This is a genomic window from Sulfoacidibacillus thermotolerans, from assembly GCF_003144315.1.
GTDB classification, from domain to species: domain Bacteria; phylum Bacillota; class Bacilli; order Alicyclobacillales; family SLC66; genus Sulfoacidibacillus; species Sulfoacidibacillus thermotolerans.
The window spans coordinates 1-57,671 of record NZ_MPDK01000004.1; the positions used below are offsets into that span (position 1 = coordinate 1).

The 57,671-nt window shown below is 47.3% G+C and carries 58 protein-coding genes, 2 pseudogenes and 1 other annotated feature (1 of these 61 running past the window's edge); of the genes and pseudogenes, 32 read left to right on the forward strand and 28 right to left on the reverse strand.

The window, feature by feature from the left end; genetic code table 11:
- Positions 1-59: 59 nt before the first annotated feature.
- The 4 genes and pseudogenes from BM613_RS03435 to BM613_RS03450 all read left to right on the forward strand — a co-directional run.
- Complete coding sequence (locus BM613_RS03435; protein WP_181362865.1) at positions 60-1,199, forward strand: hypothetical protein; 1,140 nt, start codon at positions 60-62, stop codon at positions 1,197-1,199.
- A 35-nt stretch (positions 1,200-1,234) separates the two neighbouring features.
- Positions 1,235-1,687, forward strand: coding sequence for a hypothetical protein (locus tag BM613_RS14965; RefSeq protein ID WP_181362866.1), 453 nt, complete (start codon positions 1,235-1,237; stop codon positions 1,685-1,687).
- Between the two features lie 16 nt (positions 1,688-1,703).
- On the forward strand, positions 1,704-1,925 hold the full coding sequence (locus BM613_RS03445) for a hypothetical protein (RefSeq protein WP_109429786.1): 222 nt from the start codon (positions 1,704-1,706) through the stop codon (positions 1,923-1,925).
- 201 nt (positions 1,926-2,126) lie between these two features.
- A pseudogene (locus BM613_RS03450) lies at positions 2,127-2,557 on the forward strand (recombinase family protein); the annotation flags it as partial.
- Positions 2,558-2,618: 61 nt separating this feature from the next.
- Here the strand turns inward: BM613_RS03450 and BM613_RS03455 are convergent.
- Positions 2,619-2,891 (reverse strand): annotated as a pseudogene (locus tag BM613_RS03455) (ATP-binding protein); the annotation flags it as partial.
- A 413-nt stretch (positions 2,892-3,304) separates the two neighbouring features.
- Between BM613_RS03455 and ltrA the strand changes: the two are divergent.
- Together ltrA and BM613_RS03465 are read left to right on the forward strand one after the other, a co-directional pair.
- On the forward strand, positions 3,305-4,708 hold the full coding sequence (gene ltrA, locus BM613_RS03460; RefSeq protein ID WP_109429787.1) for a group II intron reverse transcriptase/maturase: 1,404 nt from the start codon (positions 3,305-3,307) through the stop codon (positions 4,706-4,708).
- Positions 4,709-4,898: 190 nt separating this feature from the next.
- Positions 4,899-6,098 (forward strand): MFS transporter, encoded by a 1,200-nt coding sequence (locus BM613_RS03465; RefSeq protein WP_109429788.1) that lies wholly within the window; start codon positions 4,899-4,901, stop codon positions 6,096-6,098.
- Here the strand turns inward: BM613_RS03465 and lgt are convergent.
- From lgt to BM613_RS03505, 8 genes are all read right to left on the reverse strand, one after another.
- Positions 6,095-6,910, reverse strand: coding sequence for a prolipoprotein diacylglyceryl transferase (gene lgt, locus BM613_RS03470; RefSeq protein WP_109429789.1), 816 nt, complete (start codon positions 6,908-6,910; stop codon positions 6,095-6,097). The genes BM613_RS03465 and lgt overlap by 4 nt on opposite strands.
- 130 nt (positions 6,911-7,040) lie before the next feature.
- Positions 7,041-7,484 (reverse strand): TlpA disulfide reductase family protein, encoded by a 444-nt coding sequence (locus tag BM613_RS03475; RefSeq protein ID WP_109429790.1) that lies wholly within the window; start codon positions 7,482-7,484, stop codon positions 7,041-7,043.
- A gap of 13 nt (positions 7,485-7,497) precedes the next feature.
- Positions 7,498-8,031: a peroxiredoxin gene (locus BM613_RS03480; protein ID WP_109429791.1), complete on the reverse strand. Its 534-nt coding sequence runs from the start codon at positions 8,029-8,031 to the stop codon at positions 7,498-7,500.
- 145 nt (positions 8,032-8,176) lie between these two features.
- On the reverse strand, positions 8,177-9,604 hold the full coding sequence (locus tag BM613_RS03485) for a sodium:solute symporter family protein (RefSeq protein ID WP_109429792.1): 1,428 nt from the start codon (positions 9,602-9,604) through the stop codon (positions 8,177-8,179).
- Positions 9,604-9,804 (reverse strand): DUF3311 domain-containing protein, encoded by a 201-nt coding sequence (locus BM613_RS03490; RefSeq protein WP_109429793.1) that lies wholly within the window; start codon positions 9,802-9,804, stop codon positions 9,604-9,606. The genes BM613_RS03485 and BM613_RS03490 overlap by 1 nt, the downstream gene beginning before the upstream one ends.
- A gap of 170 nt (positions 9,805-9,974) precedes the next feature.
- Positions 9,975-10,367 carry an aspartate 1-decarboxylase gene (panD, locus tag BM613_RS03495; protein WP_109429794.1) on the reverse strand — a complete coding sequence of 131 codons (393 nt, stop codon included), beginning with the start codon at positions 10,365-10,367 and terminating at the stop codon, positions 9,975-9,977.
- A gap of 111 nt (positions 10,368-10,478) precedes the next feature.
- Positions 10,479-10,907, reverse strand: a complete 429-nt coding sequence (locus BM613_RS03500) for a CoA-binding protein (protein WP_109429795.1) — start codon at positions 10,905-10,907, stop codon at positions 10,479-10,481.
- 57 nt (positions 10,908-10,964) lie between these two features.
- Positions 10,965-11,264 (reverse strand): hypothetical protein, encoded by a 300-nt coding sequence (locus tag BM613_RS03505; RefSeq protein ID WP_109429796.1) that lies wholly within the window; start codon positions 11,262-11,264, stop codon positions 10,965-10,967.
- A gap of 194 nt (positions 11,265-11,458) precedes the next feature.
- Here BM613_RS03505 and BM613_RS03510 point away from each other — a divergent pair, with 194 nt between their 5' ends.
- On the forward strand, positions 11,459-12,622 hold the full coding sequence (locus tag BM613_RS03510) for a thiolase family protein (RefSeq protein ID WP_109429797.1): 1,164 nt from the start codon (positions 11,459-11,461) through the stop codon (positions 12,620-12,622).
- Positions 12,623-12,652: 30 nt separating this feature from the next.
- The gene (locus BM613_RS03515) at positions 12,653-13,822 is read left to right on the forward strand and encodes a CaiB/BaiF CoA transferase family protein (protein WP_109429798.1); all 1,170 of its coding nucleotides are present in this window, start codon (positions 12,653-12,655) and stop codon (positions 13,820-13,822) included.
- Here the strand turns inward: BM613_RS03515 and BM613_RS03520 are convergent.
- Positions 13,748-14,452 carry an LrgB family protein gene (locus BM613_RS03520; RefSeq protein WP_109429799.1) on the reverse strand — a complete coding sequence of 235 codons (705 nt, stop codon included), beginning with the start codon at positions 14,450-14,452 and terminating at the stop codon, positions 13,748-13,750. The two genes, BM613_RS03515 and BM613_RS03520, sit on opposite strands and share 75 nt — an antisense overlap.
- Positions 14,443-14,829: a CidA/LrgA family protein gene (locus BM613_RS03525; RefSeq protein ID WP_181362867.1), complete on the reverse strand. Its 387-nt coding sequence runs from the start codon at positions 14,827-14,829 to the stop codon at positions 14,443-14,445. Before BM613_RS03525 ends, BM613_RS03520 begins: the two co-directional genes overlap by 10 nt.
- A gap of 153 nt (positions 14,830-14,982) precedes the next feature.
- On the opposite strand from BM613_RS03525, the gene BM613_RS03530 reads away from it, so the two are divergent.
- The 3 genes from BM613_RS03530 to BM613_RS03540 all read left to right on the forward strand — a co-directional run bounded on the left by BM613_RS03530 (position 14,983) and on the right by BM613_RS03540 (position 17,454).
- Positions 14,983-15,351: a DUF423 domain-containing protein gene (locus BM613_RS03530; RefSeq protein ID WP_109429801.1), complete on the forward strand. Its 369-nt coding sequence runs from the start codon at positions 14,983-14,985 to the stop codon at positions 15,349-15,351.
- Between the two features lie 116 nt (positions 15,352-15,467).
- Positions 15,468-16,574 (forward strand): MBL fold metallo-hydrolase, encoded by a 1,107-nt coding sequence (locus BM613_RS03535; RefSeq protein ID WP_109429802.1) that lies wholly within the window; start codon positions 15,468-15,470, stop codon positions 16,572-16,574.
- A 67-nt stretch (positions 16,575-16,641) separates the two neighbouring features.
- Positions 16,642-17,454, forward strand: coding sequence for a lipoate--protein ligase family protein (locus BM613_RS03540; protein WP_181362868.1), 813 nt, complete (start codon positions 16,642-16,644; stop codon positions 17,452-17,454).
- Positions 17,455-17,509: 55 nt separating this feature from the next.
- Here BM613_RS03540 and BM613_RS03545 read toward each other — a convergent pair whose 3' ends face one another.
- Positions 17,510-17,926 carry a DUF1284 domain-containing protein gene (locus tag BM613_RS03545; RefSeq protein WP_109429804.1) on the reverse strand — a complete coding sequence of 139 codons (417 nt, stop codon included), beginning with the start codon at positions 17,924-17,926 and terminating at the stop codon, positions 17,510-17,512.
- A gap of 293 nt (positions 17,927-18,219) precedes the next feature.
- Between BM613_RS03545 and cyoE the strand changes: the two genes are divergently transcribed.
- Positions 18,220-19,152 carry a heme o synthase gene (gene cyoE, locus BM613_RS03550; protein WP_245926225.1) on the forward strand — a complete coding sequence of 311 codons (933 nt, stop codon included), beginning with the start codon at positions 18,220-18,222 and terminating at the stop codon, positions 19,150-19,152.
- 157 nt (positions 19,153-19,309) lie between these two features.
- Here cyoE and BM613_RS03555 read toward each other — a convergent pair whose 3' ends face one another.
- Positions 19,310-20,680 (reverse strand): dipeptidase, encoded by a 1,371-nt coding sequence (locus BM613_RS03555; RefSeq protein WP_109429805.1) that lies wholly within the window; start codon positions 20,678-20,680, stop codon positions 19,310-19,312.
- A gap of 224 nt (positions 20,681-20,904) precedes the next feature.
- Between BM613_RS03555 and BM613_RS03560 the strand changes: the two genes are divergently transcribed.
- A complete protein-coding gene (locus BM613_RS03560; RefSeq protein ID WP_109429806.1) occupies positions 20,905-21,798 on the forward strand; it encodes a sulfurtransferase in 894 nt (297 codons plus the stop codon).
- 64 nt (positions 21,799-21,862) lie between these two features.
- Here the strand turns inward: BM613_RS03560 and BM613_RS03565 are convergent, their stop codons facing one another.
- A complete protein-coding gene (locus BM613_RS03565) occupies positions 21,863-22,309 on the reverse strand; it encodes a peptidylprolyl isomerase (RefSeq protein ID WP_109429807.1) in 447 nt (148 codons plus the stop codon).
- Between the two features lie 262 nt (positions 22,310-22,571).
- On the opposite strand from BM613_RS03565, the gene ispG reads away from it, so the two are divergent.
- Positions 22,572-23,657, forward strand: coding sequence for a flavodoxin-dependent (E)-4-hydroxy-3-methylbut-2-enyl-diphosphate synthase (ispG, locus tag BM613_RS03570; RefSeq protein ID WP_109429808.1), 1,086 nt, complete (start codon positions 22,572-22,574; stop codon positions 23,655-23,657).
- Positions 23,658-23,734: 77 nt separating this feature from the next.
- Here the strand turns inward: ispG and BM613_RS03575 are convergent, their stop codons facing one another.
- Positions 23,735-23,917: a YjzC family protein gene (locus BM613_RS03575; RefSeq protein ID WP_109429809.1), complete on the reverse strand. Its 183-nt coding sequence runs from the start codon at positions 23,915-23,917 to the stop codon at positions 23,735-23,737.
- A 185-nt stretch (positions 23,918-24,102) separates the two neighbouring features.
- Here BM613_RS03575 and BM613_RS03580 point away from each other — a divergent pair, with 185 nt between their 5' ends.
- Both BM613_RS03580 and cspD read left to right on the forward strand, forming a co-directional pair.
- On the forward strand, positions 24,103-25,269 hold the full coding sequence (locus BM613_RS03580; RefSeq protein ID WP_109429810.1) for an iron-containing alcohol dehydrogenase: 1,167 nt from the start codon (positions 24,103-24,105) through the stop codon (positions 25,267-25,269).
- Positions 25,270-25,554: 285 nt separating this feature from the next.
- Positions 25,555-25,755: a cold-shock protein CspD gene (cspD, locus tag BM613_RS03585; RefSeq protein ID WP_109429811.1), complete on the forward strand. Its 201-nt coding sequence runs from the start codon at positions 25,555-25,557 to the stop codon at positions 25,753-25,755.
- Positions 25,756-25,832: 77 nt separating this feature from the next.
- On the opposite strand, the gene BM613_RS03590 is transcribed toward cspD, so the two are convergent.
- Positions 25,833-26,153 (reverse strand): hypothetical protein, encoded by a 321-nt coding sequence (locus BM613_RS03590; protein ID WP_109429812.1) that lies wholly within the window; start codon positions 26,151-26,153, stop codon positions 25,833-25,835.
- A 220-nt stretch (positions 26,154-26,373) separates the two neighbouring features.
- Here BM613_RS03590 and BM613_RS03595 point away from each other — a divergent pair, with 220 nt between their 5' ends.
- From BM613_RS03595 to BM613_RS03610, 4 genes are all read left to right on the forward strand, one after another.
- Positions 26,374-26,580 carry a hypothetical protein gene (locus tag BM613_RS03595; protein ID WP_109429813.1) on the forward strand — a complete coding sequence of 69 codons (207 nt, stop codon included), beginning with the start codon at positions 26,374-26,376 and terminating at the stop codon, positions 26,578-26,580.
- A gap of 23 nt (positions 26,581-26,603) precedes the next feature.
- Entirely contained in the window at positions 26,604-27,143 is a 540-nt protein-coding gene (locus BM613_RS03600) for a spore coat protein (protein ID WP_109429814.1), read from the forward strand.
- 113 nt (positions 27,144-27,256) lie between these two features.
- Positions 27,257-28,912, forward strand: a complete 1,656-nt coding sequence (locus BM613_RS03605; protein ID WP_109429815.1) for a dynamin family protein — start codon at positions 27,257-27,259, stop codon at positions 28,910-28,912.
- Entirely contained in the window at positions 28,909-30,858 is a 1,950-nt protein-coding gene (locus tag BM613_RS03610) for a dynamin family protein (RefSeq protein ID WP_181362869.1), read from the forward strand. Before BM613_RS03605 ends, BM613_RS03610 begins: the two co-directional genes overlap by 4 nt.
- A 3-nt stretch (positions 30,859-30,861) precedes the next feature.
- Here the strand turns inward: BM613_RS03610 and BM613_RS03615 are convergent, their stop codons facing one another.
- From BM613_RS03615 to BM613_RS03655, 9 genes are all read right to left on the reverse strand, one after another.
- Complete coding sequence (locus BM613_RS03615) at positions 30,862-31,284, reverse strand: globin domain-containing protein (protein ID WP_109429817.1); 423 nt, start codon at positions 31,282-31,284, stop codon at positions 30,862-30,864.
- 27 nt (positions 31,285-31,311) lie between these two features.
- Positions 31,312-32,385 (reverse strand): undecaprenyldiphospho-muramoylpentapeptide beta-N-acetylglucosaminyltransferase, encoded by a 1,074-nt coding sequence (locus BM613_RS03620; protein WP_109429818.1) that lies wholly within the window; start codon positions 32,383-32,385, stop codon positions 31,312-31,314.
- A gap of 40 nt (positions 32,386-32,425) precedes the next feature.
- A complete protein-coding gene (locus tag BM613_RS03625; protein ID WP_245926226.1) occupies positions 32,426-32,836 on the reverse strand; it encodes an acyl-CoA thioesterase in 411 nt (136 codons plus the stop codon).
- A 281-nt stretch (positions 32,837-33,117) separates the two neighbouring features.
- Entirely contained in the window at positions 33,118-34,065 is a 948-nt protein-coding gene (locus tag BM613_RS03630; RefSeq protein ID WP_109429819.1) for an aldo/keto reductase family protein, read from the reverse strand.
- A gap of 130 nt (positions 34,066-34,195) precedes the next feature.
- On the reverse strand, positions 34,196-35,071 hold the full coding sequence (gene proC, locus BM613_RS03635; protein ID WP_181362870.1) for a pyrroline-5-carboxylate reductase: 876 nt from the start codon (positions 35,069-35,071) through the stop codon (positions 34,196-34,198).
- Between the two features lie 47 nt (positions 35,072-35,118).
- Positions 35,119-35,324: a binding site (T-box leader), on the reverse strand.
- A 105-nt stretch (positions 35,325-35,429) separates the two neighbouring features.
- Positions 35,430-36,350: a homoserine kinase gene (gene thrB, locus BM613_RS03640; protein WP_181362871.1), complete on the reverse strand. Its 921-nt coding sequence runs from the start codon at positions 36,348-36,350 to the stop codon at positions 35,430-35,432.
- On the reverse strand, positions 36,347-37,402 hold the full coding sequence (thrC, locus tag BM613_RS03645) for a threonine synthase (protein WP_219930632.1): 1,056 nt from the start codon (positions 37,400-37,402) through the stop codon (positions 36,347-36,349). Before thrC ends, thrB begins: the two co-directional genes overlap by 4 nt.
- Before the next feature lie 11 nt (positions 37,403-37,413).
- A complete protein-coding gene (locus tag BM613_RS03650; RefSeq protein ID WP_109429823.1) occupies positions 37,414-38,703 on the reverse strand; it encodes a homoserine dehydrogenase in 1,290 nt (429 codons plus the stop codon).
- A gap of 23 nt (positions 38,704-38,726) precedes the next feature.
- Positions 38,727-39,167: an ACT domain-containing protein gene (locus tag BM613_RS03655; RefSeq protein WP_109429824.1), complete on the reverse strand. Its 441-nt coding sequence runs from the start codon at positions 39,165-39,167 to the stop codon at positions 38,727-38,729.
- Positions 39,168-39,545: 378 nt separating this feature from the next.
- Between BM613_RS03655 and ilvE the strand changes: the two genes are divergently transcribed.
- The 9 genes from ilvE to BM613_RS03700 all read left to right on the forward strand — a co-directional run bounded on the left by ilvE (position 39,546) and on the right by BM613_RS03700 (position 51,132).
- Positions 39,546-40,406, forward strand: coding sequence for a branched-chain-amino-acid transaminase (ilvE, locus tag BM613_RS03660; protein ID WP_425450683.1), 861 nt, complete (start codon positions 39,546-39,548; stop codon positions 40,404-40,406).
- Between the two features lie 189 nt (positions 40,407-40,595).
- Positions 40,596-42,323: a biosynthetic-type acetolactate synthase large subunit gene (ilvB, locus tag BM613_RS03665; RefSeq protein ID WP_109429922.1), complete on the forward strand. Its 1,728-nt coding sequence runs from the start codon at positions 40,596-40,598 to the stop codon at positions 42,321-42,323.
- 3 nt (positions 42,324-42,326) lie between these two features.
- Entirely contained in the window at positions 42,327-42,842 is a 516-nt protein-coding gene (ilvN, locus tag BM613_RS03670; RefSeq protein ID WP_109429826.1) for an acetolactate synthase small subunit, read from the forward strand.
- A 125-nt stretch (positions 42,843-42,967) separates the two neighbouring features.
- Positions 42,968-43,948, forward strand: a complete 981-nt coding sequence (ilvC, locus tag BM613_RS03675; protein WP_109429923.1) for a ketol-acid reductoisomerase — start codon at positions 42,968-42,970, stop codon at positions 43,946-43,948.
- Positions 43,949-44,001: 53 nt separating this feature from the next.
- Entirely contained in the window at positions 44,002-45,534 is a 1,533-nt protein-coding gene (locus BM613_RS03680; RefSeq protein WP_109429827.1) for a 2-isopropylmalate synthase, read from the forward strand.
- A 10-nt stretch (positions 45,535-45,544) separates the two neighbouring features.
- Positions 45,545-46,612, forward strand: a complete 1,068-nt coding sequence (gene leuB, locus BM613_RS03685; RefSeq protein WP_109429828.1) for a 3-isopropylmalate dehydrogenase — start codon at positions 45,545-45,547, stop codon at positions 46,610-46,612.
- Positions 46,613-46,913: 301 nt separating this feature from the next.
- Entirely contained in the window at positions 46,914-48,602 is a 1,689-nt protein-coding gene (locus BM613_RS03690) for a DNA repair helicase XPB (RefSeq protein WP_109429924.1), read from the forward strand.
- Positions 48,599-50,293, forward strand: coding sequence for a helicase-associated domain-containing protein (locus tag BM613_RS03695; RefSeq protein WP_109429829.1), 1,695 nt, complete (start codon positions 48,599-48,601; stop codon positions 50,291-50,293). The genes BM613_RS03690 and BM613_RS03695 overlap by 4 nt, the downstream gene beginning before the upstream one ends.
- 47 nt (positions 50,294-50,340) lie before the next feature.
- On the forward strand, positions 50,341-51,132 hold the full coding sequence (locus BM613_RS03700) for an N-acetylmuramoyl-L-alanine amidase (protein ID WP_109429830.1): 792 nt from the start codon (positions 50,341-50,343) through the stop codon (positions 51,130-51,132).
- Positions 51,133-51,195: 63 nt separating this feature from the next.
- On the opposite strand, the gene BM613_RS03705 is transcribed toward BM613_RS03700, so the two are convergent.
- On the reverse strand, positions 51,196-51,861 hold the full coding sequence (locus BM613_RS03705) for a L,D-transpeptidase family protein (RefSeq protein ID WP_245926227.1): 666 nt from the start codon (positions 51,859-51,861) through the stop codon (positions 51,196-51,198).
- A gap of 274 nt (positions 51,862-52,135) precedes the next feature.
- On the opposite strand from BM613_RS03705, the gene BM613_RS03710 reads away from it, so the two are divergent.
- Together BM613_RS03710 and fabI are read left to right on the forward strand one after the other, a co-directional pair.
- The gene (locus BM613_RS03710; RefSeq protein ID WP_109429926.1) at positions 52,136-53,146 is read left to right on the forward strand and encodes a M42 family metallopeptidase; all 1,011 of its coding nucleotides are present in this window, start codon (positions 52,136-52,138) and stop codon (positions 53,144-53,146) included.
- 27 nt (positions 53,147-53,173) lie between these two features.
- Positions 53,174-53,941 (forward strand): enoyl-ACP reductase FabI, encoded by a 768-nt coding sequence (gene fabI, locus BM613_RS03715; RefSeq protein WP_109429831.1) that lies wholly within the window; start codon positions 53,174-53,176, stop codon positions 53,939-53,941.
- 256 nt (positions 53,942-54,197) lie between these two features.
- Here fabI and BM613_RS03720 read toward each other — a convergent pair whose 3' ends face one another.
- Both BM613_RS03720 and BM613_RS03725 read right to left on the reverse strand, forming a co-directional pair.
- Entirely contained in the window at positions 54,198-55,133 is a 936-nt protein-coding gene (locus BM613_RS03720; RefSeq protein ID WP_109429832.1) for an NYN domain-containing protein, read from the reverse strand.
- Positions 55,134-55,248: 115 nt separating this feature from the next.
- Positions 55,249-56,292, reverse strand: coding sequence for a lysylphosphatidylglycerol synthase transmembrane domain-containing protein (locus BM613_RS03725; protein ID WP_109429833.1), 1,044 nt, complete (start codon positions 56,290-56,292; stop codon positions 55,249-55,251).
- Positions 56,293-56,447: 155 nt separating this feature from the next.
- Between BM613_RS03725 and BM613_RS03730 the strand changes: the two genes are divergently transcribed.
- On the forward strand, positions 56,448-57,671 hold the 5' end (the start) of the coding sequence (locus BM613_RS03730; RefSeq protein WP_245926230.1) for a cation-translocating P-type ATPase. Its footprint extends 1,938 nt past the window's final position; the window shows 1,224 of its 3,162 coding nt (coding positions 1-1,224); the start codon lies at positions 56,448-56,450; its stop codon lies beyond the right edge, outside the window.

The following is a 57,671-nucleotide window of genomic DNA, read 5'->3' on the forward strand; positions in this document are numbered from 1 at the left end:
AAAAAGGGGGGCACGTGGTGTTCTATTCAAGGTTTTTGGCCATGAGTTCACAGGGAAGGATGAGGCATTTTGATTCACACCCGTTTGCTCGGGAATTTCATCCGGTGGAACGTGCGCGTCCAGATCGGGGAATCCGTCAAGTTGAGCCTGAACGCGGGGTCGTTGCTTCTCATGAGAGGGGGGACCGCGTAGAAATCAGCGCAGCGAGTCGCGCCTTGGCAGATGCGCATAAATTCTCGCGCTTGCGCATGGTTCGTACCACTACGTTGGATTCCTCGCGCCCGGTGTATTCCCGTCCTCGTGCGCATTTCTCCCCTGCGCATGGTTCGGAGAGCGTGCATCGTGCGCCTTTTGCTTTCCTCTCCAATCTGACTCGTGACCTGACTCATGTCCTTGCGTCTGTGGACCATGGCGTAGACCATGCATTCCATGCGGTGGAACGAGTGGAACACGCGATGAAACACGCAGTGATCCATGAAGCAGTTGTGATTGAAAAAGCGTTCAAAGCGCAAGAGACTCACGTGTTTGCGGCCGTGCATACGGTACAGCAAACTGGAGAGAGCGTTGTGCAACGGTTCGAACAGGCGATGATTTACGAGGGAGAGCAGATCAAACAGGGGATGCAAATGGACGCAGTGCACGTGCGAAGCGTCGCGGCACACGCATACCAACAGGCGATGAGAATGGGTGCGCTTGTCAAGCAAGAAGAGGAGCGTCGTCTACGATACGCTACAGAATCTTTTGCACATCAAGGTCGTGAATTTGCAACGGGCATCCACAATGTAGTTGCACACCCGCGACAAACGGCAGAAGCTGTGATGAGGCTTGTAGGGAATGGGATGCAAACGGGCGTGGGGGCCGTACTTGCCTTTGGAACAGCGGAAACGGGGGTTGGAATAGGCATTGGCGTAGCGATTAGCGCGGATGGAGCAGCGAAAACCGTGGCCAGTGCCGAAGATGTAGCGAGTATATGGAACGGACATGAAAATCAAGTGGGCACTCACAATGTATTAGAACAAATCGCACAAAAGGTAGGAGGGAGAGGGGGGAAGGATCTATACGAGAGTATCTCGTTTAGCCTAAGCCTTGTAACGCCAGAGAGTGCAGGGGTACACGTGCTAGAAGAGAGTGCACAGACGTGGCAAAAGGAGACATCCTTAGCACGTGGGCTTGATCCAGCGCAGGGATCGGAGGGATGAATCGATTCGGAAGAGACGTCCAACGATATGTTCACATGGACTTATTTGCAAAAGAATCCAATGAGCTAGACGCTTTGCGTGAAATGAATCAAGAGAGCAAGGTTACGGTGCTCAATACGCGAGAAGCATCGACAGCGGAGAATGTGACAAGCAAGGCAGAGGTTGTTGGTGGGGCGAGTGTTGGGGGTACGGGGGAAACTGAAACGGTGACCTCAAATCAAGGACGGACTTATGATGTTACACGTTCTGGCAATCATACAAGCACGACGTCTGTACCACATCCTGCTAAGGGACAACCCAATTCGTCCGTTGATATTTTGGATAAACAAACGGGCGGCATAAAAATGAGAAGGTGGTTTGGACCTGATGGCAGGGCAATCCGTGATGTTGACTTTACTAATCACGGAAATCCCTCAATGCACCCAGAGTGGCCACATGAACATATATTCGAATGGTTCGAAGATGGGAGCTTTAATAGAATACCGTAACTCAGGGAGGATTTAAATGGATTTTGAAGATGTAAGTGAGAGAGTAAAGATGGGGGAAGAATTCAAGTTTTACTACAAAGGAGAAGGTTTTTGGATTAGCAGAAACAGCGCGGGATACTATTTAACAAGGGAGTCTGATTCGTGTACTCAGGCCTTCGCATCATCGGAAGAGCTCTTCGAGGCTGGAACTATTGATGGTAAACGATTAAAAGAGCTTTGGCATCAGTTCGAGTTCTGATTATCAAGGTTCTGTACATTCCCAGAAGGGTAGAGCAGAGCTCACACAACTGCGAAAGAAAGATTATCCTTTGTGGAAATAACATGAATTTCAAGTGCTGTTACCGAAGGGAGTCGGCCTCGTTAAATCGGGGTCTGGCTCCCTTTTCTATTTTCACTCAGTCATTCGGTCATCTTAGTATAGCCACGAGGTGAATCAGGAATGACCAAAGCAGTCGGATACATACGAGTTTCAACGCAAGGACAAGTCCGTGACGGATACAGTCTCGCGTATCAGCGGCGCGAAGGTCGACGAGGATGGCCTAGCCGTTGAACGTGAAGGTTTACAATCAAAGCTTGCCGACCTTGTATCTGTCGCCGTCGATTGTGTTGTCGTCCTGAACACCTCACGTCTATGGCGTAGCGATATGGCGAAGGTCTTGATACAACGAGAACTCAAACGCTATCATGTCGATGTTCGCGCCATTGAACAGCAAACGTACAGCATATACAACGATGACCCCAATGATTTTCTCGTCAACGGCATGCTTGAACTGCTCGATCAATATCAGCGTCTTGAAATTGCACTGAAATTGAGTCGGGGGCCGATGTAAGAAAGTTGAACAAGGCGGATATGCAGGCGGTTGTGTTTTGCAAGCGAAAAGTGCATAGTTTTGCAATGAATTTTTGCATAGGGCACTACCAACACAGAATATTAGGACTTCATGCTAGATAGTGCATGTTTCAATCTGTAACTTTCACCTGTGAAGGCTAAGATGTGTGCATGGTGCACCAATCTGTCGACGAGTGCGGCAGTGAGTCGGTTGTCCCCAAATATGGTTCCCCATTGACCGAACTCCAGATTAGACGTCACAATAACGCTTCGACTCTCGTAAAAATGTGAGACCACGTGGAATAGCAGTTGTGCACCCGTTTGGTGGAACGGTGTGAATCCCATTTCATCTAAGATGAGTAATTCGCAGTCTTGTCATTGTACGCCCGGCATGGGCGGAATCTTTAGGGTGTAAGTCCCGAACGGGGGTTGGCGACAAACCTACCGTTAGCCAAGAGCAAGGGTGTGCACCGTGAGGTGGAATCTGAAGGAAGCTGGAGGCAAACCCTCGACCTGAGGTACACGAATCGCATTTGAGGCTGTCATAGTTGGACGAGTTGCCAATACACAACGAAGTCCAAAGTCGCCAAGGGCTATGGCAGTAGACTGCGGCAGGTGCATGAGGGGAAAGAGTCCGTTCTTATCCGGGGAGACCTGTCCGAAACGCTAGTAAAGCTAGTAACCGTCGATGTAAGTCGACGCTGAACGGGCAGGAGTCAGCAGACGCCATAGTACACAAGTGTGTACACACTTGTGGAAGGGCTGAACATGAAGTGAGGTTGGACTGTATGCGTTCGTATGACGAGCAACGACAGCAGAAAACTCCGCATGGAGCCTCTAGTCAGGAAGTAGCGGTGAAGCCGCAAGGGACTAACACACGAGGGCTTAGTTCGTCGTCGGCACAAATAGAGACCCCAACCTGCGAAGGCACGACCTTGCTGTTGGAGAGAGTGCTTGAACGTGGAAACATGCTACAAGCGCTTGACCGGGTCGAGTCAAACAAGGGAGCGCCAGGAGTAGACGGTGTCGACGTAAAATCCTTACGAAAGTACGTCGTCGAACACTGGGCTGGCATTCGCCAGCAGTTGCTTGCGGGAACCTACAAACCACAACCGGTTAGACGGGTCGAAATCCCGAAACCCGGAGGCGGGAAGCGGGGACTGGGTATCCCAACCGTAATGGACCGACTCATCCAACAAGCAGTACTCCAAGTACTGACACCCATCTTTGACCCGACATTCAGCGAATACAGCTACGGGTTTCGACCCGGGCGCAAAGCCCACGATGCCGTCCTCCAAGCACAGAGCTATATTCAAGCGGGAAACCGATGGACAGTAGATATGGACTTGGAGAAGTTCTTTGACCGCGTGAACCACGACATCTTGATGTCAAGGGTGGCACGCAAGGTAGAAGACAAACGCGTGTTAAAGCTGATTCGAGGATACTTAAATGCGGGTGTCATGGTGGATGGGGTGGCAACAAGGACAGAACTTGGAACACCCCAAGGTGGACCGTTAAGTCCTTTGCTTGCGAATATCCTGCTCGATGACTTTGATAAGGAACTGGTCCGACGCGGACATAAATTTGTCCGTTACGCGGACGATTGCAACATCTATGTCAAGAGTCGGCGAGCGGGAGAACGAGTGAAGGCGTCCCTAACGAAGTACTTGGAGAACAGCCTGAGACTCAAAGTGAATGTGGACAAAAGTGCGGTGGATAGACCATGGAAACGAAAGTTTCTAGGGTATAGTTTTCTGTCACGGAAACGTGCACCGATACGACTTGCCGACAAGACCATTGAACGGTTCAAAGACCGCGTGAGAGAAATCACGAATCGAACACGAAGCATATCCGTGCAGGAGAGAATACGACAACTCAATGCCTATCTGATGGGATGGGTTGCGTATTTCCGACTTGCGGAGATGAAAGGACACTGCGACCGCTTTGATGAGTGGATACGACGACGCCTTCGTATGTGTATCTGGAAACAGTGGAAGAGGGTACGGACGCGGATACGCGAATTGCGTGCGCTCAAACAGCCCGACTGGATAGCATTTATGATGGCAAACTCACGGCGTGGATATTGGGAAATGGCGAAGAATCTAAACAACGCCATGAGCAAAACGTACTTTGGACAACTGGGTCTCAGGAGTTTACAGGAAAGGTACTTGCAGCTTCGTAGTACTTCATGAACCGCCGTATGCGGACCCGCATGTACGGTGGTGTGAGAGGTCGGGGGCTAGCCGCCCCCTCCTACTCGATCACGAGCATGTCTCTTCACTTACAACTTTTGCCCATGTGTGTTATCATTCGAAGGGAAAAACAGTTCACAAACCCCGCACCTCCTCTTTAGGTACGGGGTTTTCATTGGAGAGGAAGCTCATGAACTGGAAGCGGACCTTATGGATTTTATGGGCGGCAAACTTCATTGTGATGGCGGGAACGAGCCTTGTGGTTCCATTTCTCCCGCTTTATATCGAGACATTGGGCGTGCACCAACTCGCTGCCATGGAACGGTGGTCGGGTTGGATTTTTTCTGCGCAATTTGTCACTTCTTTTATCTTTCAGCCGATCTGGGGAAGCCTTGCCGATCGTTATGGCAGAAAGGTGATGTTGTTGCGCGCGGGGATTGGCATGGGGATTGTAACAGCGCTCATGGGGCTCGTGGTTGCTCCCTGGCAACTCTTGCTGTTGCGCTTTATCAATGGCATTTTTGCAGGATTTATTTCAATGGCTGTGTCTCTGCAGGCGTCGGTTACTCCAAATGAATATGCGGGCCGCGCACTTGGTACTTTGCAGACTGGAGGGATCGCAGGATCGCTCATTGGGCCTGTGGCTGGGGGAATTCTCGCAGATGAATTTGGCTTTCAAGGGGTCTTTTATTTAACAGGTATGCTTCTCATTCTTGCGAGTGTCGTCGTTATGGTATTTGTCAAGGAGACGCGAGTTCATTCGGGGAAAGGAAAGCAAAATAGCAAACGCGAGTGGCAGGCATTGTGGCCGCTGCTTCCTGTTTTTATCGCCTCGGTGGTGACGCAAGCGGGCATGATGAGCATCGAACCTATCGTTACGTTGTATGCCAAGACGATTTACCTGGGGCGCCATTTGGCAGTCATTGCAGGGTTAGTTGTGGCGACTTCAGGAATTGCGAATCTGATTGGTGCTCCGACACTTGGACGACTTGGTGATCGCATCGGCCAGCGCAGGGTTTTAATCATCGCGCTGATTATGGCGGCAATTACCTATTTACCACAGGCGCTTGCAACGAATATCACGATCTTATTAGTTGGACGTTTTTTGCTTGGTCTCTTTATCGGCGGGATGATTCCGTCGTTAAATGCTCTTGTTAAGAAAATGGCGCCGCAAACTATGCAAGCTACCGCGTTTGGCTTAAATTCCTCCGCACTTTTTCTCGGTAATTTGATTGGACCGTTGATTGGGAGTTCCATTGCGGCAGCTTACTCAATTCGCGATGTGTTTTATGTGACGATGGCGATTCTCGTGGGAAATGCGGTGATCCTCATTTGGAATCGTAGTCTAGATAAAGCAGACCATCCAGATCCAACGGATGAAATCGTCTAATCTGTCGCTGTGATGGAGTCTTTCGCAGTGGCCGCTTTACGTCGATATTCGTCCCACCAGAGCCAAATGCCAGCGAGGACGCCTGCAACGACCATAGGAATAGCGGTCCACTGAGCTGCGTCCCAGTGAAAGAGAAACCGTGGACTATCCCCGCGCAGCATTTCGAGGAAAAACCGCACGAGATTATAGCTAATCATATAATAGACAAAGAGCCAACCGGTTGGCCACTTTTTTAATTTTAGGATCATGAGAATTGCAAATAATAGAATGTCCGCTTGTCCTTCCCATAGCATGGCAGGCCATAAGGGGTGATTTCCATATTGTTCGCGCGCTAGTGTTCCTACTGGATAGAGGATACCAAAATCACTGCCAGTGGGTGATCCATAAGCGCTACCGTTCATAAAGTCAGCATCTCTGCCAATACTTTGTCCAAGAAGGAGCCCTGGTGCGGCCATATCAGCAAGCTCCCAAAAGGGAATTTTTTTTATTTTTGCGAAGATCCAGCCTGTGATGATCGCACCAACAATTCCTCCTTGGATCGAGAGACCGCCATGCCACACAGCAATGATTTGATCTGGATGTTTTGAATAAAAGGACCAGTCGAAAAAAAAGACTTGCCAGATGCGGGCACCGATCACGCCGCCAAAAAATAAAAGGGGGCCAAGGTCGAGCCACGCAGGGATATAGCGCTCTTTTTTCTCTACTTTCATCAAATAGATGGTAAATCCTAGCCCGAGAATGAAGGCGAGAAGAAAGAGGGTACTGTATGATCGAATCGGAAACCAACCAATATAAAACCAGTACTTATGCAAAAGGCAACCTCCCTAGTAATTGTGATTACATTTTATATTGGCATAGGAGAGAGTTTGTCGCAAGTCACGAAACAATTACACCCCCCGCCAAAAGATGCTCTTGGCGGGGGGTGTACGCGCTATGCCGCGATTATGCGAATAGTTCCTGCAGCTTTTTTCCAACGTTTTGGAGGCCTTTGTCGCCCGCCGCGCGAAACTTCAAATTGCCTTCGCGATCGAAGAGAAAATAAGCAGGGACATATTCATTCTGATACAATTCAGCGATCGCATGTAAATTGTCAACGCCGATCGGTTGCGTCATTCCATAGGTCGCGATGTCTTCAAACACTTTTTGAATTTCCGTATCTGATTCGTAGCGAGGCATATGAATTGAAACGAGTTGCAGTCCTTTTGGCACGTACAAGTCGCGATATTCTGTGACTTGTGGCATCGTTTCATGGCAAATGTGACAAGAAACGGCCCAAAAGTGAACAAGAATAGGTTGTCCAACTGCAAGCTCGGGTGCGGCATCGACGCCGATCCACTGAGTTGCGCCATCCAAGCCTGGAAATGGGGTTCCTACTCGCATCGGCATCCGTCATTCCACCTTACAATGTCTTTTGGCCTGGCTTCCAGTTCGCAGGGCACAATCCGCCTGTTTGCAGCGCTTCGAGTACGCGTAAAGTTTCATCTACACTTCGGCCGATGTTGAGATCATGGACAACTTGATATTTCAAAATGCCTTCTGGATCAATGATGAATAAACCGCGTAGAGCAACGCCGTCTTTTTCAATCAAGACGTCGTAGTCGCGACTTACTTGTTTTGTCATATCCGCAGCAAGTGGGAATTTAATCTCGCCGATCCCGTTTTTATCGCGCGGCGTGTTAATCCACGCTTTGTGGCTGTGCACACTGTCTGTGCTAACACCGAGAATTTCCGCGTCTAGATCAAAGAATTCTTGTGCGCGGTCGCTCATCGCCGTAATTTCTGTCGGGCAAACGAAAGTGAAGTCGAGTGGATAGAAAAACATGACTAACCATTTTCCGCGATAGTCGTCTAACTTGACGCGGCTCGACAACGTGGCTAAGTCTTTTGTGGATGGCATGTCAAAGTCAGGCGCTTTTTGTCCTACGAGTGGCATATGTACAACCTCCTTGGCGCAATGTTCCAAGCACATATCAAGGCGGCGTCAAAAGACGCCGCGGCACTTGGCAGTTCTTACACTTTTATGATAGCATCACGCAGGAGGGGAATCAATACGACACATAGAAAGTTGCGTGACACCGTTACACGGTTTCTTCGTGCAGGACAGTTCCGCCACCAGATAGCGAAGAGATCAATAAGACCGTGAGAAAGTTCGCGAGAAAGGCGACAAATCCACTGTTTAGATGCCAGATGATAGGGACGCTGTTTTGTGCGAATGCAATGACAAGAGCGACGCCGACTAAAATTCCAGAAAATGCACCATATTTGTTTACGACGCGTGGCCAGAAAAGCGACAAGACAACACTTGGGAAAAACTGCGTGACAAAATTATAGCCCATGAGTAAGAGAGCTACAATTGTCGCATTGCTGTGAAGCGAAAAATATAAAGTGACGGCTCCAAGTACCCACACCATGATTCGCGCAACCGTCTGCACTTGACTGTCCATTGCTTTTGTCAGTGGACGGTAAATATTTTCAGCGATGAGTGTGGAAGCTGCCATGAGTAAGAGCGATCCTGGAACAAGTGCGGTAAGGATACCCGCACCGCCGATCACCCCAACAAACCAGGCAGGGAAGACTTTTTGTACAGCAGCTAAAAGGGCAAGGTTTGTGTTCTTTAAACCAGGGACGATGAGCAGTGCAGCAAATCCAGCAAAAAAGACGAAGAGTAAGATCAACTGATACAAGGGAAGAAAGGTCGCATTGCGGCGAAAGACGCGTTCATTTTTCGCAGTGTACACAGCGCCAAAACTGTGTGGCCACATATAGAAACCAAGACTAGTCAATAGTACAGTAGAAATAAACCAGGGGACACCCATTCCGTTCGTTTGCAGGGTTAAAAAGTGTGGGTGTAACGTGTTGATTTTCTCAAACATTGCTTGAAATCCTCCGACGTGCAGTGGCAACGCAATGCCGACGATGAGCACGATTGCAAGTACAGCAATATCTTTAATGACTGCAGTCCAAGCAGTTCCGTAAACCCCGCTGATCGTCACATAAATGGCTAAGACGATGACACCGATGATCATAGCTGTCGCTTGGTTGATTGCCCCATAAGAGGTTGTCTGCATGATGAGCCCAAGACCTGTAATTTGTAGTTGCAAGTAAGGGATCATAGCAATCACTCCGACGATTGCCACAAAAATGCTTAGCCCTTTGCTGTTGAATCTGCGCCAAAAGTAGTCTGGCTGTGAGATCAACTGATGTCGTTTTCCATAACGCCAGATCGGAGGCAGGAGGAAATAGGAAAGAATATAAGCAATCGCGCCGTACGCTAAGATATATACGGTGGGGCCGCCAACTCCATACGCCCAACTGCTTCCTCCTAAAAAGGTAAAAGTCGTATAAATCTCTCCGGCTAGTAAGAGAAATACAAACAGAATGCCAAAACCTCGCCCACCGACTGTCCACTGTTCGAGATTTAACGAGCGTTTGCGCCGCGCCGCAAGCCCGAGTGCGAGGGCGAGCAGCATGGTGCCAAAAGTAATCAGCAAGGCGCTAGCTTGCATCAGCGATCACCTCCGCGGCTTTGGTTCTGGGGGTCCCATTTGTAAATGACAGCCATACTAAGAGCGGAGAGAATGACCCATAAAACGATATAAAAAAATAAAAAAGGCATGCCGAGCACATAGGGAGTGACGTGATTGGCAAAACTCACACCAATTAGGATGCCAAGCACAGGAACGAGTGCCAACCAGCGAATGGACAATTCAAACCGCTCCTTTCAAATTTTGATAATGCGGATGAAGGCTAGTAGTGTAAGAGAGATAAAGCCACATACGAAAAGATATGAAAGAAGGAAGAACAAATAGAACAGGCCCCAGACGCAAAGCGCATGGGGCTAACAAGAGGATGGTGCATGGAGTTTTACTTATACGTTTAGAAGCTTAATTCTGCATTATATGCGGCCTCATTGGCTACATGGGAAAGTGGCTCATTCTGTTCATTTACTTGTACAACAATTGGCTGATGCATTTTTAACTCTTGTTCATTATATTGCCCATAAGACATGATAATGACGATATCGCCAGGTTCTGCAAGGCGGGCTGCAGCGCCATTTAATCCAATTTGTCCGGAATTTCTAGCACCTTGTATCACATAGGTGTCAAATCGTGCGCCTGTATTTACATTCACAATCTGTACGAGTTCATTTTCAAGTAGGTCAGCTTCTTCCATCAATCGTTGATCGATCGTGATACTGCCCATGTAGTGTAGATTGGTCTGTGTCACAGTGGCACGGTGGATCTTTGATTTTAAAAGCGTTCGCAACATCCATTCCAGCCTTCTTTCTCCTACTCAGTTCAAACGCAAACAAGTATATCATATAGGCGTGCGTAATGCGGCAGGGTCAGGCAAGTGCACAATTCTCTGCCGCGCATTTTCCTATAGATTAGGCTTTCCCTTTACAAAGAGACTGTGCATCACCATGATGCAACGATCCATGATGATGGTTTTACCTGCTTTTTTTGCCATATCAGCAGCCTCTTCATGATAGATGCCCTGTTGCGCCCAAATGACTGGACAAGGGGTTGCAATTGCTTCTGTGACGACGGCAGGGAGTGCTTCACTACGCCGAAAGACGTTGATGATGTCATATGAGATCGGAATTTCACTGAGGTTTTTGTATGCTTTTTCACCTAAAGATGAACTGATGTTGGGGTTCACTGGAATGATGCGATATCCACGATGTTGCATTTCTTGTGCGACGGCGTAACTCTCACGGTCTGGTTGATCAGAAAGTCCTACGACAGCAATGGTTTTGGCCGCCCTTAAAATTGCGGCCATCTCTTCTGGGCTCGGATTTTCAAACATGTAAACAACCTCCTTTCCCCGAGTATATCATGTGCTTTTGCGTTTCGTCCGTGCTGCCTATACAGTTCGATTGTCCGATGCAATCTCTGATTCTGAGGTTGTCATGACAGTTGAGAGTTGTGCTTTTGCTATGGCAAGTTGATCTGCGCGATCTTTTACAGCTAGTCTATTTTCATCGTCTTGTACTTCTGTGAGAGCTCGTTCTGCCTTTTTGATTGCGTGTTGTGCTTGTTCAATCAGGATCGGGGAGGGATGACTGTCTGCTTGAGCTACCGCGTTTTGTACTTTTTTTATCGCATTTTTTGCTTCTGCGAGTGAATTATGTGGGTGCATCGTGGATTGGTTTTTGTGCATCATTGAATCCCTCCGAGTGAGTGGGAAAATCTGCGTTACAGGTCCCGCTGATTTTCCCTTGATTGTGTCTGTAGTATGCACTTCAATCGTCTGGACATGCGTGATACGGTGTTGGCCAGAAAAAGGAATGTGTGATGTGAAGGCTATTCTATCTGTTATAATAGATAGAAACTTATGAAAACCAGTGAGGTGATTTTGTGTTTGAGGCTGTGATTGTCGATGTTGCACGCACGCCGATTGGTAAACGAAATGGAGCACTCAAGGACACGCATCCAGTAGACTTACTTTCACATGTATTGCGCTCACTTCTCGAGCGGCATTCTTTTGCACCAGAGCGAATTGATGATGTGATTGTCGGGTGTGTTGATCAGATTGATGAGCAAGCCATTAACATTGGTCGTAATGCGTGGTTGTCCGCAGGATTACCTGAATCCGTACCTGCAGTAACGCTCGATCGCCAATGTGGGTCGAGCTTGCAAGCGCTTCACTTTGCTGCTCAAGGAGTGATGGCAGGCGCTTATGATCTTGTCATAGCAGCGGGTGTAGAATCGATGACGCGCGTTCCCATGCTACAGACGTTTTCAGAAAGTCGCTCACCGCTTACTAGAGACCTTAGCAAACGCTACAGCATGCAAAGCGGTTGGTTCAATCAAGCAGTGGGGGCTGAGCTGATTGCTCGGCAATATGGCTTGAGTCGCTTGGAATTAGATGAATTCGGATATCGCAGTCACCAGCTCGCTTTTGCAGCACAAAAAGAAGGGAAGTTCAATGAGGAAATCATTCCTGTGCCGATTATGAAAGAAGGCCAGCCGGTTTTATTTACACAAGATGAAGGAATTCGCCACGAGACCTCAGTTGCAAAGATGGCAACTTTAAAACCTGCATTCCCGGATCTCGAATTAATCACTGCGGGCAATGCAAGTCAGATTTCAGATGGAGCGAGCGCTGTACTTATCGCCTCGAAAGAGACGGCAAAACAACTCGGGTTAAAACCACTCGCTCGTTTTGTCTCGTTTGCAGTGGTGGGTGTAGATCCTATCACCATGTTGACAGGTCCCATTCCTGCTACGCAGAAAGTTTTGCAGCGCGCATCACTTACTGTAGATGACATCGACTTGTTTGAAGTCAATGAGGCGTTTGCGTCCGTTGTTCTAGCGTGGCAAAAGGAGACGGGGGCACCGCTAGAGCGTGTCAACGTAAGCGGTGGGGCAATTGCGCTCGGCCATCCACTGGGGGCGACTGGGACGAGGATCGCTGCTACATTGGTAAGTGCTTTACAGCGCGAAAAAAAACGTTATGGACTGATTGCAATTTGTGAGGGGGGCGGAATGGCAAACGCGACGATTCTTGAGCGTTTGTAATGGGATAAAAAGCGAAAAGGAGGCGCTATCATGTGGCTTAAAGATCTCTTGGTAGTCGATTTTACACGCTTATTGCCTGGACCTTACGCGACATTGCGCCTCGCCGATCTAGGTGCACGCGTGATTAAAGTGGAGCCTCCTGGCGGCGATCCTGCCCGCACCTTGGGGGCTGAGGATCGTCCTGCAGGTGCCGTTTTTTTGGCGAATAACCGCAGTAAAGAAAGTGTCATGCTTGATTTAACACGTATAGAAGACCGTTTGACAGCTCAGGAGTTGATGGCACGGGCTGATGTGATCATAGAAAGTTTCCGTCCCGATGTAGCGAAGCGTCTTGGGATGAGTTATGACGAGGCGAAGCGCTTAAATTCGCGTGTCGTCTATTGCTCCTTGACAGGATATGGGCAGACAGGAGCGTTGCGGAAACTCGCAGGACATGATTTGAATTACATGGCGATGAGTGGGATGTTGTCGCAGTTGACAGATCGTGAGGGGAGGCCGATCGTTCCGCATTTTCAATTTGCTGATCATTTAGGGGCATTTGGAGCAGTAGAGGCGATCTTGGCTGCACTTTACCGACGGGAGCAAACAGGAGAAGGTTGTTATCTTGATGTAAGTATGATGGATGTATTGCTCGGAATGTGGACAACACATGCGTTAACTACACAATTCTCTGAGGATGAAAATGGATTAGAAGTTCTTTCTGGCAATGTGATTTGCTATCGCTTGTATGAGACGAGCGATCATCGGTTCGTGAGTTTGGGAGCGTTAGAGCGAAAATTCTGGGAAAATTTTTGTGTGGCAGTGGATCATCCAGAATGGATACCTGCTCACATGACGCGTGCGACAGATGAAAATCCTGTATACTGCGCGTTGCGGGACTTATTTTTGGCGCGAGATCTCATCTACTGGACTACGTTTGGCACCTCGAATGACTGTTGCCTACAACCTGTGTTAACCGTTTCAGAAGCATTATCTAGTTCCTATGCCACAGCAAAGCAGATTTCCTATGTCCTAGCGACTGAGGCTTGGGGAGATCTGCAACAGGTTTGCACGATGGCTGGTGGCGCTACTGTTTTGCCAATGCATCGGTCTGTTGCCGCCCCGCCTCGCTTAGATGAAAACAGGCTACATTCTGATATGGAATTCAAGCCATTGATGCAGGAGAGGCACGCCAAGGGGAGCGAGTACAAGCGTGAATAAGGCCGCTAAGATCATCGAGAGACTTGAGATTGTCCCCTCTAGCCCCCCGATTTCAAACGCGCGTGACGTTCCAATTCCGTGAGCGCCTGTCCCGTAAAGTGTTCCCTGCGCGAGTGGGGAGCGAATGTGCAAAAGGCGTATGACGACAGGGGCTGCAAGTAGTCCAATAAGTGCTGTTAAGATAACGAAAACAGCGGTCATAACAGGAACTCCCCCCACTTCGCGCGCGACGTCCATTGCAATGGGCGTTGTGATGGAGCGGGGGGCGAGGCTATTGACGACCGAAGCTTGCAAGTGCATGGAAGTTGCTAATAGCACGGAAGAGGAAATGGCTGTAACAACGCCCGCGGCGATACCAGAGACAATCTCAGCAGCATGTTTGCGCAGGATGTGAAAGTGTTTATAAAGTGGAATAGCAAATGCAACGGTTGCTGGTTTTAGCAAATCAGTAAGCCAACTGGCACTTTGATTGTATGTGCGATAAGACAAGTGAAAGCTTGCGAGAATGAAAACAAGCAAAAGAAGGCTCGTCAAAATCGGCGAGAATAGGACAAAATGGAGGGTTCGATACATTCGTTTTGTGACTGCATAAACGAGTACCGTTAGGATGAAGCCAGATATCATGACCATAAACGCAACCCCTGCTTTTGTTCTCTTTTGCGCGATAACCGTTCCGTTGTCCATCCAGTGATGGTCATGACGAGCACGGTGCTAATGGCAATAACGAGGAATATACGTACCCCCTCGGCTTCCATTAAATGTTGATATTGAATGATACCTACCGCAGAGGGCACAAAGAGTAATAACAGGTTAGCGAGTAGAAAGGAAGCTCCTGTTTCTAGCCACTCCAGCCGAATCACTTTTAAAAAAAGCAGTGTAAATACGAGTAGTAATCCGAAAATGCTCCCAGGGATCGGTGTGTGCAAAATTCGCTTGATGAGGTCTCCGAGTGCAGAAAAAAGAATGAGCAAAAGTACTTGATAAGCGCCTTGAACCCATTTTAACAAATCACCGCCCCCTTTCCGTATTATAGAACAGTGTTCTGATTATCCTATCTCTTTGCTCATTATATCGCTTCACTCATTAAAGTGAAACGCAGTTATGATACAATTCAACTAATCGATCACAAATTAGATTTTATTTCCAGGAGACGATGTGACATGTCAAGTTCATTCCTTATATTAGGCGCAGTGTTCGCCTTTCTAGCTGTGGCATTTGGTGCTTTTGGGGCACATGCGTTGCGCTCGCGCTTATCTGACGAGCGTTTAGCCGTATATCAGACGGGTGTGCAGTATCAAATGTACCATGCGCTTGCGTTACTCGCGCTGAGTGTCATCATTCCGCGTGTGGCAGATCCAAATCTCGGGATTTTTGCAGGACGCTTGTTTGTTCTAGGCATTTTCCTTTTTTCAGGCAGTTTGTACGTACTCACTTTGAGTGGGAAAAGGTCATTCGGGGCAATTACGCCCTTTGGTGGGGTGGCGTTTTTACTTGGGTGGGTACTTTTGGTGCTTAGTGCTTTACACTAATCTGTTGTCCGTGACATCGTGACAAGGTTGCTGTTTTTGTATACCTTCCTGTCTGCTTGTGCAAAATATGGAGGGCGCGTGGCGCCAACGTGGCAATTGGACAGGGGGACCAAGCAATGAATCTGGAAGCGGTGACAGTTCAATCGATGCTGCAGCGAATGGCGCGCGGAGAATCATTTACTGTACTTGATATTCGATCGAAAACGGACTTTCAAAATTGGCAGTTAAAAGGGATGTCACTACAAGCAGTGAATGTTCCTTATTTTGATTTTAAGGAAAATGAAGTGAATGATCGGCTGTTACCCGAATGGAGCCACATCGTTTTAGTGTCCATGTATGATCCCGCGGCCGAACGAGTTGCTGCAGTTTTGCAGGACAAAGGGTATAAAGTGTCTTATCTAGAGGGTGGTCCTTTTGAATGGGATGATTTTTATGTGGAATCTGTGATACTTGTTCATCCAAAGATGAAGCTCATTCAGGTGCATCGATTAGCTACGGGGTGCTTATCCTATGTGCTCATTACGGCTAAACAGGCGATTGTCGTAGATCCGTCACGGCACATCGAACAATATTTAGCAATTGCAGAGCGCGAGCATTCCCAAATTACACATGTAATTGATACACATGTGCATACGGATCATGTTTCAGGAGCTTTGTCGCTACTTTCCCGCACCCATGCGAAGTACCTGGTTGCACATGGAGAGGTAAGACAATCTGACCTTCCTGTCGAGTTATTAAAAAGGGGAACAATGCATGTGGGTTCCTTAGATATTCATGTGATGATTCTCGATACAGAGGGTGAAGTGGGGGGGAGTACACTCCTTGTCGTAGAAAATACGTTTATGTTGTCTGGGGATACAGTGATTGTCGGTGAAGTGGGGATTGCTGATCTTCAGGGGAGCGCCCAAGAGTGGGCGGAGAAAATTTTTAATGTTGTCTTGCGTGAAGTGAAATACTTATCAGACGATGTTCTGGTTTTACCGGCCCATTTTGCGGATGTTCAGGCTGTGAATGCGGGTGGCTATATTGGAGCTGTATTAGGTGATGTGCGATTAGGGGCAGAGGCGATGGGGCATTCTAGGGTGCTTAATTTTACGCATCGCCCGAAAGGTTTTGTGGCTGCGTTACATCCATTTTCCCAAGAAATTCGCGATCTTAACTTAGGAGTAATAGCTGCCGATGTGACACGTCAAGAATACCTCGAACGAGATTTACGCTTATGATACAATGACTCTTGAATCAGTTTGACACTGGAAGAGGGTTCGCGATTTGTTATCAGAGCGAGAAACATTGAAAAAGGAGTTATTGATTTCAGAGGCGCAGCCAATCTATCAGGCGAGCGCCCTTTTGCCATTGTTGGAGCAAGAGGCCATCGCACTTTTTAGTCGTACGCTCTGTCTCCCTGTCTTGCATTTTTGGCGGCACCGTCACAGTTTACTCCTAGGGTCACGCGATGCTGCATTGCCTTTTATGGAGGAGGCTGCACAGGCGTTTTCGGAAAATGGAATCGCTGTTGCAGTTCGTCCCTTTGGGGGGCTCGCTGTTCTACTTGATCCGGGCGTTTTGAATGTATCTTTGATTCTGCCACAGCCGCCGTCATTGGATGATACGTTTTTGTTATTCGCTCATTGGTTGCAACAAAGTTTGCGCGATTTCGGTGAAGTGGTGATTGGCCAAGTGGAGGGGGCATATTGCAATGGCCGATTTGATCTGGCGATCGAGGGATTAAAATTTGCAGGTATTGCGCAGCGCCGCATTCAAGATGTGGCGATCGTAAGCGCATTTGTCAATGTGGTAGACACAGATGCATTTGAAAAGCGGGAACCGCTCGTACATGCGTTTTATCGCCAAGCTGGAAGAATGGATCCTGCTTTTGCCCATCTGATTCCCCCCCTGCGCAAGGGAACAGTTGGTAATCTATACAAGGAAGCATCGCTTCCAGTTGAACAGGCCGTTGCTTCTGTGACAGAGAAGTTAAAACAACATGCTGCGTTGCTTAGCAATCGTGCGATGCCTTGCCCAACTCTTTCATCAGATTATTATCGTCAAGCGTTACAACGCTTTATGCAACGACAGCAGCTTAAGGAGTGGATTGCGCGGTGACTTGTTTTTATAGGTGTGAGTAATCGACTGCTCACGAACCGCGAGGTATCCTTTTCTAGTCTATAATCCGCAGTCCCTTCCCTGCCTTTATTTCTTCTACTCCTTGTTCACAATAACCATAAGAGCGCCATGGACAGGTACTGCATAAAGTTGGAATGTCGTGGGGGACTATGTTTTGTGCGATGCGGTGTTGAATTTCTTGCCATGGCAATACTTGTCCAATTTGAAGGCCCAATTTTTCGAGAACAGCGGCATCACGTGCATGAATATTTGCGTCCTCACAGTGATAGGTTTGCGAATCAGGAAAATTTTTGCACAGATCATCTGGTCCAAGTACAAGGAGGATTTTTGTCTCTGGTGCAGTGCGCAACGTTTGGTGCAAGTTTGTCATAGTTGCTACATATGCTGGTGAGTAGCCCATCCCTCGATAACCGAGTAGACAGAGCAGGTGATGGCCTCGTAAACGAAACATGTCAGATAAGCCTCCTGTATGACGCAATATGCATCGCATTTATTCTACAAGGCATGATTTGGTGATGCAATCACTTTGTTGAATTTGTGGCGGCAGGAACAACTGTAAAAACGCAGATTACAGCTTGACGCCGCATGCTGTGTTCATGGTATATTTGCACTATACAATATGGTTTCTATTCATTATTTAGTAGTCTGAATGAACTAGACGGTGTACAATGACATCGTGGTGATCCATTTAGGAAGCGAGTGATTGATCATACACGATGAATGAGGCGTGTTGGGAGGTGAACGTTGTTGGAACAACCACTTAGTTTGATCGGCGAACCGTCGGCAAATTCGCAGCTGACGTTGACGCGGGCACCTTTTCGCGAGGTGTTGCGCGACTATGTGAACGTTGTAAAACCAGGAATTACGATGTCAAATATGATGACAACTTTTACTGGGTTGTGGTTGGCGGCGCATGGTCGTCCAACTCTAGAATTGACAATCGTCACACTGGTTGGAAGTGGACTTGTCGTCATGTCAGGATGTTCCTTTAATAATTACATGGACCGGGATATCGATCAATATATGGCACGCACACAAGATCGTCCCTTGCCAAATTCACGAATTCCGGCATGGAGCGTTCTTTTGCTTGGGACTGTACTTGGAATTTTAGGTGTTTCTATGCTTGGCGTGTTAGCGAATACATTGTCTGCAATCATGGCACTCATTGGATTGTTTTTCTACGTAATCATTTATACGGGCTTGACTAAACGCACAACAACGCTCAGTACAGTGATTGGCGGAGTGTCTGGTGCGATGCCTCCTTTGATCGGATGGACGGCGGTTACTGGATCGCTTGGCATGGCAGGTTGGCTGCTTTTTATCTTTATGTTTTTATGGCAACCGCCGCATTTTCTAGCACTCGCGATGCGTCGCGTGAAGGATTATGCATCTGCTGGAATTCCATTATTGCCTGTATTGTATGGTTTTGCACCGACTAAGCGGCAAATTGTAGTCTGGACAGCAGCATTAGTCCCAGCTTCGCTTTTATTGACAGCAATTCACGCGGAGGGATTGGTATACTTTTTCACAGCTCTCGTATTTGGCGGGATTTGGCTGGCAAAAGGCGTGAAGGGATTTTGGGCGAAAGATGATATTGCTTGGGCGACAGATATGTTCCGCTTCTCTCTCATTTATTTGATGGTTTTATCGATTGTTATGATTATTAATGTTCAGTAGATGAATAACGAATAAGAGCAAGAGCCGTTTACACATCACTGTGCAAACGGCTCTTTAGGTGTACGCCCGGCATGGGCGGAATCTTTAGGGTACAAGTCCCGAACGGGGGTAGCCGTCTCCTCCTCCTTGATTTAAAAAGGGAATCGATTCACATCGACTAAACAGTTTCGAGGTGTTCATAGTAATACGTCAGTGTGCGTAGACCTTTATCAAAATTTTCGAGGGAAAAATGTTCATTGGGTGCATGAAAGTTTTCATCTGGTAAACCAAATCCCATTAAAACAATCGGCACGTGCAAAATGCGGTCAAACACTTCGACGATCGGAATGGAGCCGCCCATTCGCATGTAGTAGGGTTTCACTCCATAACCAGCTTCATAGGCGACTGCAGCGCTTTGAATCGCTGGGGCGTCAAAGCGTGTGACAAACGGCCGACCGGTATCAAAGCGGGTAACTTGTATCGTGACTCCTTCTGGTGTGTGTGTCCGCACATGTTCTTCAATTAAATCTAAAATGTGTTGCGGATCTTGATGATTGACAAGTCGACAGGTAATTTTTGCGTGGGCTTGCGCTGGAATCACAGTCTTTGTCCCTTCCCCTTGAAATCCTCCGTAAACGCCGTTAATTTCAAGGGTTGGACGAGCCATGAAACGTTCGACTGTGGAGTAGCCAGGCTCACCAAAAAGGGCAGACAGGCCGAGTTGTTTGCGGTAAGTTTCATCGTCGTGTGGTAATGCAGCAAGCGCTTCGCGCTCCTCTGTGGTCAGCGGCTCCACATCATCGTAAAATCCTGCAACAGCAACTTTTCCATCTTTCGTATGTAAGCCAGCGAGCAATTCGACAAGTGCATGCAAAGCGTTTGGAACAGCTCCACCGTACAGACCAGAGTGCAAATCAGACTTTGCAGCCTGCACGTCAATTTGCAATGCACATAGCCCGCGTAAACCATAGCAGATGGCGGGGGCATTGGGGCCGAGCATCGTGGTGTCAGAGATGAGTAAAACGTCTGCCGATAGTAAATCTTTGTATTCTGAAACGAATTCAGGAAGGTGTGGACTCCCAATTTCCTCCTCTCCTTCGATGCAAAACTTCACATTGACGGAGAGTTCCTTTTTTGTTTTTAAAATGGCTTCGAGAGCTTTAATGTGCATAAAAACTTGCCCTTTGTCGTCTGAAGCGCCACGTGCATAAATCTTCCCTTCACGAATTGTTGGATCGAATGGGTCATTCTCCCATAGTTCTACTGGGTCAACAGGCTGCACATCATAGTGTCCGTAGATCAACACAGTCGGTTTGTCTTTGGCGTGTAGAAAGTCAGCATAAACGACAGGATTTCCTTTGGTTGGCATGACTTTGACGTGTTCAAGTCCAGCTTCTCGTAGACTTTCGGCAATCCAGTTGGCCGCTTGCACCATATCTGATTTATGCGTAGATAATGCGCTGATGCTAGGGATGCGTAACAAAGCGCTCAATTGTTCAAGATGATGAATTCGCTCTTTTATAAAGTGTTGCTCGATGCGATCTTCCAAGTGTACATCCTCCTTTTTTCCTGCAAGCGTGAGAATTTGACGCAAACTGTCAACGGATTCCCTCTCTAGTTATACCACGTAATAAGCCTCCAAAGCATGCTATACTTTTGATATCCAGTAAAAGCAGAGTGCAGCTTGAACGATGGTTCAGTGGATACCGTGTAAAGCATCTCTATGGTTATGTGTGAAAAAACTAAAAATGCGAACTGGAGAGGGTGATTCGCGTGCAGGAAGTCTTTGTGACTGCACAGTGGCTGAAAGAACATCTTGATGATGAACATCTCGTAATCATTGACTGCAGATTTACCTTAGGGAAACCGAACGCCGGATGGGAAGCGTTTCAATCTGGTCACATTCCAAATGCTCAGTATGCTCATTTGGAGCGGGATCTCTCTTCACCCGTACAAGAACATGGAGGGCGTCACCCACTTCCAGATGCGGATTCCTTTATTCGCTGGTTGGCGCATTTGGGGATCACACCGCAAACACTCGTTGTTGCATACGATGAAAAAGGAGATATGGCGCCCCATCTGTGGTGGTTGCTCCGCTATTTTGGCCATGAAAAAGTGCGCGTTCTGGCGGGAGGAATCAATGCCTGGTGGGAAGCTGCTTATCCCATTTCACAAATCAATGATTCGAATAAAAGCAGTGGGGAAGAGGCTGCGAAACGATTCGATCTCGTATTACAAAAAGTGGAACAGGTGTATCGTCCTCATCCCGAAATCACCGTCACGCGTTCAGATCTTTTGCAGCGTATCACTGTAGAACCGAATGCTTTCCATTTGATCGATGCGCGCGCTTTGCCTCGATATCTGGGTGACGTGGAACCGATTGATCCGGTTGCAGGCCATATTCCAACAGCGATATGCTATCCTTGGGAGGAGACGGCTTCTTTGTTTGTTTCTCCTGATCCTCAAGCTGCTTTGGCGAAGCGATTTTCGAAGGTACATGACGGAAAAGAAGTTATCGTTTACTGTGGTTCGGGGGTAAGTGCCTGTGTCGATATTTTAGGTTTGCAGGTGGCCGGGATAGAGGCAAAATTATACCGTGGTAGTTGGAGTGACTGGTGTTCTTACAAAGAAAGTCCAATTGCGCGCGGACCGGAAAGCATGCGGTAAGTGGAATTTTCCGCAAATATTTATAGAGCGGCCACCTGGAGATGGCCGCATTTGCTTTTGTAGATTATGCTTCAGTCTCTTCGACGCGGATCGATTTCATTCGATCACCTTGGCGAATCTGATCGATGTACGTGTCTCCAGAGAGCAATTGACCAAAAACTGTATGAACTCCATCTAAGTGTGCTGTGCTTTTGCGATCATGGACAATAAAAAACTGTGATCCTCCTGTGTCGCGTCCTGCATGTGCCATGGAGAGTGCACCTCGTTGATGTTTTAACGGATTTCCTTGTGTTTCACATTTAATGGTATAGCCTGGTCCGCCTGTACCATTTCCTACTGGGCAACCGCCCTGGCTTACAAAACCAGGAATGACGCGATGGAATGTCAATCCATCATAAAATCCTGAATTTGCCAGTTTCTCGAAATTCGCTACGGTTCCAGGTGCGTATTGGGGAAACAATTCAAATTCTAAGAGGTTGCCATTTTCCATTGTTAAAGTGGCTTTTTTCATGTCTTCATTCTCCCTTTGCCAAATTAGCATTCTTGCTAAGTATACCGAGAAGTTTGTCCTCGTGCATCTCTAATCATAAGGAAAACATATGAGTGGTTTGTGTCACTTGTATCTTCACGCTCGTATGATGCAACTTCGTGTCTTATAATAAGAAAAGCGCGTCTTTGCGAGCGCGCATGCATGATTCGATTTGAGTTTCTTGGCAGATCGCCATGAGCGTTTAGGATAGGAAATGCATTTGCAACGTAAAGGGGCTTGGTGTATGTACAAGCGCAGAGATACTCGTCCAGTGCGAGTGGGTGACCTCACGATTGGCGGTAGTGATAAAGTTGTCGTACAGAGCATGACGACAACCAAAACAGCTGATGTAAAAGCTACTGTAGCGGAAATTTTGCGTTTAGAAGAGGCAGGGTGTGAACTCGTCCGCGTCACAGTAAATTCACAAGAAGCTGCTGAAGCAATTCGTGCAATTAAATCGCAGATCCATATTCCTTTAGTTGCAGATATTCATTTTGATTATCGATTGGCACTCTCTGCCATTGCAAATGGGATTGATAAAGTACGCATTAATCCTGGAAATATTGGGCAGAGGGATCGCGTAGAAGCAGTTGTAAAAGCATGTAAAGAGCGCGGGATCCCGATACGCATTGGAGTGAACACGGGCTCGATTGAACGTCATATTCTTGAGAAATATGGTTATCCTACTGCACAAGGGATGCTTGAAAGTGCCTTATACCATATTTCGATTCTTGAAGAACTGGATTTTCACGATATTATCGTTTCTATGAAAGCTTCAGATGTTCCGCTCGCGATTGAAGCGTATAAGTTGGCGGCTGAATCGTTCAATTATCCTTTGCATCTTGGCATTACAGAAGCGGGTACGCTTTTTAGTGGGACGATTAAAAGCGCGGCAGGGCTAGGCGCTTTGCTTGCGATGGGCATTGGTGACACAGTGCGTGTATCTTTGTCTGCTGATCCGGTAGAAGAGGTGAAAGTTGCACGTGAATTGCTAAAGGCGTTTGGAATCATTTCAAATGCGGTTACATTGGTTTCCTGTCCTACATGCGGTCGAATTGACATTGATTTGATTCGTATTGCAAATGAAATCGAGGCATATGTACAAAATATTAAAGCCCCGATTAAAGTTTCTGTCTTAGGATGTGCAGTAAATGGCCCAGGTGAAGCGCGCGAAGCCGATATTGGGATTGCAGGGGCTAAAGGGGAAGGGTTGTTGTTTCGTTATGGAGAAGTAGTCCGTAAGATTCCCGAACAAGACCTTGTATCTGAATTAAAAAAGGAAATCGACATTCTAGCAAAACGTTATGCTGAAACAGGGTCGATTCGCTGATTGCTTTTGACAGTCTTGTAAGTGGCGGCGCCGTTTCTATGTAGAAGCGCCGCCTTTATCTAGTGGGAATTTGTGAGTCAATTTTTCTTATGAGTCCATTTGCGGTCTTTGTTTTTTGTTTCTGGAAAGCGTTCTCCGCGTTGCAAGTGAATCACAACAGTATCTTTTACCGATCCGGCGTGGCGAGCCTCACTAACTTCCACATACATTCCGTCGTTTGGCGCGCGTTCCCCAGGATTAAACTGCGTACGTTCCCCCATGATGAACTCCTCCTGCTGTTTGACGCTAACCGTTTCAATTGTATCGTGCGTCATTGGGTAAGCGGATATGCAGAGTATTTTCATAAGGAAGATGATGCCGCACTAAATTTGGTGGTTCTACCCGATTCATGCTAAAGTAATGAAGGCAGACGAAGAAAAGTAAGTAATGCAGGAGGGATACATACGTGAATCCATTTGTTTTCTGGAATCCGACGGTTTTATACTATGGGCAAAATCAAATTGAACAGCATTTAGTCAGCGAAGTCAAAAAGTATGGCTCCAAGGTGTTGCTTGTCTATGGCGGAGGGAGCATTAAAACGTTTGGACTTTATGACAAGGTAGTAAATCTGCTTAAATCTGCAGATATTACGGTCTTTGAATTTTCTGGAGTCGAACCCAATCCACGTCTGACGACAGTGCATCGGGCGATTGAATTGTGTCGTCAAGAAGAGATAGACCTATTGTTGGCTGTTGGAGGAGGTTCTGTCTTAGACGCGACAAAAGCGATTGCGGCAGGAGTTCCATACGAAGGCGACGTCTGGGATTTTTATCAGACACAAAAGCGGCCTAATGAGGCTCTTCCATTTGGAACGATTTTGACGTTGGCGGCAACGGGTTCTGAAATGAATTCTGGCGGAGTGATTACAAATTGGGAGACAAAAGAGAAGATTGGTTCTAGTTCTCCGCTTACATTCCCAAAATTTTCATTTTGCGATGCAGAAAATACTTTTACAGTTTCTCGTGAGCAGACGATGTATGGAATCGTCGACATGTTTAGTCACGTTTTAGAAGCGTATTTTTCACATACGCCAAACACGTTTTTACAAGAACGGCTTATGGAGTCGGTGATGCAGACAATCATCGAAAATGCACAAAAGGTGCTGGATCATCCACATGATTTTGCTGCGCGTGAAACGATAATGTATTGTGGTACCATGGCGTTAAATGGAATGATCTCGATGGGCGTGCAAGGAGATTGGGCTACCCATGCGATCGAACATGAAGTCAGTGCAATCTATGACATCCCACATGGTGGTGGATTGGCGATTCTTTTTCCGAACTGGATGAACTACGTGCTGGATGCCGGAATTGATCGTTTTTATCAATTAGCAACGCGTGTTTTTCATATCGATTCGGCTGGCAAATCACAACGAGAAGTTGCGCAAGAAGGCATTTTGGCAGTACGCCGCTTTTTCACTTCACTCGGAGCACCTCGTGCACTTTCCGATTATCAGATTGGCGCGCAAGAAATCGAACGCATGGCAGAACATGCGGTGCGCATCGGGCCAATTGGCCATTATAAAAAGTTGGAACGCGAAGATGTAGCTGCCATTTTACGTGCGGCACTCTGATGGTTTTTAGATCAATAAAAAAGAACGGGGGTTTGAAAAAAACCCTAGACATTTGACACGGACTGTGCCATAATGTGAAAGACGAACACAGCAAGTGAACGCTTAAGAATCCTGTTGTTTGGAATGGAAGAGCCGTATGAGTGCGCTGTTCCTGAATACAGTTGGACTTTTGTGCGTATAGTAGTAACTGTCCCAGTCGAATTTGAGAACGTTGGGATGGTTGCGACTTCTGTGGACGCATACCTGAAGGTGCCACTATATGAGTGGCGTAGGAGGAACAGCAGCATGCAAGAAGGTACTGTTAAGTGGTTTAACGCAGAAAAAGGCTTTGGATTTATCGAGGTTCCGGGTGGAGACGATGTATTCGTTCATTACAGCGCCATTCTGGGAGACGGTTATAAGTCGTTGGAAGAAGGACAACGTGTAAGCTTCGAAATCGTTCGCGGCAACCGTGGTCTTCAAGCGGCCAACGTGTCTAAACTCTAAGCGATACGAAAAGTCAAAAGAAAGAGGACTGAGAAATCTCAGTCCTCTTTCTTTTGACTTTTGAGTCGTTGACAGGATTAATCATTTATTGGTTCGTCGATTTCACTGTCGGGTTGCATTCGATATAAAATATTCAGGTCATTGATGCGGCTCGCGTAATCGCTAATTTCATTCATGAGTTGAAGAGAGACATCCCATTCTTCTTCTTTTTGAAGTTGTTCGTGCAATTCTTGAATATGCGCTTCATAGTCTCCGATAACTCCAGGAATTTTTCCACGCATCGGTTCCCAGTACTCGAGGATTTCTCGTCTTTCTTGTACGCTATAAACTTCCCACGGTTGTTCTAATGTGGGCACCTCTATTTGTAAGCGTTCATCATAGTGAAAAACGTGTTTCATTTGCGGTGCTGACCCCTCTCCTATCTACTTCCTGATCTTTATTATGACGTAAAAACAATCGTGATGAAAGGACTCCAGAAACTTTCTCAATTTGATTGTCGCTATCTAAAGAAATGAGCATGAAGTGTGGGACGATGTATAGAATCAGAAGTTATGTGCATCCTATACTCGGATCGCCCAATGCGGGTGAATTCCGAAGTTTGCAGAAGGAGGATCTCACGTGCAGGCACTAACATCCAAGGAACTAGCGTATATCAATGACATGCTAGGTGGGGAAGATTTATTGCAAAAGGTGTGTGTCGCTGCGATGACTACAGCGAATCAATCGGAAGTTCAACAGTTTTTGCACCATGCAGTCAGTGAACATCAACGTAGGCATTCCGATTTATTGCGCTTACTAGAACAACACGAATCGGTAGCTCACTAAAATAGCTGAAAGGAACGACACACATGCAACCACAGGCAATGGGCGCACAATTGCAAGAGCAGGACTATATGAATGAGATTTTACTGTTTTTAAAGCATCAAGTTCTTGAATATGCGACAGCCGTTATGGAGGCAAGTTCTATTCAGGTTCGCCAAACGATGCAACGGTTATTAAACGAAACGTTAACTGAACAGGCGGATTGTTATCAATTGATGGCGCGTCAAGGTTGGTATCCTCCAGCACCTACTGCAAATCGGCAGGATCTCTTAAAATCCATCCAACAACATCGCCAAGATGCCCAGAAAAATATGCAGATTGCCCGAAATGTTGGGATTGGTATGCAAAATCAAACTCAGATCGGGTCTTGGCAACAACAAGTACCAGCTTGGCAAACGGGGCAGATGCGGCAACAACAGGGCAATCAGCAGAGTCAACAAAATGTACAGCAAATGCAACAGCCCTGGCAAGCTGCTCAACCTTGGCAATATACACAAAATTGGCAAGATCCATCGCAACAGTTCAATTGGCAACAACAAAATCAATCTCGTCAACCGTGGCAGTAAGTTGTACAAAAGAGGAGTCCTTTTTCGCATCCTGCGAGAGGGGACTTCTTTTTATTTGTGAGTATCACTAGGTTTGTCAATCGCATGAATCCTCGGTACACTAGATATAATTCATGAGAAATATGGATCAAGCGCGTTGTGAGAGGATGGTTCGACGAGTGCCAACAGATGTCATGACAGAAAAACAGGATCTTACGAGGTTATTGCCGATCGTTCACCGTTTGCGCGCAAGTTTTGCTGCTCGGAAAGATGAGCAGCGTGTTGAGCGCAGTGAGCTGATGGCGCAAAAATGGATGAATCGACAAGTGGTATTGGCTTTTGCTGGGCATTTCTCTGCAGGCAAGTCAACTTTGATTAACACACTTTTAGGGAGAGAGTTGCTGCCTAGCAGTCCTTTGCCGACAAGTGCCAACGTTGTACGAATGGAGTTCGGTTATCCGCATGCAGAAGCATTTACTGCAAGTGGTGAGGTCATTACATTGACGAATCTTTCTGAGGAAGTAGCTAATTTATGCCGAGATGGGGAGCACATTGACGAGGTGCGAATTTATTCGGATACTTCCTACTTACAGGATGGTTATGTATTGATTGATACACCAGGCGTTGATTCGACAGATCCACGGCACGCGGAGCATACACAAAAAATTTTATATCTAGCCAATCTTGTTGTTTATGTCGCTGATTATAATCATGTGTTATCGGATATGAACTTAACTTTTATGCGAAGTCAGACCGATTCAGGGAAACAACTTGTACTTGTGGTGAATCAAATAGACAAACATAACGATTTTGAATTGCCTTTTGAAGAGTTTGTCGCGGGAATTGAGCAAGCTCTTGCGCAGTGGCGTATACATTGTCAAGGCGTGTATTATGTATCGGCGTTGGATCACGATTTTCCTGGGAATCAATTGGAGCTTCTGCAAAACGATCTGCCCAAACTTTCGCGAGCGGCTCAAACCGTTGTGCAGGCGCAATCTGATCTTCTCACCTTAATTCATGAACATGATGCCTGGCTTTCACAAACTCATACGACTTCAGAAGAGGAAATGTCTGTGCAAGTAGCAGACGAGTTGCTTTCTAGCTATACCAAGTTATCTGACCAAATTGAACAAGAGCAAATGCGAATCAAACAACAGATCGAAGAGTTTTCCAAGCAACTTACCGCGATTCCTGCACAGGCGATCATTATGCCATATGACACGACGGAACTTGCAGTGGCATACATCGAGTCTCTATCGGAACATTTCCGAGTAGGATTTTTTACAACAGCAGCAAAAGTGGCGGCAGAGCGCGAACGACGCTTAGAAAATTTTGTAAAAGACTTAACAGTGCGAGTGGAGGCGGGCATCACCTTACATCTTCAGCAAGTAGGTATGCAAACGGCGCGAGATACGGGATTGTTAAATGATTATGCGGCAAATCGCTTTTCTGTTTTTCATACTTTTGGTGGGGTGGAGTTTGTCCAATCCTGCGTGGCTGATGGAGCTAGGCGTGATCGAGATTACGGATATCAGTTTGCAAAACGGGTAGAAGAGGCGATTCGAGATGGCTTTTTAGGGAGAGTACGTGAAGTGACAGAGCGTTTTGCGGCAGAATTACAGGCGCAGGCACGTCCATTGCTCGAAGAGTTACTCGTGCGTCGCGCTCAACTTGAACAAAAACGACAACAAGCGTCAGCAGTTGTAGCGATCGCACGTGAACAGGAACAATGGATCAATTCACTGCGCGCACTGGTTAAGTCAGCAGAGGAGATGGAGGGATTGGAGTGAATATCACGGAACAGGACGTCATCAAAACGATTGAAGCCTTACAAACCGCAGCAGCGGCATGCGTGCATCCACTCGTACAACCTTATGCGAAAAGTTTGCAAGAACGTGCAGAGCGGTTGCGTTCTCAACAGTTTACGGTTGCTTTTTTTGGCGCGTTTTCAGCGGGTAAATCTTCTTTGATCAACGCCTTACTTGGCGAACAAGTGCTTCCTGTTTCACCTAATCCTACGACAGCCGCGATTAATCGTATCTTGCCACCTACTGAACAAGACTCTGAAGGAACTATTCGCGTCATTTTAAAGGATCGCGAGACAATCATGCAAGAAGTTGCCCGTTCTGCAGAGATGCTTCAGCTACCGTCTTCTTTTCAGGAGTTAGCGAGTCGCTTGGAAGCAGTTGATGTTGCAACACTTACTGAACGTCTCAAACCACATTACAGTTATTTGCGCGGGGTTTTGCGTGGATATGCGGATATAGAACAGCACTTGGGGCAAACAATCACGATCTTAGCATCGGAGTTGCGCCAAATGGTAGCCAATGAAGAGCAAGCGGCGTTTGTTTCACGTGTCGATTTGTATCGTACGTCGGAATTGTCAAAAGCGGGTGTCATCTTAGTGGATACACCAGGGGTTGATTCATTGCATGCGCGGCATACGGACGTCGCTTTTCGCTATATGCGCGATGCAGATGCGATTGTGTTTGTGACCTATTACAATCACGCTTTCTCACAATCTGATCGGGAGTTTCTCATGCAACTTGGTCGTGTGAAAGAAGCGCTTGCAACGGACGCGTTGTTTTTCGTCATCAATGCAGCAGATCTCAGTGCAAATTCCGAGGAATTGGAATCCGTAAAAAAGCATGTAGACAGTAATCTCGCAAAACTCGGGGTTCGGCTAAATAAACTGTACACAGTATCGAGTCAGCTTGGATTAGCTGCCAGTCTCTTGGCACAGCAAGAGCAAGTGTCGCCAAGCATTGAACGGATGGTACGTCAACGCTTGCGCCTTAGCAGTGATTCGCCATTTCCCAGAGTGGAAGATTTGCGGCAAAGGGCGGGAGTTGAAGATCTACGGCAAGAGATTACACAATGTACCCGCGGTCGCTTGGTTGCGGCTTCAATAGAGGCAGCAAATCAGGAGCTTGCAAGTGTCTTTGAAAGTATTGAGGGATATGTACGTACACTGCGGGGCGATCGAGTAACTGGTTTGCAAGAATTTGCAAACCAAAAGCAGCAGGCAGACCAACTCCAGCAAGTATTTTCTCAAGATATTGAGCTCGATGAAGTTGCGCTTGAGCAAGAGATCCGAGAGTTGCTTTATCATGTGAAGCAACGAATTCGCTTTTCTCATTTTGACCTGATTGTTCAGGCCTTTCATCCTTCTTTTTTCACTCGTGGTGATGACCGTGAAATTCAGTCGGCATTAGAGGAATGGGTACGCTTATTAGCGCTTATTGTTGAACAAGAAGTGCGTGCGACAGGCATTCGTATCGTACGATCAGCCAAAAGGATCGTTTTAGAGCGCAGCAAACGAGTCACAGTGGCTGCAAAGGCACCGCCGCTTGGCATTGTCTTGCATCTAGATGAACTCCCTGCTGTTCCCGATGATTTCCCTTTGCAAGCGCAATTTGAAGTACCTACGCAAGTCCAAAAGCTCGCGCAAAAGGAATGTAAAAATGTCCAGCAGTTTTTCGAACAAGGGGGACGCAAACGGCTCTCAGATCAACTCGAACCTTTTGCAACCATATGGGTAGATCAGTATCTCGAACAAATACAGCAGTGGTTTGTGCATCGTCAGCAGATGTGGATACGCGAAGCACAACGAGCGCTAAGAGTATCACTAGAAAAGGAAGTAACCTCCTTTCTTGCGTTAAAGCGACAAGCGATCGACGATGAGAGTGCGCTCTTAAGCTTAACAGAAACACTTCGTGTATGGCCAAAAAATTAACAACTACACGAACAACGGGTCTGGGCCTTCATCGGTTTGGTTGATCATATGCTGAGCGGTGAGTGCAAGTCGAGAAAACATAAAGTCGCGAATTTCCCCTGAGAGTCCCACTTCATCCATCGCTTGCTGCATGCAAGATAACCATGCTTGTGCGCGTTTTGGTGTAATCGGATGAGGAAGATGGCGCGCACGCAACATCGGGTGGCCGTGTTGCTCAGTATAGAGAGGCGGGCCACCAAAAAATTGTGTCAGAAATAAATACTGTTTATCGCGAACGGGTCCAATATCTTTAGGGAAAATCGGCGCTAGATCAGGGTGGGCAAGAACGCGCGGATAAAACGCGTCAACTAAACGCGCAATCGTGTCTGCACCGCCGATCATCTCATACGGGGTTTGTTTTATTGTCTGATTGTGACTAGAGTCCATCTTCCTTCTCCTTTTGCTGAGCGGTCTTTATTCTCGGCGTGCCGTTGTCTCGATCAAATGAATCATTGTTTGAAGTGGATCTTGTATTCTTGCTAGTTGCATCTTCTCTATATAGTGAAGTCGCTGTTCATAGACATGATTGACAACTTGTAACAGCCGTTCTGCAGAAAGTTCCTCATCAGGGATGACTTCGCAATAACCGCGTTCCTGAAATGATTTTGCATTGATGATCTGATCGCCGCGGCTGGAGGATTTTGGCAAAGGGATAAGAACCATAGGCTTTTGTAAGCTGAGAAATTCAAAGATCGCATTGGCTCCAGCGCGGGAAATGACTAAACTCGCTACTGCTAACAGATCAGGCAATTCCTTGGTAACGTATTCGAATTGACGATAACCTGGCCGATTTAGAGACGGGTCTACTTGGCCCTTTCCGCAAATATGAATGACTTGATAACTTTTTAAGAGTGTGTGAAGGGTAGCGTGGATCACCTCATTGATTCGCTTTGATCCAAGACTTCCACCCATCGCAAGGATTGTTGGCTTGTTTCTCGAGAACCCAAGGAATGTAAGTCCTGCTGTCGCACTGCCGCGTGCCAATTCCTCGCGCACGACGGCACCTACATATTGCGCTTTTGTAGGAGGCAAATGTTCACTTGTCTCTTGAAAAGTCGTGCAAACTTTTGTTGCAAAGGGGATGGCAATGCGATTTGCGAGTCCAGGAGTCACATCTGATTCATGAATGATAATGGGTGTGCGATTTAACCAACCGCCAATCACAACAGGTACCGAGACAAAACCGCCTTTAGAAAAAATCACTCGCGGACGTTCTTTACGGATAATTTCGTAAGCCTGATAGGCGCCAGTTAAGACGTTAAAAGGATCTTTGAAGTTTTTCCAATCGAAGTATCGCCGCAGTTTACCTGTTTTGATGGCATAGTAGCGAACTCCTGCACATTTTACAATCAGTTCGCGTTCGATCCCTTCTTCAGATCCAATATAAATCACTTCAAAGCCGTCCTGTTGGAGTTTGGGAAGTAAAGCGAGATTGACAGTCACATGTCCCGCTGATCCGCCACCGGTTAAGATGATCTTGTTTGTCACGTGCTCCCTCCTGATGGCGATGAATGTAGCTTAGTTTCTTTTAAAACCATTTGCGCAATTGCTCGGGAACGAGGACGGGTTTACGTGTTGCAGCGTCTACAGTTACAATCGTGACAGATGCATCAGCAATCAATAGGTCTTTGGCGCCAAGAATGATTGTCTGTTCAAGGGTAAAACTCGTATTTCCCAATAGTCCAGGGCGCGTGATGACGGTTAGTACATCATTTTGTTTTGCTTCTTTGCGATAGTTAATATTAATGTTCGCGGTTACGGTAACATATCCCAAACGATACAAGACGTCATAAGGCAGTTTTGCTTGTTCATAGAAATCTTCTCGCCCCCATTCAAGGTATTCTAGATATTTGGCATTGTTGACATGGCCATTTACGTCGATCTCTGTAGATCGCACCACGATGTCGAGGCGAGATTCAATCCAAGTTTTATGATTCATGCACATCACTCCTTTTTGAACTCTATTGTAATGGAACGCGGAGAAGATCACAAAATTTGTTGCGCGTGACATGAATCACAGCCATCGTGACAAATCGCTAGATATGCAAGGGGGCAGAAGGGATGTGGTGGAACACTAAAAATGTAAAAATTCAAATTTACCTTGCGCCATAATGTACTCTCCTAAAAATGAAGGGGTTTGGCGCAAGGTCAGAAAAGTTAGCAATTAGTTAGCGTGACTCCATTTTTCTGTGCAGGTGAGGATTTTTCTAGCGTTTGCAGTTAGACGAGAATGGCTTCGATCTGTTCTATATCTGCGGGAGATAAAACAATTTCTGAGGCTTTTGCATTCTCCTCGACTTGTTCTTTGCGACTTGCGCCAATAATGGCAGAGGAAACGTTTTTTTGCCGCAAAATCCATGCGAGTGCGAGTTGTGCGAGAGTAATTTCATGTTGGTCAGCCACTCTTTGCAATTGTTCGACCTTGCTGAAATTCTCTTCGGTCAGGAAGCGGGATATGCTTTGTGCTGTAGTTGGAGTAGCAGCGCGGCTGCCTTCAGGTGCTGCTTGTCCTCGCTTATATTTGCCTGTGAGCATACCTTGTGCAAGCGGGGACCAGACGATTTGTCCTACGCCTTCACGCTCACAAAGTGGAATGATGTCCTTTTCAATATAGCGCTCCAGCATGCTGTATTGTGGTTGGTTTGAAACGATGCGATCAAATCCGCGCTTGTCAGCAAGATGTAGTGCATCGTCGATTTGGACAGCCGACCACTCGCTCACGCCTGCATAAAGAACCTTTCCTTGACGAATTAAATCATCAAGGGCGCGCAGGGTTTCTTCTAAAGGAGTCTCAGGATCATAACGATGACACTGAAATAAATCTACATACTCTACGCCTAGTCGCTGTAAGCTTTGGTTACATTGTTCAATGATATGTTTTCGCGAGAGTCCGCGATCGTTTGGACCATCCCCCATGGGCCAAAAGGCTTTGGTTGCCAATACATAGGAAGTCCGAGGTAATCCCTTTAACGCTTCACCAAGTATTGTTTCGGCAGCTCCACGGTGGTAAACATTCGCCGTGTCAAAAAAATTTATTCCTAGATCATATGCGCGATGAATACAGGAAATTGCGGTTTCACGTCCCACAGTTCCCCCGTAAGTAAGCCAAGATCCAAGACTGATCTCACTGACCTTGACACCTGAACGCCCAAGACGGCGATATTTCACTTAAACCACTCCGATCTGAAGAAAGCGAGATTAGATAAGAATCTCACTTTATGATAGTCAAAAACGGCTGGCTGTACAAGGGAGCGGGGGGAAACAAATATAAGAAAAGGAAATTGAGACAGGTGCACATCTATACTTGTACCTCTTCATCTAATAATGCGCCTAATTCTTCGGCTCTTTGTGTTGCGCGAATGACCGCTTGACGTACAGCTGTCTCAAAACCATGTTGTTTTAGTGTCGCGATTCCAGCAAACGTAGTTCCCCCAGGTGACGTCACTCGTTTACGCAATGTGGCTGGAGTTTCATTAGAAGCTCGGAGCATATGGGCAGCACCATAAAGTGTTTGTAGGACAAGCGCGTAGGCTGTGGCTTCATCCAATCCGACATCAACTCCAGCTCGTGTGAGCGCTTCGACGAAATAATACACATAGGCAGGACCACTTCCTGCTAAACCCGTGACGGCATTTAATAGGTCTTCTGTGAGCTCATAGGTTCTTCCCACAGCGTGTAAAATTGCTTCAACGCGACTCTGATCGCGAGTTGTGCAGGATTTTGACATGGTGTATGCGGTTGCCGATTCTCGTACAGCACAAGAGGTATTGGGCATAGTGCGAACAATATGAGGATCACCAGAATCGGTTCTAACAGAGGTGATCATCTGTCGCATACTTTCGATTGAACAACCTGCCACGACCGAAAGATAAAGTGCATCGGCGCGAGCATGGCGCGCGACGAGCGGCAAAACAGAGTGTACGTCTTTTGGTTTTACACAGAGTATCAGGATGTCTGCTTGCAATACAGCATCACGTAGGTCGCTATGTGCAATGATCGGGTATGTTGCTTTTAAATCATTGAGGCGCTCGTGGTTACTACGGTTTGTAACATGTAAGTAAGCAGTCTTACTCATGCCCGTTTCACTAAGTCCTTTGATGAGCGCTTCGGCAATTGATCCAGCACCTATAAAAGTGATGTGTAGTCCGTTTAATACATTTTGATCAGCGCTCACAAGATTCACTCCTCATTGTAGAAAAATAAAAAAATGCGCCTCTGTCCGACAAGGACGAAAGTGCGCACTTCCGCGGTACCACCTTGATTGATCCACATGTGGATCCTCTCTGAGCTATAACGGGCCTACCCGTACTTCCTTCTTAGGGAGTCCGCTCCGGAGTCGGTCAATCGAACGGGCTAAGATGAAGTTCTCAACGATCTTCACTCTCTGTGCTTAGCGAATCGTTCGTTTTCTCCTTCACTGCGTGTATCAGAATGCTTCTTACTTGATATTTACAAAGTCAAGACCTCATCGTCAAAATTATTAAAGAAATCATACGACCTTACTTTAGCACTGTCAAGTGGGAAAATGCGCGTTACTTTTTGACATTCATTTTCATGTGCGTATAAGCTCCAATCTGGGCAGGAGCTAAAATTTGCGCTGTTGCGTGAATCCCTTCTTGTGCAAAAGCAGTAGTCATTGCATGTGCTACAGGAGTTGCGCGCATTGGATCATCTACAATCGAGAGTAAGGTAGGACCGGCACCGCTTAAGACGGTGCCAACGGCTCCTGAAGCTTTGGCGGCGGCTGTCACTCGATCGAATCCAGGAATGAGGTGTTTGCGCGCTTCTTGATGCAAACGATCTGCAAGTGCGCGACGCAGCAGTTGCGTGTTGCCTGTCGTCAACGCAGCTGTTAAAAAACCGGCGTGGGCGATGTTGAAAATGGCGTCTTGGCGCGTTACCGTAGGGGACAATACATTTCTCGCCTGCTCCGTTAAAAGTGGAAAATCGGGTGTTACAGCTATAAATGTGAAATTGTCGCGCAATGGCAGATTGACATGCGTGACACCGTCTTCGTGTAAATACGCGAGGACTGCTCCACCTAAAAAAGCAGGGGCGACATTATCTGGGTGGCCTTCTTCAAGTACGGCAAAACGTAGAATTTGCGCGCGCGACAACGGAGAATCTAGCAAATTATTGGCAATCAATAACCCGCCTACGAGTGCAGCGGCACTGGAGCCAAGTCCAGCTGCGATCGGGATGCGATTGACCATGCGCAGGTGCAGAGGTGGGAGGGTCAATTGATAGCGATCATAGACAAGCCGCATGGATTGAAGTACGAGATTCGATTCATCGCGAGGCAAAAATTCGGCGCCAAATCCTTCGATGTCAATTGTTGTTTGATCTGCAGGTTCTACATGCAGTTCATTCCACAAGTCTAGTGCAATCCCCATACAATCAAATCCAGGTCCGAGATTAGCGCTTGTCGCTGGTACATATACACTAATTTTCACTGTAATCCTCCCACGATTGCGCGCCATACTGCGTCACGTTCTGCAGAGACCACGTTTGGCTCTACGGTTTGCGCACGCAGTGCGGTATCAGGATCTTTTAGCCCATTTCCTGTTAAAATGCACACGACCGTCTTGCCTCCTGCTAATTGTCCTGCTTTGGCGCGCTTCATCAGGCCTGCAACAGAAGCGCAAGAAGCAGGTTCAGCAAACACGCCTTCAAGGCGTGCGAGCAGTTGATAGGCAGAGAGAATTTCTTCATCAGAGACAGCGTCAATTGCCCCCAAGGATTCGTTGATGGCAGTTTGCGCAAGTTCCCAACTCGCGGGATTGCCAATGCGAATAGCTGTCGCGATCGTCTGTGGATGTTCGATGGGGTGGCCGTGTACAAGCGGTGCAGCACCTGCCGCCTGAAAACCCAACAATTGCGGGATCGCTGTCTGATGCACACTCGAGAATTCGCGAAATCCTTTAAAGTATGCAGAGATATTGCCTGCGTTGCCGACGGGAATAGCGAGGTAGTCAGGAGCTCGCTCTAATTGTTCACAAATTTCGAAGGCCCCTGTTTTTTGTCCTTCCAAACGAAATGGGTTGACGGAATTGACCAATGTGATCGGTTCAGAGTCTGCGATGTCGCGCACAACGTGTAATGCCTGATCAAAATTGCCGTCGACGGCAATGATCTCAGCGCCATACATGGTCGCTTGTGCCAATTTACCTAGAGCTACGTAGCCGTGCGGAATTACAACGATCGCGCGCATGCCAGCTCTTGCTGCGTAGGCTGCCGCAGATGCAGAAGTATTCCCCGTTGAAGCACAAATCACTGCTTCGCTGCCGGCTTCCTTGGCTTTCGCAACGGCGAGTACCATCCCTCTGTCCTTGAATGAGCCGGTGGGATTTGCACCTTCGTATTTGAGATAGACATGCATCTTTAATTGTTCAGAAAGTCGCTCAGCATAGATGAGGGGTGTATTGCCTTCATTGAGCGACAAGCGTGGTGTTTTATCAGTAAGTGGGAGGTATGCTTCATAACGTGTTAAGAGTCCTTTGTGCATGGGAAAATGGTTCACTGTGCACCTCCGATAACCGGCATCACATTGTGTATGGTTTGCACATCGTTCACAGCAGATAAAGCGTTAAGTGCTTTTGTGACTTGTTCTTGGCCTACTTCATGAGTTACGATGACGATTTCTGCACTATTTTGACGGGAGCGTTTTTGTAAGACGGTTTCCATGCTTACTTCTGCCTGGCCAAATATGGCGGCTATCTGCGCGAATACGCCCGGTTGATCATTTACGGCAAGTCGCACGTAGTATCGAGCGGGCTCGCCTTGCCCGCGGCGAACACGCTTGTGCGGGAGTAATAATTGGCGCACTCGTAATGCAGTATCCATTCTGAGATTGCGCAGCACTTCAATCATATCGCCGACAATAGCGCTTGCCGTAGGCAGTGATCCGGCACCACGTCCAAAAAACATCAAGTCTCCGGCGGCATCTCCACGCACGTATAATGCATTAAACGCATCACTGACATGCGCAAGAGGGTGGTCTTTAACAACGAGTGTGGGGCGCACTTGCAGCGTCAGATTGCCGTCGCGATCTGTTCCTTCGGCGACTAGTTTGATCACAGCGCCTAGTTCGTGGGCATATGCGACGTCGGCTGCAGTGATCGTGCGAATTCCAGTTACTTCGACGTCATCAAGTGTCACTTTTGCGTGAAAAGCGATCGAAGCGAGGATGGCGAGTTTCCGTCCTGCATCTAAACCGTCGACATCGCTTGCTGGATTGCTCTCTGCATAGCCAAGTTCTTGAGCCTCTTTGAGTACATCTGCAAAATCAGCGCCTGTTTCAGTCATTTTTGATAGGATGTAGTTTGTAGTCCCGTTGATGATGCCTTTTAGGTCGGTAATTTCATTGGCAGTGAGAGATTCTTTTAAAGGTCGAATCAGCGGAATTGCACCGCCGACGGCCGCTTCATAATAGACATCAACGCCTGCGTGTTCAGCTGTTTCGAGAATTTCCGTCCCGTGTTCGGCGATGAGATCTTTATTGGCTGTAATGACGTGCTTGCCTGCTTGTAATGCGCGCAAGATGTAGCTGCGTGCGGGCTCGATGCCGCCAATTGTCTCAATGACCATGCGTATCTCGGAATCTTCTAAAATATCGTCCGCATTTGTCGTTAATTGTTCATCGATAAAAGAAACTTGTCGCGGTTTTTGCGGATCACGCACAAGTACATGAGTGATCTTTGGCTGTAAACCGGTAAGACGAGAGATCATGTCTTGACGTTTTTGCACTAGTTCGATGACGCCGGAACCTACGGTGCCACAACCTAGTAAGCCAATCTTCACTTCCATTTTTAAGCACCTCGTTCCGTTTTTTATCCTTGCCCAACTAGGAGAACTTGGAGTACGCCGTTTACACTGCGCAATAATTGGAGGGTCTCCTCGAGTTCTCCGCGCAGGTTCCTCGTCTCAAGCGATAAAATGACTGTTGCGTTGCCCTGAAGCGGGAGGGATTGATTAATCGTCAAAATGTTTGCCTTTTGCGTGGCCAGTGTATTTAGCACTTCAGACAAGATGCCTGGTTGGTGTTGCAGCGTGAGTGCAAGGGTGACAATCTGTCCTTGCATAGCTGCATGAAAAGGTTTGGCCGCGTCTTTGTACTTGTAATATGCGCTGCGCGAAATTCCTACCTTGCGCACAGCATCAGAAACACTAAAGCGTGGTTCGCGCTTTAATAGTTCAACAACTTGAATCGTTCGCTTAATCACATCAGGAAGATGCGAGTATCGAATTAGGTAAAACGGATCGTCCGACATGCACCTCACCCTATGTCTCTGTGATAAAAACAATTGTTCTTTATTAACGGACATTATATATTTATTTTACGTAGAGTGCAATAAATTCTTGACCATATGCAGAGATAGAAGATATAATAAATGAAAATTTCGCACAATCATCCGTCAGGAGGATGTCTAGGGTTCCGCCATTTTTGGGTCTGGTCCAAGCGACATCGCACTTAAAGATTTAAGTGTACACCTTAGGGATAAAAGCCCTGCGGCAGGTTCTGGCCAGCTTCCAAAGCTCACGTCCGATCCCTGCAGTAGGGCTCGTTTATTTCTTGGGACGGAGTGCAAATAGAAAATGCTGGGGTGGAACATTTGCAAAATTCAGTAGAGCAGTCAGCAGATCGCAAGATTTATTTAAATGGGCAACTCGTCCCCAAATCGCAAGCAGTCGTATCCGTTTTTGACCATGGTTTTTTGTATGGCGATGGTATTTTTGAAGGCATTCGCATTTATGACGGCGTTATTTTTCGTCTTGATGAGCATTTGGTGCGTCTCTATGAATCTGCCAAGTCGATTTTATTAACGATTCCCCTTACTTTTGATGAGATGGCAGATGCCATTGTGGAAACAGTCCGCGCCAATCATTTGCAAAGTGGCTATATCCGCGTCGTCGTGTCGCGCGGGGAAGGGGACTTGGGGCTTGATCCACGCAGTTGTCCGCGAGCAAATGTCGTTGTGATTGCGGATACAGTGCGCCTTTTCCCGCAAGAGCTCTACGATCATGGATTGCGTATCGTCACTGTGCCAACGCAACGCAACAGTCCCGCAGCGTTAAATCCGCAAATTAAATCGCTCAATTATCTCAATAGCGTACTGGTGAAAATGGAAGCAGCCAATTCTGGCGTGCTTGAAGCACTTACTGTAAATGCGCAGGGCTATGTGTGCGAAGGTTCAGGCGATAACGTTTTTATCGTAAAACGCAGGAAAGTTTACACACCTCCGATCTATCTTGGGGCGCTTGATGGGATTACGCGGCGCGCGATTATGGATGTTTGCGAGAAGCTTGAACTGCCTCTTTCTGAGACACCGTTTACGCGTCATGATGTTTATGTGGCTGATGAGTGTTTCTTGACGGGAACAGCAGCTGAGGTCATTCCGGTCATCGAAGTTGACGGACGTGAAATCGGGAATGGCAAACCAGGTCCGATCACACAGCAACTGTTAAAAGAGTTTCGCAAGATTGTGCGTGAGCAAGGCCGTCGCGTGTAAGCGCAAAACAAACTGGCGGTGTAGACGTCTGATGTCAGCGAGTTCTCTGATCATCCTACAGATTGACATCTGGTCATAGGAGTTTGTCATAAGATTTGCATAAAGAGAATGAATTCTGCGAGAGAGCAAGAGGAATGAGAGGAGGAACTGAATATGAGTGGTGGCAGTGAAGTGGCGGCCATTTTGCCAATGCAAGAGCCGGTGGAAAGACCTGTGGTGAAACAAGACGTTAACCCAAGGCGAGAAGTGCGTACAGGAGCTGAACTTTTGTGCTCATTGCTGGAGCAGGCTGGTGTAGATACAATTTTTGGATATCCCGGCGGGGCGGTATTACCGATCTATGACGCGCTCTATTCATCTCCTATTCGCCATATTTTGACGCGTCACGAGCAAGGTGCCATTCATGCGGCACAGGGGTTTGCGCGCGTGACGGGAAAACCGGGAATTGTGCTTGCAACGTCCGGGCCTGGAGCGACGAACCTCGTGACAGGGATTGCGGATGCGTACATGGATTCGACACCGCTTGTCATTTTAACAGGGCAAGTTCCGATCGAAAGTATTGGGCGCGATGCATTTCAGGAGGCGGACATTGTCGGGATCACGATGCCGGTTACTAAGCACAATTACCAGGTGCGCGATATTCACGATTTGCCGCAAGTAATCGCTGATGCGTTTTACATCGCGACGACAGGACGACCAGGTCCTGTGCTGATTGATCTTCCTAAGAATATTACGGCAGGCCCTGCAAGTGCTGCTGTTTTGCCACAGGCTCATGTACGCGGTTACAGGTTGCCTGGGTTACCGCAAGCGGCTGATGTGGAGGCAATCATCGAAGCGATTCGCCAAGCGAAGAAACCGCTTTTGTACATCGGCGGTGGAATTGTGAGCAGTGGTGCGTCTTCTTACTTGCGTGAATTTGCGCATCGCACAAAGATCCCTGTCGTTTCTACCTTGATGGGGCTTGGCGCTTTTCCTGCACATGATCCGCTTTTTGTGGGAATGCTTGGCATGCATGGTACGTATGCGGCCAATCGCGCTGTGACAGAGTGTGATTTGTTGATCGCGCTTGGAGTGCGTTTTGATGATCGCGTCACGGGAAAACTGCAGCGATTTTCTCCGCATTCAACTAAGATTCATGTCGATATTGATGCAGCGGAGATCGGCAAGAATGTACCTGTGCACATCTCGGCAGTAGCTGATGTTGGCTTGATGTTGCAAGCGTTGTTAACGCGCGAAGTGCACATAGACACGGCTGCGTGGCATGAACAGATCTTGTTGTGGAATGAAGAGTGGCCTTTGCAGTATCACGCAAGTGAAGGAGATTTAAAGCCGCAGCAAGTGGTGGAGTTGATTGCACAGTACACACATGAAGAAGCCATCATTACGACAGAAGTCGGACAACATCAGATGTGGGCGGCGTTATTTTATCCTTTCTCGCGACCGCGTCAATTTGTTACTTCAGGTGGACTTGGTACGATGGGGTTTGGGTTTCCGGCGGCTCTCGGTGCGCAGGTGGCTCGTCCGGATTCGACTGTCATCTGTATTGCAGGCGATGCGAGTTTCCAAATGAACATCCAGGAACTTCAAACTATTGTGGAAAATCAATTGCCTGTCAAAGTGGCAATTATCAATAATCGCTATCTTGGCATGGTGCGCCAATGGCAACAGTTTTTCTATGAGAGCAGATATGCAGAAAGTCGCATTGGGTCACCCGACTTTGCGAAAGTCGCGCAAGCGTATGGCGCTCTTGGGTTGCGTGCTCAAACGCTTGCAGAAGCGAAAACAGCACTTGAGACAGCGTTTGCGTATAACGGGCCAGTCATTATTGATTTTATCGTAAAAGAAGAAGAAAACGTGTTTCCTATGGTGCCCCCTGGAAAAGGGACCGATGAGATGACGCTCGAGTGGGAGGAATAGGCCGTGGAACGAACATTCTCTGTGCTCGTGAACGATCGGCCAGGAGTTCTTGCTCGTGTCGCTGGCTTATTCTCGCGGCGGGACTTTAATATTGCGAGCATCACGGTGGGAACGGCCGAAGAAGCTGGGCTCAGTCGAATGACGATTGTGAGCAGTGGCGATGATGCGATGGCGTTGCAGATTATGCGCCAACTTGAGAAACTGGTCGAAGTGATCGAAGTGGCCGACATTTCTAAAGACCCTGTTGTAAAACGCGAACTCGCGTTAATTAAAGTAGAGGCGGATAAAAATTCGCGACCTGAGATTTCGCATATTCTTGAACCCTTTCGGGTGGCGATTGTTGATGTGGGGCATTCCTCATTGACCGTGCAGGTGACAGGCGGAGTCGAGAAAATTGATGCGTTGATCGGTTTGCTGCGCCCCTATGGGATCTTAGAGATCGCCCGCACGGGTGTAACGGCGCTTTTGCGAGCGGCCGCGAAAGAAGTAGAGGAGAGCGGAGAAGAAGTAGGATCGTGAGGGTATGAAAAAGTTCCTGCGATTCGAAAAATGTAAATGCGAGACAAGAGAGAGCACTTTGAGAGATGAGAGAAACAAGAGACAATGTACGGAAACGGACTAGGGGAGTGTAGACATTCGTGAAAATGTACTATGAAAATGATGCGGATCTGAAATATTTGCAAGGGAAGACAGTGGCAGTGCTTGGGTACGGCAGTCAAGGGCATGCTCAAGCGCAGAATCTTCGTGATAGTGGTGTAAAAGTGGTAATCGGGCAGCGCCCAGGGAAATCTGCGGAGAAGGCACAAGAAGATGGTTTTACAGTTCTGTCGGTGGAAGAGGCTGCGCAGACAGCTGATGTTTTACAAATCCTGTTGCCCGATGAACGTCAGGCGAAGGTATATCAGGAAGAGATCTTGCCTTACCTGCGCAAGGGGCAAACGTTAATGTTTTCGCACGGGTTTAATATTCATTTTAAACAAATCATCCCCCCTGCTGACGTTGATGTTGTACTTGTCGCACCGAAGGGGCCAGGACATTTAGTCCGTCGCGTGTACGAGTCCGGTGGTGGAGTTCCGTCGCTCATTGCAGTTCATCAAGACGCAAGCGGACATGCGTTTGACACGGCACTCGCCTATACGAAGGGGATTGGCAGTACGAAGGCAGGCGTTCTTGTTACTACATTTAAGGAAGAAACAGAAACAGATCTGTTTGGTGAACAGGCTGTACTCTGTGGTGGAATCGCAGATTTGATCAAATCTGGATACGATACGCTCGTTGGTGCGGGATACCAGCCGGAAATCGCTTTCTTTGAGTGTTGTCACGAAGTCAAGCTTATTGTGGACTTGATTTATGAGGGTGGGCTGTCGCGTATGAATTACTCGATCAGCGATACGGCTGAATTTGGCGGATACAACGCAGGTCCGAAAATCGTGACGGACGAAACGCGTAAGGCAATGAAAGGATTGCTCGATGACATTCAAAAGGGAGTCTTTGCACGCAACTGGATCTTAGAAAACCAAGCGGGACGTCCGTCATTTTCTGCGATGAGAGAGCAAAATGCCAACCATCCGATTGAAGAAGTTGGGAAAAAGTTGCGATCAATGATGGGCTTTATTAGCAAATAAACGTAAAAGTTGTACAGAGAGAGACATTCTAAAGGGAGAGGGAGGAAGTACCGGTGAGGCACATTCAAATCTTTGACACCACGTTGCGAGATGGGGAGCAATCCCCTGGAGTAAGTCTAACCACAGGTGAGAAATTGGAGATTGCGCGACAACTTGCACGGTTGCGGGTCGATGTCATCGAAGCTGGGTACGCGGCTGCGTCACCGGGTGATTTTGCTGCAGTACAGACGATTGCACGAGAAGTAAAAGGAGTTTCGATCTGCTCTCTAGCGCGTGCAACAGAGAACGACATTATGCGTGCATATGAAGCGTGCCAACCGTCTGATGCACCGCGCATTCACTTGTTCTTGGCGACTTCTGACGTGCATATGCAGCACAAACTGCGCATGACGCGAGATCAAGTTTTACAACAGGTGGATTCCGCCGTGCGTTTTGCACGAGCAAAAGTGCCTTATGTGGAGTTTTCAGCGGAAGACTCGGGTCGTACAGACTTTGACTTCCTAGTGGAAGTCGTCAAAGTCGCAGTGGCTGCTGGCGCATCTGTGATCAATTTGCCAGATACCGTCGGGTATCTCTTGCCTCATGAGTATGCGCAGCGTTTTGTGCGCTTGCGCGAACGAGTGGATCTTGGCAATGTGTTGCTGAGTGCACACTGTCATGATGATTTGGGTCTTGCGGTCGCAAATACGCTTGCAGCGATTGAGGCGTCAGTCGATCAGGTGGAAGTGACGATGAATGGCATTGGTGAGCGAGCCGGCAACGCCTCACTAGAAGAGGTTGCTGTTGCGCTGAAGTTGCGTCAAGAGCAATACAAAGTTGAAACGCGTCTTGATCTCAGCCAAATTGCCCGCACATCCAAACTTGTGAGTCGTCTGACAGGAATGGTGGTTCCGGCAAATAAAGCAGTGGTTGGCGCCAATGCATTTGCTCACGAGTCAGGGATTCATCAAGATGGTGTCCTCAAAGAGCGAACAACTTACGAAATTATCAATCCAGAACTTGTCGGCATCACAGAAAACAAACAACTTGTACTTGGAAAACACTCAGGGCGACATGCATTTTTCAAGCACGTGGAGGAACTCGGATATACTTTGTCTGATCAAGACATGCAGGATCTGTTTAAGCGCTTTAAAGACTTGTGTGACAAGAAGAAGCAAGTGACAGATGAGGACATCTTGGCACTGATAGATGAGCGATTGTATGGAGAGGGACAGCATGCGTTTGCGCTCGATTATTTGCACGTGTCATGTGGCAATCAACCGCTCGCGACGGCCACAGTGCGGGTCACAGGGCCAAATGGAGTGTTCGAAGAGGCTGCCGTGGGCAATGGTCCGATCGAAGCGATTTATCGTGCAATCGATCGAGCGACTGGTGAGGAAGTCGAATTAACCTCCTATCAGATCAGTTCTGTCACACCAGGACAGGATGCTCTTGGTGAGGTGCGCGTGCAAGTTCGAGCAAATGATCGTCTGGTCACAGGCAGACATGTAGCAAGCGATGTCATGGAGGCTTCGGCGCGGGCTTATGTCGATGCGATCAACCGGGTGATGATTTTGCGGGGCACGCCTGCAGCATTAGTAAAGTGAGGGGAAGATTTTGACGTATCGAGTTGTGTTACTTCCTGGAGATGGGATTGGACCGGATGTGACTGCAGCTGCGGTCAAAGTGTTAGAGCGAGCCATTACCGGGCAGGGGATAGAAATAAAGATCGAATCCCATCTGCTTGGTGGTTGTGCAATCGATGAAACGGGGACGCCTTTTCCTGAAAAGACGCAAGAGGCGGTGCAAACAGCGGATGCGGTAATTCTTGGTGCGGTTGGAGGGCCAAAATGGGATGTAGGACCAGGGCACTTACGCCCAGAGGCGGGATTGCTCGCACTTCGCCGATTGCTTGGTGTATATGCGAATATTCGACCTGTGAAAGCTTTTCCGGAGTTGATCGATGCTTCTCCGTTGCGTAAAGAAATTGCTCAAGCGGTTGACATTGTCATTGTTCGCGAACTGACAGGGGGCGCGTACTTTGGGAAGCGTGAACGTGGCAGAGATGAAGCGGGGGCACGATTTGCATATGACACGATGTACTATTCAGAAGAGGAGATCCGACGCGTTTTGCAAACGGCTTTTGAAACTGCGCGACTGCGTCGGAAGAAATTAACTTCTGTCGACAAGGCGAATGTGCTTGATAGTTCACGTCTTTGGCGAGAAATCGTACAGGAGATGAGCGCACAGTATCCGGATGTTACAGTCGAGCACTTGCTCGTAGACGCTTGTGCAATGCACTTAGTAACACATCCTCAAGTATTTGATGTGCTCGTTACTGAAAATTTATTTGGCGATATTTTAAGTGATGAATCTGCTGTTTTAACTGGATCGATTGGCATGTTGCCGTCTGCGAGTCTTGGACAGGGAATTGGTTTGTATGAACCAATTCATGGCTCTGCTCCAGATATTGCAGGGCTAGGGATCGCCAATCCGCTTGGTGCAATTCTCTCTGTAGCTCTTTTATTACGCTATTCGTTGCACTTGGAGGCAGCAGCTTTGCGCGTAGAGCAAGCAGTTGCTTCGGCAGTGCGCGATGGAGCACGAACGAAGGATCTTGCGCGTCAAGGGGAGAATGTTCTTACGACAGAGCAAATGACAGAACGTGTTCTTTCCTATTTATAAAGTGTGTTTTACCATTAAATAAAGCACAAGGTTTAGGACAGCGTGTTCACTGCAAGCGCAAATAGGGCGAGATCATTGCCAAGAGCGCTAGTGTTGTTGACGCACTGTCCTTTTTTCTATGGAATGCACAGAGTCGGCCGCGGGCGTTCATGGTTAGGAGTTAGCAAAGAATGCTATACTAGATCTATGTAGACTCGGACAAACCCTGCTAGAAGCTTGAGATTAAGGGAAAGCGGCTTTCTAAAGTTATGAGGTATAGGAAATTGAAATAAGGAGCGTGGTGGAACAAGTGGATGTTGTTATGCGCCCAGTGATCGTACAAATGGACGGTTCCATTTTACTCGATGTGCACCATCCGCAGGTCGAAGCGGCGCGCCAAGTTCTCGCCAAATTTGCAGAGTTAGAAAAAAGTCCAGATCACTTTCACACTTATCGGGTGACGGCATTATCTCTATGGAATGCGGCAGCAGCGGGACATCGTGCAGCTGAACTGATAGAACAGCTAAAGACGCTTAGCCGCTATGAACTCCCACTCCCGATTGTGCGTTTTATTACGGAAACGATGGATCGCTATGGCATCTTGGAATTAAGAAAAGGCCAACATGGATTGATTCTCGCTTCCTCCGATCCGCTTGTCCTTACAGAAATTACACATCATAAAACTATACAGGGACTTGTGCGTAAAGTTCTTTCTGACTCGGCAATCGAAGTTCCGCTGTTGTCACGAGGAGCAATTAAAGTTGCCCTAACTAAGATGGGATATCCAGTAAAGGATTTGGCTGGTTACACAGAAGGGCAACCACTGTCTTTTGCTTTAAAGAGACATTTATCGGATGGACGGTCCTTTTTTTTGAGGGACTATCAGGAGCGCGCGGCCAATGCATTCCATGAGGGAGGCGCTTTGACTGGAGGCTCAGGTGTTTTGACATTGCCTTGCGGAGCTGGAAAAACAGTCATTGGGTTGCGCGCGATGGAATTGCTACAAACTTCAACGTTAATTCTCGCGGCAAATGTGACGGCTGCAAGACAATGGATACGCGAGTGTTTAGACAAAACTACGCTCACAGAAGAAGAAGTTGCCGAGTATAGCGGGGAATCAAAGCGAACAGCGCCTGTCACGGTAGCAACTTACCAAATTCTTAGTTATCGGCCGCGCGGTCAAGAGGACTTTCCACATTTGACATTGCTTTCAGAACACAATTGGGGATTAATTATCTATGACGAAGTTCACTTGTTGCCAGCTCCAGTGTTTCGTGTGACAGCAGAAATTCAGGCACGTCGAAGACTCGGATTGACTGCAACACTTGTGCGAGAAGACGGTCGTGAAGATGAAGTTTTTTCACTGATTGGACCGAAGAAATTTGATGCCCCTTGGAAGGAACTCGAGGCGGAGGGGTGGATTGCGACGGCCATTTGTACGGAAGTTCGTGTCACGTTAACGGATATAGAACGTCGTCTCTATGCACAAGCAGAGTTGCGTGAGAAGGCACGAATTGCTGCTGAGGCGCAGAGAAAAGACGATGCAGTTGTCGAATTGGTCACGCGCCATAAAGATGAATCTGTACTCGTGATTGGACAATACGTAGATCAATTGCAGCGAATTGCCGCGAGGTTAAACGCACCCCTTATCACAGGCTCTTTACGTCAAAAAGAACGTGAACGGTTGTACTCTGCCTTTCGGACTGGGGAGATACATGTGCTTGTCGTCTCGAAAGTTGCTAACTTCTCGATTGATTTGCCTGACGCGAGTGTGGCGATTCAGGTGTCGGGAGCATTTGGTTCACGTCAAGAAGAAGCGCAACGTTTAGGTCGTATCATGCGTCCGAAAGCGGAAGGAATGCTTGCACATTTTTATACACTTGTGGCAAAAGAAACGAAAGATCAAGAATTTGCTCTGAGTCGCCAACGGTTTTTAACGGAACAAGGATATGAATATCAAATTTTAGATCAAGAAGAACTTGTTCTGCAGGAGGTGACGCAGCGTCAATGAGTCTCCCCTATGTTCTTATGTCACTAAATGCTAAACAGCTACAAACGTTACAAGAATTGCTCCAATTACCGCCCTTGCCTAAGGACCGCAGTCATGCTGCGCTCGCATTGGCTGATCATTTGCAGTCAGAAGAAGGCTTTCAATTGGTATGGCGTGCTCTTTCTGCACTCGAGTTGCGGGTGTATATGGCTACTTTGTTTGAGATGCAAGTGGATGGATATGCTGCAGCTATTCCAACTGTGCGTTTATTGCCTGCACTCAAAGAATATTTTGTGGAAGATCGCAGTGTTTTGCAAATTGCGTTAGAACGCTTGGTGAGTCTTGCACTGTTGACGCGTCAAGAAACTTGGTATGTTGGCGAGGCATATAGCATACCAGAGGAACTGCGCGAGCAAGTATTTTCTCATTTCGTTGAGGATGTTCTTTTCGCTCAGCAAGAGAATGAGGCGTTTGCAATTGCCGATATAGACGTAGCTGTGTTTGAGCGCTCTGGGCGAATGTTAATCAGAGATTTAGTGAGATTTGCGACTTACGTGACAAAATACCCCCTACAACTTACAAAATCTTCAATTCCATATAAACGCGAACTACCAAAGTTAAAAAATTATCTTCGTTCCATGCAAGTAGAAGGGATTCATGGCTCTGGTGCTTGGGATTCTATGCCGTTTGCTGTGGTGGCTTGTATTTTTATCTTGGAAGACCTTGGAGTGATCGATCGATCGCTTGATGTGGTACGAGTACATGGAAAAGCACTACAGAAATTTATTTTTACTTCCGATGAAATGTTGCGTGAACAGATCTTTCGTACCTTGCCACGCTTAGTGAGTGGACTTCATCCCTATTTAGTCGCGACGTTGTCTCGCTGGTTAAAAAAATTGCCGCTTGGCCAATGGATTGGGGTTCATCGCTTGCTACAAGTGACGCTCAATCTACAAGTAGGAAGATATGCGCCGGTATGGTTCCAGACGCTGGATTCTTTTCTTCGTATCGCTGCAGCTTGTGGATTGGTTGAACTTGGTTCTCATCCGAATATGGGAGTCGTGATGCGCGTCACAGATTGGGCAAAATCAGCGAGTCAGAAATTTGTCATTCAACCCAATCTTGATGTGTTGGTTCCTGAAGATGCGCCGACATGGGTGCATTTTTTGGTGGGAACACTTGCTGAGTTAAAACGGGCAGATGAAATGTCGCTGTATCACATCAACAGGGATTCAGTGCTTTTGCTGTGTGATCGTGGCTGGAGTTTTACGGATATTGAGCGAGTGCTTCGCACATTTAGTGAGTCGGACCCAGCGCAGGCTGTCTTGCGCTCGATTTCCGATTGGGTTGGGGCGTATGATCGTGCAGTATTATGGGATGTCTTACTCGTGCGGTTTGCTTCTGCAGAAGTGTTTCATGCGTTTGTTTCTGATCAACGTGCAAAAAACTGTATTGTCGAGTCAATTGGTGAAGAGGCTGTCATTCTTAGGCGTTCTGAAGAAGTGCTCGTGCGTCAGATCTTATCAGAGCTCGGTGCACCTGCTCCTCAACAAGTGCGCTTGGCACCAGGAGATGAAGCGCATTTGCGCACTCGTGTAGGCGCTAAACAGGGAGGCATGCGCAGTAAGGGGACAAAAGAGGATCAGACGGCGCTCGCTAATCTGCTCAGTCCAAAAATCATCGATCTCGCACAAAAAGCAATGCAGTTGTGAATGAAAAAAGGAAAGTTCGCAGATGGTAAACAACAGGTGATGCGAACTTGACGACTTATTTAGAAATCAGGCGAAAAACGAGGTGGCAGATCGCCCTTTGCACATGTGCATTCAGTTTGGCAATTGCAATCGGGTGGCCTTTTTCAGTAAGTCCCCTTGCATCTGCAAAAACAGAATCAGAATTGGCGCAAACAGCGGTTGCAAAAAAGGTGATCGTTATTGATCCGGGGCATGGTGGCATTGATGGAGGAGCATCTGGCGGTGGGTTGTTAGAAAAGGATTTAACCCTCGATCTTGCAAAACGCATCCGTAGCGATCTCACTCAAGCAGGATATCAGGTTTTGATGACGCGAGAGACGGACACAGACGCCTCTCAACTGTTCCCTTCTAAATTGTCCAGTCGACATAAGCGAGATTTGCAAAATCGCTTGGATTTTATTCGCAAAGCGCAAGCGGTTGGTGCTTTGATGATTCATATGAATTCATCGAACAATCCGGGGGATCGGGGACCTATTGTTTTTTATTTTACTGAGTCAGAAGCAGGGAAGGAACTCGCGCAGCAGATTCAAAACGCTGTCAATCGAGTAGCGGGATCTACGCAACGTCCTTTGCCGCGCAGAAATTTCTTTGTTTTACGCCACTCGCCCTGTGCGACCGTGCTGATTGAAGTAGGTTTTTTGACGAATCATGACGATGCGTCAAGACTTCGGACAGTCGTATATCGCGATCGTATGGCCAAAGCTATTGCAGAGTCTGCGGCAAATGCCCTTCGCGAAACCCCAACCCCGCCCCCCTTTGTCAAGCAGAATAAAACCAAAGGTGCTCTGGAAAAACAGTGAGTGAATCGCAAGGAGAGTCCCGTTTTGGGGACTCTCTCTTTTGGTGAATGCGAATGCGTCTACTTATGATTCGATAAGCCCTAGTAGTTGGTAGTCTTTGCGTCCGACAATCCCGTCAACAGGTAATCCATGTGCTTTTTCAAATGCTTTTAACGCCTGTTCAGTCGTTTGTTCAAAACGTCCATTGCAGGTGCCATGATAAAATCCGAAGTGGAGCAGACGTAATTGGACGAGTTGAACATCAGCCCCAATATCGCCGACGGCAAGATTGCGTGGATGTGCTAAAGGGTTTCCTGGAATGAAAACAGGAACACCCACGTGTACGAAGTTATACAATTCTTCGATGTCGTGATTATGCATGCGAATACATCCGTTACTCGCGTAATTTCCGATAGAAGAGGGGCGATTTGTTCCATGAATCCCATAGATCCCCCATGGTACATTGAGTCCTAGCCAGCGTGTACCAAATCCCCCGCCCCAGTCCTTGGATTTATTGGTGATCAACCAGTTTCCAATTGGCGTTGGTGTTTCTGGTTTGCCTAGTGCAACGGGATACGTTTTATACGGAGTATGATTTACATATACAACTAAGATTCGTTTGGATAATTCAATATGGAGTTCGATTGAAACGCGTTTCGTTGTCTCCGCTATTGCAGGATCTGGACGGGTGATCATAGGAGTAAGGAGGAAAATGAATAATCCTATGCCTATCAAATCACGTCTCATCATTGACTGTTACTCCAGTTTTCCATATAGCCTTCCTCCAAGAAGATATCCGCTCTTTCATTGTGAGCGAGAAGAATAGATTTTATGTAAGGTACTTTCGCAAGTTGGAGACTCGCTTAGAATATGGATATAAAGGATTCTCCCACAACATTCGCTATGAGTACTGCAATCATGGTACAATATGTTTATCGTGCGCATGACAGGCTTTATGGTGGGGTGGATCACATTTATGAAGTATTCAACAGCTCATGAACCTGGTTTTGATGACGCAGTAGAGATGGCGTTAAGTCATATTTTAAAGTTGGTTTCGATACCGAGCCCAACGGGATTTACAGAGCGCGCAATTGAATACTGTTATCGTCAGATTGCTCAGATGGGGTATTCTGTCGCACGCACATATAAAGGTGGACTCGTTGTGCATGTGCCTGGAAAGCGTGAACGCACGCGTGTTCTTGCAGCACACGTAGATACGCTTGGAGCCATCGTGAAGCAAATTTTGCAAAGCGGACGGCTCAAAATGTCTCCGATAGGCGGTTTTCGCTTTCATGCCGTCGAAGGTGAGTATTGTCAGGTACATACTTTAGAGGGTGCTGCTTATACAGGAACGATCGTCGCGCACAAAGCGTCTTCTCATGTGTATAAGGAAGCCGAAGAACGTACGGAAGATACAATGGAAATTCGCTTAGATGAAGTGGTGAAAAATGATCAAGATGTACGTAAGCTAGGGATACGTGTGGGGGATATCGTATCATTTGACGCGCGGGCAGTACTTCTTCCAAGCGGTCACTTAAAATCGCGCCATTTAGATGATAAGGCAAGTGTAGGCATTCTGATTGAACTTTTGCATCTTATTTTAGAGGAACACATTGAGTTGCCTTATAGTTTGACACTTCTCATTAGTACGGATGAGGAGATCGGATATGGTGGCAATTCGAATATTCCAGAGACCGCTTTCGAATATGTTGCAGTGGACATGGGGGCTATCGGTGAGGGTCTAGCTACGACTGAACATGTCGTCTCGATTTGTGCAAAAGATTCGAGTGGCCCTTACAATTATGATTTGCGGCGTTCACTTGTCTACTTAGCAGAACGCAATCATGTCGCGCATGCCATCGATATTTACCCTTACTATGCTTCAGATGCGAGTGCAGCCCGACGCGCCGGGTACGATCTTGCCACTGCACTCATTGGGCCTGGAATTGATTCTTCACATGCGTATGAACGAACACATCGTGATGCGATTGCAGCTACGTTGCGATTGCTTCTTTTGTATGTACAAAGTGAATAGAGAAGTTACTAATTGGAGGGTACATAGATGCTAGTTAAGGATAAAAATATTCTTGTGATGGGTGTTATCAATAAGCGAAGCATTGCCTGGGCGATTGCTCAAGCACTTCACGCGGCAGGTGCAAATCTGATGTTTACTTATCAAGGGGAGCGCATGGAAGAAAGCGTTCGCGAATTGGTCAATGATGCGATGCCAGGCTCTCTCTTGTTGCGTTGTGATGTCACGAATGACGCGGAAATTGACGCGGTGTTTCAACATCTAGAGGAAAAAGTCGGCGTTTTGCACGGTATTGTGCACAGTATCGCATTTGCTAAAGCGGAAGATCTAAATGGTATGTTTGTTGAAACCTCTCGTGACGGATATCTTCTCGCACAGAATATCTCTGCTTATTCCCTTGTAGCTGTGGCAAATCGCGCGCGTAAGATAATGACAGAAGGCGGTAGCATCATGACGATGACATATCTTGGCGGAGAGCGCGTCGTGGAAAATTATAATGTGATGGGAGTAGCTAAAGCAGCGCTCGATATGAGTATGCGATATTTGGCCAACGAGCTTGGGCCACAAAATATTCGGGTCAATGCAGTTTCTGCAGGGCCGATTCGGACACTTGCGGCAAAAGGGGTAAAGGATTTCAATAAAATTTTGCACACGATCGAAGAAAAGGCTCCTTTGCGTAGAACAACAGATGCTTCAGAAGTAGCGGATACTGCTTTGTATTTGATGAGTAATTTATCTCGTGGTGTAACAGGTGAAGTGATCCATGTAGACAGTGGGTACCATATTCTCGGATTTTAACCTATACGACAAGAAAGAAGAAGGCCGACTACGGCCTTCTTCTTTTGACTATTCAGCGCACATCATAATCCCGAGAAAAATAAGGGCGGACATCATAGGAGCACTCATAACCGAGTTCATAATAAACTCAGTCGACGTAGTCTGTCAAGATTCGACGCGCTGATTTTTATGCACAGATTGATTTGGCGAAAATGGATACGCCTTCATAACAACAGTTTTTTTACCGACCATAACACCGACACTGTGATGAGTTCCTTTAGAAATTCGTAGGGATCTGTTCACGTGTTACATCAACATCTGTGTTTAAGACGATGTTTTTATGTGTCCCATATTCATTTGTGCGCAGTTCTTCGCGAATATAGTTCCCTCGATGCAAGAGATCAATCACTTGACTCGCTGTGTTACTTGGAATTGCCAAATAGTCTGCAAGTCCGTCACGCAACCACTTAGGACCCAAGTTTTTTGTTTTGTTGGCAGGTTGAGCATGCCATTCGGCGATGTAATCAATCGCTTCTTCTAAGAAATCTGAGGGATTCTTCGGGCTGACATCCACACGCAAGAATTCGAGCAAATCATAGCTTTCATGGGCATAATTGCGAATATCCGTATGTTTGGCAATCGCGTCTTCTACATAGAATAGTTCTACGTGTTTGCCTCTATACAACATCCGACTCATGATAGGAATCATATCGCTGTCTGCAGTTACGAATACATAGCAAGTGATATTTGGATCAGAATAAGAAGTCTCCATGGCATCGATAGACAACTCAATATCGGAAGCATTTTTTGCCTTGTCTTCACTTTTTCCGTTTGCATATACATGTCGAATTTGTATTCGCTTTTTCTGCAGACTGGTTAAATTCGCGTCCACTTGTTCAAAATCGGCGTATGCTTTAAACATGCGAATGTTATCCATCCCGTAGAAGGTCCATAATCGTTCAAACAAATTTTTTTCAATATCTTCATGGTCTGGATCATGTCGGTATCGATTCATCAACGTCCAATAGACATTATCATAATCTACGAAAATCGCAACGTTATCCTTTGCATTCTTTCGCGCGGAATGATTCAGTGCCTGCTCAACAGCATTTGCAATGACTTGACTGAATTTGCGCACTGCGAGCTCATCACTGCGCTGATCCCAGTCTTCGCGGGATTTTCCCCCGGAAGACGTCGCTCGTTCTTCTTTCATGTACAGCCTCCTAATCTATCGCGGAACAATTCCGCATGTATTGATATGTTCTCCAACTTCTCCTATTTTCCTGCACGTCTTCACAACATTTATATGCATGGATCGCCGTAGAAAGTTACGGCGCTTGTATGTCTTGCGAGATTTGCTTTGTAAGCCAGGCCTGATACAAAAGACCAGCCAAAATCGGCAACCAAAAGGACGGAATTCGATACAAAAGAGTTCCTGCTAACGCGATTGGGAGCGGGACGCCAAACCATCTGAGCGCAGTGGTCAAAGCGACCTCCACGACCCCTAACGTAGTGGGAGCAAGTGATACCACGGAAAATAAAAGGGTTAACGAATACGTGTAGATCGCAACAGATAAGTCAATTGGATGATGCAAAGCGAGAAAACAGATCATTAGCATCCCTACGCGCACCGGATATATAGCAAACAGTAATCCAACTACAGTCATCATGCGAAGTGGGTGGGATTTGATCACTATCCATTCTTTGCGCACCTCATGGTTTGTATACCAGTGTAATTTATTTTGAACTTTACTGATAAATCGCGCAATCGGTCCATCGAGTCGGGCCTTTTCGGAGATCGTCTCCTGTTTCATGCGCTTCACATAGAACAGCCAAAGTAAACCAAGTAAAGTGAATGCGACGAGAAACCACGCGAAGCCTTTTTCTGCTTCTAGGATGGCGCTCTGTGGTTCCCCGGGCAATAAAACCAAGACGCGCAAGCAGACAAGCACAAGCGGCAGGAGCGCAAGATAGCTAAGGAGAGTCATCCAAACACTCACTGCGATCGAATTGCGCAGTCCTAAACCGAATCGTTCGCCCCAAAAGATAAAGCCAGCAGTTCCAGAGGCGCCAGAGGTTGGCATGACTTCGTTTAGCATTGTAGCGTGCACGAGCATGCCAAGTAATACACTCCAACGAGGGAAGCAATTATAGAGTTGGTACAGTTGTTTTGCCGCGAGAGCTTGCAGTGCGAAGTAGAGCCACTCACAAACGATCGTCACCATCGCAACCAGCAAGTTCGCGTGGGTCAGATAAGGAAAAGCTGCTTCAATGGTTTTATGTTCTTTATAGGCCAGTAGAGCGATCAAAAGCATAATGACGCTGCCCCAGAGCAACGACAAAGTATGGCGCAGGGAAGGAGAGATGTTCACTAGCCCCGCTCCTTTCTTTCTGTCATATTACCACAGATTGCGCTTTTCGCCATGTCGTGTTTTGCGTAAATGGATGTCATTTCCGCGAATACGTGATTTTGCAGGAGTGATACTACGAGCATGGCCAAAAGATACGGGATCTGGATAAGGTGGCGATGAAAGCTTTGGCGATACAATTGCAGTGTGAATTGGTTCGAGAAATTCCTGGAAGAATGCGATTGACTGTGGCCCATATGCGACGTGATCGTGCTATGGCGAATTTTGTGCAAAAACATCTGCAGGAGCATTTGTCATGTGACACGATTCGCGCCGATGCGGCAACCGGGCGTGTCCTCATTTGTTATGAACCTCGTTTAGCAAACTACGCTGGTTTTATCAATGAAGTGCGTGCGCGTGTTGATGAAGCTGTTGTCGCGTATATTCAGCACAGGCGTAAAGAAAGACACCTACCTTATGAGGGAGAGACTCAGACCCTTCATCAGTCAGAGTTGCTGCAAAGTGCCGCGAGCAAGAGCAAAGAAGAAAAGCTCCTACCTTTCAAAGCGATTTTAGGTGATGATAAAGAGCATGGCTTAACAAGTGAAGAAGTAAAACAACGTCTTGCGATTCATGGCTTAAATGTCCTACCTAAGCAGCATAAACCGACGGTTTGGCGAGTTTTGTGGATGCAAATAAGCGATTGGATGTCACTTACGCTTGTTGGGGTGGCGGTGGTCTCGCTTTTGACAGGACGTGCGTTTGATGCGCTCACAATCACTGCGGTGCTCGCTGTCAATAGTGTCGTGGGCATTTTGCAAGAGCGGCGCGTCAGTCAAGAAGTTGAGGCATTGAAAAGTATGACTTCTTATGCGGCGACTGTCATTCGCGATGGAATTGCCCAAGTGGTACCTGCTTCTGAAGTCGTAATAGGTGATTTGGTCTTGCTTGAGGCGGGAGATCGTGTGCCTGCTGATGGGGTTATTTTACAGGCAGTTGGTCTCGAAGTGGATGAATCTCTGCTCACAGGTGAATCGCAGCCTACGCCAAAGATTGAGCAAGGTGCAGTAGAACTTGACTTGCTCGCGCAGAATTCATTATTTGACGCGACCTATGCGGTATTTATGGGTACGGGTGTTACGCGCGGCAAAGGAAAAATGCTGGTAACTGCGACTGGAGCAGCAACGCAAATGGGCAAGTTGGCTGCTTCCTTGTCCACTGTCGAAGTGCAGCAGACGGTTTTGCAAGAGCGCATTCACAGTTTTGGGCGCATGCTGGTGGCTGGGATTTTGGCCACGGTCGCTGCAGTGATTGTCGTCGGATTGTGGCGTGGGTTGCCATTGACACATTTGTTATTGACTGCGATGGCGCTTGCGGCTTCGGCGATTCCAGAGGGGCTGCCA

What these genes read in the sequence shown, in the direction of transcription:
- BM613_RS03435 (WP_181362865.1), top strand. Translation starts at nt 60, where the DNA reads ATGAGGCATTTTGATTCACACCCGTTTGCTCGGGAATTTCATCCGGTG.
- BM613_RS14965 (WP_181362866.1), top strand. Translation starts at nt 1,235, where the DNA reads ATGGACTTATTTGCAAAAGAATCCAATGAGCTAGACGCTTTGCGTGAA.
- BM613_RS03445 (WP_109429786.1), top strand. Translation starts at nt 1,704, where the DNA reads ATGGATTTTGAAGATGTAAGTGAGAGAGTAAAGATGGGGGAAGAATTC.
- ltrA (WP_109429787.1), top strand. Translation starts at nt 3,305, where the DNA reads ATGCGTTCGTATGACGAGCAACGACAGCAGAAAACTCCGCATGGAGCC.
- BM613_RS03465 (WP_109429788.1), top strand. Translation starts at nt 4,899, where the DNA reads ATGAACTGGAAGCGGACCTTATGGATTTTATGGGCGGCAAACTTCATT.
- BM613_RS03475 (WP_109429790.1), bottom strand. Translation starts at nt 7,484, where the DNA reads ATGCCGATGCGAGTAGGAACCCCATTTCCAGGCTTGGATGGCGCAACT.
- BM613_RS03480 (WP_109429791.1), bottom strand. Translation starts at nt 8,031, where the DNA reads ATGCCACTCGTAGGACAAAAAGCGCCTGACTTTGACATGCCATCCACA.
- BM613_RS03485 (WP_109429792.1), bottom strand. Translation starts at nt 9,604, where the DNA reads ATGCAAGCTAGCGCCTTGCTGATTACTTTTGGCACCATGCTGCTCGCC.
- panD (WP_109429794.1), bottom strand. Translation starts at nt 10,367, where the DNA reads ATGTTGCGAACGCTTTTAAAATCAAAGATCCACCGTGCCACTGTGACA.
- BM613_RS03500 (WP_109429795.1), bottom strand. Translation starts at nt 10,907, where the DNA reads ATGTTTGAAAATCCGAGCCCAGAAGAGATGGCCGCAATTTTAAGGGCG.
- BM613_RS03505 (WP_109429796.1), bottom strand. Translation starts at nt 11,264, where the DNA reads ATGATGCACAAAAACCAATCCACGATGCACCCACATAATTCACTCGCA.
- BM613_RS03515 (WP_109429798.1), top strand. Translation starts at nt 12,653, where the DNA reads ATGTGGCTTAAAGATCTCTTGGTAGTCGATTTTACACGCTTATTGCCT.
- BM613_RS03520 (WP_109429799.1), bottom strand. Translation starts at nt 14,452, where the DNA reads ATGGTCATGATATCTGGCTTCATCCTAACGGTACTCGTTTATGCAGTC.
- BM613_RS03530 (WP_109429801.1), top strand. Translation starts at nt 14,983, where the DNA reads ATGTCAAGTTCATTCCTTATATTAGGCGCAGTGTTCGCCTTTCTAGCT.
- BM613_RS03535 (WP_109429802.1), top strand. Translation starts at nt 15,468, where the DNA reads ATGAATCTGGAAGCGGTGACAGTTCAATCGATGCTGCAGCGAATGGCG.
- BM613_RS03545 (WP_109429804.1), bottom strand. Translation starts at nt 17,926, where the DNA reads ATGTTTCGTTTACGAGGCCATCACCTGCTCTGTCTACTCGGTTATCGA.
- BM613_RS03565 (WP_109429807.1), bottom strand. Translation starts at nt 22,309, where the DNA reads ATGAAAAAAGCCACTTTAACAATGGAAAATGGCAACCTCTTAGAATTT.
- ispG (WP_109429808.1), top strand. Translation starts at nt 22,572, where the DNA reads ATGTACAAGCGCAGAGATACTCGTCCAGTGCGAGTGGGTGACCTCACG.
- BM613_RS03575 (WP_109429809.1), bottom strand. Translation starts at nt 23,917, where the DNA reads ATGGGGGAACGTACGCAGTTTAATCCTGGGGAACGCGCGCCAAACGAC.
- cspD (WP_109429811.1), top strand. Translation starts at nt 25,555, where the DNA reads ATGCAAGAAGGTACTGTTAAGTGGTTTAACGCAGAAAAAGGCTTTGGA.
- BM613_RS03590 (WP_109429812.1), bottom strand. Translation starts at nt 26,153, where the DNA reads ATGAAACACGTTTTTCACTATGATGAACGCTTACAAATAGAGGTGCCC.
- BM613_RS03600 (WP_109429814.1), top strand. Translation starts at nt 26,604, where the DNA reads ATGCAACCACAGGCAATGGGCGCACAATTGCAAGAGCAGGACTATATG.
- BM613_RS03605 (WP_109429815.1), top strand. Translation starts at nt 27,257, where the DNA reads ATGAGAAATATGGATCAAGCGCGTTGTGAGAGGATGGTTCGACGAGTG.
- BM613_RS03615 (WP_109429817.1), bottom strand. Translation starts at nt 31,284, where the DNA reads ATGGACTCTAGTCACAATCAGACAATAAAACAAACCCCGTATGAGATG.
- BM613_RS03625 (WP_245926226.1), bottom strand. Translation starts at nt 32,836, where the DNA reads ATGAATCATAAAACTTGGATTGAATCTCGCCTCGACATCGTGGTGCGA.
- thrC (WP_219930632.1), bottom strand. Translation starts at nt 37,402, where the DNA reads ATGCACAAAGGACTCTTAACACGTTATGAAGCATACCTCCCACTTACT.
- BM613_RS03650 (WP_109429823.1), bottom strand. Translation starts at nt 38,703, where the DNA reads ATGGAAGTGAAGATTGGCTTACTAGGTTGTGGCACCGTAGGTTCCGGC.
- BM613_RS03655 (WP_109429824.1), bottom strand. Translation starts at nt 39,167, where the DNA reads ATGTCGGACGATCCGTTTTACCTAATTCGATACTCGCATCTTCCTGAT.
- ilvB (WP_109429922.1), top strand. Translation starts at nt 40,596, where the DNA reads ATGCAAGAGCCGGTGGAAAGACCTGTGGTGAAACAAGACGTTAACCCA.
- ilvC (WP_109429923.1), top strand. Translation starts at nt 42,968, where the DNA reads ATGTACTATGAAAATGATGCGGATCTGAAATATTTGCAAGGGAAGACA.
- BM613_RS03690 (WP_109429924.1), top strand. Translation starts at nt 46,914, where the DNA reads ATGCGCCCAGTGATCGTACAAATGGACGGTTCCATTTTACTCGATGTG.
- BM613_RS03695 (WP_109429829.1), top strand. Translation starts at nt 48,599, where the DNA reads ATGAGTCTCCCCTATGTTCTTATGTCACTAAATGCTAAACAGCTACAA.
- BM613_RS03705 (WP_245926227.1), bottom strand. Translation starts at nt 51,861, where the DNA reads ATGATGAGACGTGATTTGATAGGCATAGGATTATTCATTTTCCTCCTT.
- BM613_RS03710 (WP_109429926.1), top strand. Translation starts at nt 52,136, where the DNA reads ATGGCGTTAAGTCATATTTTAAAGTTGGTTTCGATACCGAGCCCAACG.
- fabI (WP_109429831.1), top strand. Translation starts at nt 53,174, where the DNA reads ATGCTAGTTAAGGATAAAAATATTCTTGTGATGGGTGTTATCAATAAG.
- BM613_RS03720 (WP_109429832.1), bottom strand. Translation starts at nt 55,133, where the DNA reads ATGAAAGAAGAACGAGCGACGTCTTCCGGGGGAAAATCCCGCGAAGAC.